Below are 52,792 nucleotides of genomic sequence, written 5' to 3' on the forward strand. Positions count from 1 at the left end.
CCCGCAACAGCGCGACGGTGACTGGGGCCCGCTGCTGGCCACGGTCATAGAAGTTTTTTTGTGGATGGTGGGTGTGTTCCTGTTGGCGTACCTGCTGTGGCGCTACAGGGCGCCGATTCTCGCCAGTCTGCGTCCCCGGCCCGGGGGTGAGTCGGAGGGTTCGCCACCGACCACGCTGTTCGGGCTGGATGTACGACCCCAAAGCCTGCCCCGGGATGTCTGTGCCGAAGTGCTGCGGCTCTGGTATGAAGGGCAGCACCGGGCCGGCCTGGGACTGCTTTACAGGGCCACGCTGGCGTACCTGATTGAGCGCTACGGGTTTGAGTTCGGCGAGCAGCTCACCGAAAGCGAGTGCGCCCTCCTTGTGCAACGGCGTGTGGCGGAGCGGCAGCAACCGGGGGACAGTTCACTGAACGAATTGGTGCAGCAGCTTACCCGGGCCTGGCAACAGCTGGCCTATGCCCACCGGATCCCGGACGGGGAGCGGGTGAGGGCACTGTGCGGCCGCTGGCGGGAGGTGTTTGCCCGTGAGCCCTAGACACTGGCTGATCGGCGCGGCGCTTCTGTTGAGTGCCATTGTGACCGGCTTGCTGTTTACCTTTATGGAGCGCTACACGGAGCAGCGGGATAACGGCTGGGGCGCGGAGGCGCGGCGCAATCCCTACCTGGCAGCGGAGCAGTTCCTGCAGGTCTCCGGCGTGCGCACCCGTAACGCCGGCAATGTGGCTGAGCTGGCTAGCCTCAATGACAACGATACCTTGCTGCTGGATGGAAGTACGCATATCTACAACCGGCAGCGGGCTGACCAGTTGCTGGACTGGGTCGAGGGCGGCGGCCACCTGGTCCTGGTGGCAAAACCGGAAGAACGGGACTGGTTGCTGGAGCGGATGGAGGTCTCCCTGGAGCCCGGCCGGGAACTTTTTGATTTCCACAACCCTCTGCGCCAATTCCTGGGGGACGACGCCGAGGCGTTTGCCGGTAAAAGCGCCAGTGAAATTCTGCGCGAACACAATCGCCGCAACCGCTCCGGTGGCGGGGATACAGAGCCCGGCGAGCCGGAGGAGGAAGCGCCCAGGGATCCGCCCGCAGATCCAGCCGACCTGGTGACTTTGGTGGATGCCCAGGGGCGCGAGTATCGCCTCTATTTCGACCCGGTTTACCTGCTGGAGCACCCGGGCCTGGAAGATTTGCAGTCGGAGCCGACATCCTGGGCCAGGATATGGCGCGACGATACCGGTGTGCCGTTTATGCAGTTCGAAAGGGGCAGGGGGCTGGTCACACTGGTGGCCGACGGCGGCATCTGGCACTCCAGCCGCATAGGCCATTTCGACCACGCTTACTTTTTGACACAGCTGTCCTCCGGGGGTGAATTTATTTTTGTCACCCGGCCACGCTTTGATTCCCTGTTGGTGCTGGCCGGGCGTTACGCCGGGGAATTCTTTTTTGCCGGCGCACTGGCGCTTATGGCCTGGCTGCTGTGGCGTTCGCGCCGTCTCGGGCCGGTGGTGGCGGTGCAGCAGCAGGCGCGGCGTTCACTGACCGAACACCTTGAGGCCAGCGGCCACTACTACTGGCGCGCGGACAGGGGACGTCAACTGGCGCAGCGGATTCGCACGCGGCTGTTGCGCCGCCTCGGTGGAGAGCAGTGCGACCAGTATGTGAAACGCCGGATTATCTCCCGGCTCCACCAACTTACGCATTTGACCGAATCCAACATAGCCGCCGCCCTTTGGGGAGAAGCTCCCCAGGGCGAAGAGGCTTTTACCCGGCAGATGCGCACTCTGCAGCAAATCGAGGCAGCCCTATGAACGACACTATTGACACAGGCGGCGCGCCAGCCGCTGATACAGCTGGCGCAGATGTGGACTGGCAGGCAGCCGCAACAGAATTGAGCCGCTTGCGGGAGTCCATCAACGGCCTGGTGATGGGCCAGGAATCTGTAGTAGACCAGGTGCTGGTGGCCCTGCTGGCCTCGGGTCATGTGCTGCTGGAAGGTGTGCCGGGCCTGGGCAAGACGTTGCTGGTGCGGGCTCTGGCCAGTTGTTTTGGCGGTGATTTCCGCCGTATTCAATTCACCCCGGATCTGATGCCTGCGGATGTAACCGGGCACGCCATGTACAACATGGCCGAGGGCCGCTTCGAAGTGCGCCGGGGGCCGGTGTTTACCAACCTGCTGCTGGCGGATGAAATCAACCGCGCCCCGGCCAAGACCCAGGCCGCCCTACTGGAAGTGATGCAGGAGCAGCAGGTGACTATTGACGGTGAGTCGCTGCCGGCTCCACAGCCGTTTATGGTACTGGCTACCCAGAATCCCATTGAGCAGGAGGGCACCTACCCGCTGCCGGAGGCGGAGCTGGACCGCTTCCTGCTCAAGGTCCTGATCGACTACCCCAGCCTGGAGTCGGAGCAGAGACTCGCTGCAGCGGCCAGCGGCGGCCGTATCGAGCAGCGCCTGCAGCAGCCACTGGGTGGCCACATGAGCCTGGCCCGGCTCCGCACACTGCAGCGGCAGCTGCCTCGGGTGGCGCTGGATCAGCAGGTGCTGAACTATGCAGTACGGCTGGTGCGCGCCACCCGAGAAAGTGTGCTGCTGCGCCGCAGTGCCGGTCCGCGCGCCAGTATCGGTTTGTTGCAGGCGGCCCGGGCCGAGGCGCTGTTACAGGGGCGGGAATTCGTCCTGCCGGACGACGTCAAGTCTATGGCCCTGCCGGTGATGCGGCACCGGGTCGGACTGTCGCCGGATATGGAAATCGACGGAGAAACCCCGGATACGGTCCTGGCGCAGATTATCGGGGCGGTGGAAGCGCCGCGCCTGTGAGTGTCGGAGTGCCGCGTCTGCCCGGCATGCGTCCCAGCCGCCGCCTGGTGACACTGCTGGGCTGCTGGTGCCTGGCGGCCCTGGCGATTGCCGCTGCGCGGATTGGCTGGCCGCAATTGGCGGGTGCAATCGGCAATCTCTGGTGGCTGGCGGGAGTGCTGCTGTGTGGTGGCGCACTCTTGGATGGTTTTACCGGCCGGCGGGTGCGGGGCCTGCGCGGGCGCCGCCGGGTGGCCGGCAACCTGGCCCTGGGTGTGGAAAACGTTGCGCTTCTGCAGCTGCGGAATCAGGGCCCGCGGCCGCTGGCCGTGGATGTTTGCGACCATTTGCCGCCACAGCTGGAAACCGGCGATATGCCTCAGCGGGCACTTTTACAACCGGGCGCCCAGGCGGAATTGCGTTACACCCTGATTCCCCGCCGGCGCGGCCGGGCCGCGTTTGGTCCCATCGAAGCCCTGGTCGACTCCCCCTGGGGGCTCTGGCAGCAGCGGGTGTACCTGGGGGTGTCGCAGACAGTGAAGGTCTACCCCAATTTCCTCGGTATTTCCTCCCTGCAGGCGATGAGCACCGAGCAGAGCCTGCGCCATATGGGTGTACACCAGCTGCAGCGCCGGGGGGAAGGGCTCGATTTTCGCCAGTTGCGGGAATACCGCCAGGGTGACAGCCAGCGCCAGGTGGACTGGCGGGCCAGTGCCCGCGTGCGCAAATTAATCAGCCGGGAATATCAGGACGAACGCGATCAGCAGATTATTTATATGCTGGATTGCGGGCGGCGCATGCGCGCTAAAGACGGCGACCTCAGCCATTTCGATCACGCCCTGAACGCCCTGCTGTTATCTGCTTACATCGCCATCAAACAGGGCGATGCGGTGGGGCTGCACGCCTTTGCCCACAGCGACAGGGGTGGGGATTTGCCGCTGCCACCGGTCAAGGGGGAGAGCGCCATGAACCTGCTGTTGAACCATGTTTACGATCTGCACTCCGGCACCGCCAGCGCGGATTTCTCTGGCGCAGCCCAGCGGCTGCTGGCCCGACAACAGCGACGCGCACTGATCATACTGGTCACCAACCTGCGCGATGACAACGGCGATGAGTTACTCGCCGCCGTACAGTTGTTGTCGCGCCGGCATCTGGTAATGGTGGCCAGTTTGCGCGAGACTGAGCTGGATGCACTGTGCGGCCGGACGGTAGAGAATTTCGACGACGCGGTAAAATTTGCCGCCACGGCGGATTTTCTGGCCCGCCGCGCATACCTGCTGCAACAACTGCAGTCGCGCAATGTGATCCTGGTGGATTCCGAACCGGCGCGATTGCACACTGCATTAGTGGCACAATACTGGCAGTTAAAACGCAGCGGTGTCATCTGAGCATCAGCGGCTGGGGTTCTAGGGCCCCGCTGAGGCAGTACTGAATCAATCAGGGGTAGGCCCTTTCGACCTGGGCGGCCTCTATTGCTCCAGTGGCCATCTTTAGCTGGGACGCGTCCAATAAAAACCATGTATCGGCACACACCACAGTCACCGGGTTTCATCTGCCGCATGCGGCAATCGCAAGCCGTGCTGCTGTTGCTGATATTTCTCTGTGCCCGGGGCCTGGTGCCGGCGGGCTTTATGCCGGCGCCGGTATCCGGCGGGGCCCCCTATGACTTCTGCCACGGCGACAGCCGCAGCGCTCTGCTCCTGCAGTGGCTTGCGGACCAGCGCCACACGCACCAGGGCCACGAATCCGGCCATCAACACGATGCACTGACCGCACATACGTTTGCCGATAATCACTGCAGTTTTGCCGCCGGTCCGGCGGCTCTCGCCGGCGAACCTGGGGCACTCTTGCCGTTTGCGGTCCGCACGGTGGACGCGGTGCCATTCGAGGGCCGCTTTTACCCTCTGGCACAGGCATTTCTGCTGCCGCTCTCCCGTGCCCCGCCTGTATTGCCGCTCGCCTGACGATTCACTCTTAATCCATTTTTTGCGCTCGTGGTGTGCAGATAGCACTCTGGGCGATATCTATGGCGATCGCTGTGTCAGCGCGATTGCCCCTGCACGGAAAGAAATTTATGCGAACACTTAAATACAAGCTGTTATTGCCAACCCTATTTTTGACCAGCTGCGCTGCCCCCTGGGCACTGGCGCACAGTGAGCTGCCGGAATATCCACCCGAAAGCCATGCCCCAGCCGGGGTGATGTTTGACCATTTGCACGCAAAAGGTGAATGGATGCTGGGCTATCGCTATGGACGGGAGACATACCGGGATATTTATCGCGGCTCCAGCGAAGCGGGGACCATGGAACTGCAGATGGCGGGATACACCATGAAGCCTGTCTCCATGACCATGGAGATGTATATGTTGGATATTATGTACGCCGTCTCCGACGATCTGACACTCATGTTGATGCCCCAATACATGAGCATGGATATGTCTATGGTCATGATCGGCAGCGGCCATGGGGCGGGGCACAGTCAACATACCGGCGACCGCAGGCACAGCACTTCCGGTGTCGGTGATACCGTCATCGCAGGGCTTTTCCGCCTTGCGAATACCCATAACCTGCGGCTGCATGCGACACTTGGGCTCAGCGCGCCCACTGGCTCGGTCAAGGAAAGAGGACCAAACGGCAACCTGACCCACTACGGTATGCAATTGGGCAGCGGTACCTGGGACCTGTTGTCCTCGCTGACCTATACCAGCGGTTTGGAGAGATTGAGCTGGGGCGCACAGCTGTCCGCCCGCCTGCCGCTGGAAGAGGAGAACGATTCCGGCTTTGCCTTTGGTGAGCGTTACGGTGCCACTGCCTGGAGTGCATTCCGTGTGGCGGATTGGTTGAGTATTTCCGCGCGCCTGGAATATGCCAAGGAAGGCGATATCAATGGCCACTACGAAGGTCCGCACAACCATAGCAGTCCGCCCGACCGGCAGGGCAATTACGGTGGCAACTATTCCGCCTATGGACTGGGCGTCAATCTGGTGGGGCAGCGGGGGCTGTTTGCCGGCACGCGATTGGGGCTGGAGTGGCTGAGCACACTGTCCGCTGACTATAACGGCTATCAGCTGGCGCGCGAAGACGGTTTGAACATGAGCCTCAGCTACGCGTTCTGACGCAGTTGCTGTTCACCCGGCGATTCAACAAGTTGCCGGGTGAACGCGGTACAGGGATGTACCGCCAGCGCGGCGCTTTTTGTGGCCCCCATTGCCGGCACCGACCGCTGGGGACTAAAAGCGGTAACTGAGGTTCAGGGTCAGTGAGCGCAGGTGGCCGAGATCAAACCCGGCGACGCGGCCGGCGTCGTTGTAGTTGTACTCGATGGAAGTGTCCAGGTCCTGGGTCCAGAAAAAGCGATAGCCGACGCCCGCGTTCCAGTAGTTGTCGTCGCCGTCGTCGTCCACCCGTACACGGATTGTCTGGTTGTCGCGCCGCACCGTGTGTACATCGAACTCAGCGTAGTTCCAGCCCGCCATCCAGTAGAGGCATTGCACATCGCAGAAAAGGGTGAAATCCACTTTGAAGTTGATGCCGTATTGGTCGACATCCACACCTTCATCTTCAAAGTTCGAGTAGCGCAGTTCCACCTGCCAGACACCTACCGCAGGCGTGATGCCGAGACTGGCATAGGAAAATAAATCCCGGTCGCTGTTGATCTGCAGTTCTCCCTGGCCGACACCGACAGTGCTGATTACCCGGTACTCCCCCAGGCGAATACCCTCAAAGGGGTTGTTCCACTCCACCGCAGCGGCCGGCGCAGAGCCGAGTAATGCAAAGACGAAAACAATCCTTTTCATGGCGGGGCTCCTTGCTCCAGTCGCTGGTCAGTTCTTTCTTCGGGGTATGGGACTGCGGGATTCAGGCGAGTGGGCCACGTCAATGATGGCCCAGATGCCTCCGGCAAAAGCGGGGTTTGCTTTCAGGCTCCGCATATCGCCCGGTGGTGGTGGCAGCTGCCCGATGGCGTCCGCATCTTCAAGACGCTGTAATATTGTCTCCGCCATTTTTTGCAGTGCGTCATCGAGGGTCTCGGCATGGCAGTGACAGTGGGGAAGGTCCGGCGCTATGGCGCCAAAGCCGGTGCTCTCTATGTGGTGAACCACAACCGGGTAGCGCATTGGCAGTTACTCTTATGGAATTAACTCACCAAGCGTAGACGGTAATCCTTTTGACTGGCAAATTGCCGCGGCGGACTTTTTCCCGCTCGTCGACATCCGTTGTAGGAGCGCGGAAAATCCACTCAGCGCGGAATACGACCGAGCAATGCGCGGCGCGAAAAGATCATTTCCCTGTAGGTTTGTAGCAGCGAAACATCGATACCGGATTCCGCTCCCTGGATTTCCTCCACCTGCCGATTCAGCCAGGCGATTTCGGTTTCCAGTTGATGCCGCAGCCGGCGGGTTTCCGCCTCGTTGATGTTGACATGCACATGAGCAGACTTGGCCATGGTTTGTCCTCCACCAGTACGACAGCAGGTTTGCGGTGCGCGGCAATGCCGGTTTCTACAGGTGTCATAGCAAAGCCTGAGGTTGCACCGAATTAATCAGACGTTCCAATGAGTTTAGCAGGCTGCTGAAAAAGTATTTTCAGGCCGCAAATACAGCATGTAACTGCCCGATTTGTAGTGGAGGGCTTGCGGATATGGGCCGCAAACCGTGGTTGCGGAAAGCGAGGGAGGGCTTTTTCAACAACCGGTTAATTGGCCGGCGCCAGTTTGCCCTGGCAGGTTGTTGAAAAAGGCATCCTGTCGGTTTCAAAACACGAAAAGTGAAAAATGTGTTTTTCACTTTTCTCCCAAAATCAACGACTTAGGCGTCGCGGATTTTTCCGGAACATCCATATTCCGGTAGCAGGCGTCGAAATTCTTCGAATTTCAACAGGCTCTAGCAGGTTGTTGAAAAAGGCATCCTGCCTTTTTCAACACACGAAAAGCGAAAAATGGGATTTTCACTTTTCTCCCAAAATCAACGACTTAGGCATCGCCGATTTTGCCGGAACATCCATATTCCGATAGCAGGCGTCGAAACTCTTTGAATTTCAACAGCCTGCTAAGAAAACCCTTTGCCGTGCCTGCCGACAGCGGCTTCGTTCCGCGCCCCTGTGGCGGGGCACTGTGGTGCAGGGAATTAGCTGCAGTCGGCGAGCAAAGCGCGCCAGTCGAAGGAGGGGTCGCCAATAACGTAGAAAGATGGGTTAAGCACAGAGTCCTTGGTGTTGTAGCGCAGCGGAGCAAACTGATCGTCGACCACTAGGCCGCCTGCGGCTTCGACCACTGCCTGGGCCGCCGCTGTGTCCCACTCACAGGTGGGCGCCAGGCGCGGATACAGATCGGCGGCACCCTCCGCCACCAGGCACAGCTTTAGGGAACTGCCCATATTTTTCAGCTCAGTGTGCCCCAGCTGCTGTTCGATGCGCGCCACCAGCCGGTCTACCGCTCCGGCGCCGTGACTGCGGCTGGCCACCAGCCCCAGCGGCGACTGCACATCCAGCTGTGACTGCACGGAACGCACACGGATGGGGTTTTCGCCCCCGGCGGTGCGCTTATAGGCCAGCGCCTCAGTCCCCGGGGCGGCCCTATGGCCGGCGTAGGTGATTTCCAGCACCGGCACATGCACCACGCCCAGCACGGGTACGCCGTCCTCTATCAGCGCCACATTGACCGTAAATTCACCGCTGCGACGGATGAATTCCTTGGTGCCATCCAGTGGGTCCACAATCCAGTAGCGACGCCAGCGGCGGCGTTCGGAGAAGGGGGGCATGGCCTGCTCTTCCGAGAGCACTGGCACACCGGGGGTCAGTTGCGCCAGGGCCGGGGCGAGTATGTTGTGGGCGGCCAGGTCGGCGGCGGTTACCGGCGAGTCGTCGCTTTTGGTATCTATCTTGAGGTCGGCACTGCTGTGATAGACGTCGAGAATGGCCCGCCCCGCCGTACTGCAGATATCGATGACCTGTTCTACCAGTTCCCTTCTGTTTTGCGCCTTGGCCATGCCTGTCCCCTGTTGAATGCAGGCCGCATTATACGGTGCGAAATGAAACGGGCCAGGGTGACGCGATGGCGCTGCCGGACCTGGGCATGGCCGGCGGATAATCCGGCCCGCGTTCCTTCTCAGGCCGCAAACAGGTCCTCGATGGAGAGGTACCGCTCGCCGGTATCGTAGCTGAATACCAGGATCCGGCTGCCCGGGGGCAGTTCCCCCTCGAGCTTTTTCACCGCCGCCAGGCTGGCGCCGGAGGAGATGCCCACGAAGATACCTTCCTGCAGCGCACACTGGCGGGCCATTTCAAAGCTGTCCTCTTCGCTGACCTGGACTGTGCCGTCCAGGGTGTCGGGGTTGAGAATCTCCGGCACAAAACCGGCACCGATACCCTGCAAACGGTGGGGCCCCTTTTCGCCACCGCTGATTACCGGAGACTTTTCCGGCTCCACGGCCAGGGTTTTTAAATTGGGAAACCGCTTCTTCAACACTTCACTGCAACCGGTTATATGGCCGCCGGTGCCCACACCGGTAATCAGGTAGTCGATGCCGTCGGGGAAATCGGCAAGGATTTCCCGCGCGGTGGTCTCGCGGTGCACCCGGGTGTTGGCTGGATTCATAAACTGCTGCGGCATCCAGGCATCGGGGTGTTCACTCAGCAGTTGTTCGGCCTTCTCTATGGCTGCGGGCATACCGCCTTCCTTTGGGGTCAGCACCAGCTCGGCCCCCAGTGCTTTCATGACCTTGCGCCTTTCCAGCGACATGGACTCCGGCATTACCAGGATCAGTCGATAGCCGCGTACCGCCGCCACCATGGCCAGCCCTATACCGGTGTTGCCGGAGGTGGGTTCAACGATCACCCCGGCGGGCTTGAGCGCGCCGCTGGCCTCGGCATCGTCGATCATCGACAGCGCTATGCGGTCCTTGATACTGGAGCCCGGATTAAAGCGCTCCACTTTCATCCACACCTCCAGGTCCGGGCGGAAAAGCCGGTTGATGCGGACGTGTGGCGTATTGCCGATGGTGTCGAGTATGTTGTCTGCTTTCATGGGCGATGCTCTCCGTTTGATGCGCACTGCGGCTGTGGCGACAGTGCCGGATTTTTTTGGGTACCGGCCGTGCGGTATGCATTGAATCGCCGCAGCCTTTGGCGAATACTGGCGGAAGTGGCGCCAAGAAGCTAGGGCCAACTCAGTTAGTGTGAACAGGCCCTGGCAAGATCGACAACAAGCGAGGGAAAGCAACCATGAGTGCAGAGATTGTCACCGACCACAGCCAGTATCCCACCGCCCTGCGCGGGCGCCTGCTGTTGGTATTTATTGCGTCTGCCGCCAGCTATGTGCTGTTGGATGCGGTGGATATCCAGGCCCCCTGGATGCCGGCGGCCAAGGCGCTGCCTATCGCGGTGCTGGGCCTGCTGGCACTGGGCGAGCTGCGTGGGCTCACCCGCTCCCTGACTCTGGCCGCACTGTGCTTTTCGGCCCTGGGGGATGTGCTGCTGGCACTGGATTTCCCCAATCACTTTGTTTTCGGTCTCGGCGCCTTTCTGGTGGCGCAGTTGGTCTATGCTGCGAACTTTTTGCGTGGGGCGGATTTCCGCAGCCGGCGCTTTGCCCTGCGGGCCCTGCCGATACTGGTAGTCACCCCCCTGCTGGCATGGCTGCTGCTGCCGGCCGCGGGTGAACTGGCAACGCCGGTACTGGTCTATCTGAGCGCGATTGTGCTGATGTCCCTGGGGGCCGCAGCCCATCGCGGCAAGTCGGGCCTGCTGTTTGCGGGCGCCCTGACGTTCATGGTGTCAGACACGCTGATCGCGGTGAACAGGTTTCTGTTGCCGCTGCCCCTGGCCGGAGTCGCGGTGATGCTCAGCTACTACAGTGCCCAGTGTATGCTGCTGTACGGCATAATCCGGGCGCGGGCATAATTGCACCTGGGTCCGTGGCCGGCGGGCAAAATGTAAAGAAGAGGTATCCATCCCCCATGTTGGATTGGCAACAGATCGATACGGTGCTGCTGGATATGGATGGCACCCTGCTGGACCTGCATTACGACAATCATTTCTGGCTCACCCACTTGCCGCGCCGCTATGCGGAAACCCATGGCCTCAGCCTGGCGCAGGCACAGGCGCAGCTTCACGATGAGATAGAGGCGCGCCGCGGCACCCTGGAGTGGTACTGCCTCAGCTTCTGGTCCCGCAGGCTCAAGCTGGATATCGCCGGCATACTGCGTGAAATCGAGGATCGCATCGCTCTGCGCCCCCAGGCGCGCCCTTTTCTGCAGCGCCTGAACGCATTGGACAAGCGGCTAATGCTGGTGACCAATGCGCACCGCGACGGCCTGGAGCAGAAGCTGGAAATTACCGGCATCGACCGCTGGATGCACGACATCATTTCCTCACACGATCTAGGGCATGCCAAGGAGAGCCTGGAGTTCTGGAATGCCTTGCGTCAGCAGGTTCACTTCGACCCGGACCGCACCCTGTTCGTGGACGACAACCAGGAAGTACTGGCGGCGGCGCGGGCCTACGGCATCGCCCACCTGCTCTGCATCCGGCAGCCGGACAGTCGCGGGCCGCTGCGGGACATCACAGAATTTCCGGCCATTCACCACTTCGATGAGATACTCGCGCTCTGATGGACAAGGTACGTATCGACAAGTGGCTGTGGGCGGCTCGCTTTTATAAGACCCGCAGTATCGCCAAACAGGCTATTGACGGCGGCAAGGTGCAGGCGGATGGTCAGCGGGTCAAGGCGAGCAGGGAGATAGCGCCGGGTGTGACCCTGATCCTGCGCCAGGGCTGGGATCAGGTGGAAGTGGAGGTGGTCGCACTGTCGGATCAGCGCCGGGGGGCGGAGGTAGCCCGCACCCTGTACCGTGAAACAGAGGACAGCGTGGCCCGGCGGGCACAGGCGCGGGCCGAGCGCCAGGCCAGCAACGCCGGTATTCGCAGCGAAAAGCCCAATAAAAAGCAGCGCCGCCAGATCCACCGTTTCCAGCGCGAACAGGAGTGAAACGTTAATTTCTGCCGGAACCGGTGCTCCAACAGTGGCCGCACAGCGTAAAATTGCGTGTCAACTGCTAAACTGGGCCCAAGTTAACGAGTTCCGCACCCCATGATGAATAAGCTTTTCACCCTCCTTGCGCTCCTGATTCTGCTTGCGGGCCAGGGCGCGAGCGCCGATAGCCGCGAGCATGAGCGGCTCAAACGCTCCATTATCAAGATCTACACCACCGCCGCTGCGCCCGACTACTTCAACCCCTGGGCACTCCTCAACGCCAAGCAGCTATCCGGCTCCGGTGCGGTGATCAGTGGCCAGCGTATTCTCACCAATGCCCATGTGGTGGCCAACGGCAGTTTCATTCAGGTCCAGCGCCACGGTGACGCACAGAAATTCCGCGCCCGGGTCCAGTTTGTCTCCCACGAGGCCGATCTTGCGTTGCTGAGTGTGGACGACGACAGCTTTTTTGACGATACGGATGCCCTGGAACTGGGGGAGCTGCCGGACCTGCAGGAAGAGGTAACCGTGTACGGTTACCCCATAGGCGGAAAGTCCCTGTCCATTACCCGCGGGGTGCTGTCCCGGGTTGAGCATCAATACTATATACACGCCGAGAGTTACCTGATGGCCGGCCAGATCGATGCCGCCATCAACCCCGGTAACAGCGGTGGACCGGTGATTTCCGCAGGCCGTATCGTGGGCGTGGCCATGCAGACCAACCAGGGCGCGGAAAACCTGGGTTATTTCGTCCCCCCCGGTGTGATCGAGCATGTGCTGAAGGATGCCCGGGACAGTGTGCACCAGGGATTCCCGGAGCTGGGTATCGTCACCCAGGGCCTGGAGAGCCCGGCCATGAAGCGCGCCTCCGGCCTCCGCGACGACCAGGAGGGCGCCCTGATCGTCAAGGTCTTCAGTGACGCCCCCGCCGCCGATGTGCTGCGCCCCGGCGATGTATTGCTGGAAGTGGACGGCTATGCCGTGGCCGCCGACCGCACTGTGGAGTGGCGTAAAAACCAGCGCACCAACTATCACTTCGTAGTGGACCGGCACCATGTGGGCGACAAGCTGCCACTGCGCTTCGCCCGCAAGGGCGAGGTCCGTACGGCCGAGATCACACTGGCCGCGCCGCCCCCGTCGCGTACCCTGGTGGTGAGCGAACAGTTCGACCGGCGCCCCCGCTATTACATTTATGGGGGGGTGGTATTCGTGCCGCTGAATATGAACCTGATCAAGCGCTGGGGCAAAAACTGGCATTCCAAGGCGCCGATCGAATACCTCTATGCGCGCAACCAGTGGAGCGAGCCGGATCGCCGGGAACTGGTGGTGGCGCTCAAAGTCCTGCCGGCCGGGGTCAACCTGGGTTACCACGACTGGAAGAACTGGATTATTGATTCGGTGAATGGCCAGCAGGTGGCCGATTTCGCCGAGTTTGCACAGTTGATGGAAAGCAATAGCCAGCCCTTTGTCGAACTCCGCGATCAGGCCGGTTACCGCATGGTACTGGATGCCGAGGCGGCGCAGGAGCAGCAGCCGATGATTCTGCAGACTTACCATATTCCCCACCGCCACTCCCAGGGCTTGTTCAGTACGCTGGCCGAGCTGGATGAATAGTTAGGCTTTCACCGGCGTCGCCAGGGAGAAAATAACCAGATAAGCGTTACCGGGAGGAATCGTGAAACGACGTTACCGGGTCGGGCTGATGGCTGTATTGATCTGGGCCGGCACAGCCGCTGCGGACCAGCTCTACCGCTGGGTGGATTCAGAGGGCAGGGTGCACTTCAGCGACCGTCCACCGAAGAATGCCGACGCCGACAATATCGCCGGGCAGTTGCGCTCAATCAACAGTATCGACGCCACCGACACCCGGGGGACTTCGCCTTCCCGGCGCCAGGCGCAGCTGCAGCAGGAGTATGCGACGCGCCAGCAGACCCAGCGGCAGCAGGAACGGCACCGGCGGGCCAATGCCTGCCGCAAGGCCAGAGAGCGGCTGCGAATACTGCAGGGGAGGGTGGCCTTTATCGATGAAAAGGGTCGCGAAGTGGTGATCACGGAAAGGGAGCGCCAGCAGCAGGCGCAGCGGCTGCAGGGGGAGATTGCCCGGGTGTGCAGCTGACGCAATTTGCCGGCGGCGGCTACCATCACCCTATACTCCCGGCTAAAATCCCGCGGTTTTTGCCTGAGACATCTTATGCCGGATCAATTGGAACGTTTTATTTTTTCCAAACGCGACATTCGCGGCCAGATGGTTACCCTGACCCAAGCCTATCGGGATGTGCTGAGTAACAACCAGCTTCCCGCTCCGGTGGCCCAGTTGCTGGGCGAGTTCCTCGCCGCTGCCTGCCTCCTTTCCACCACGCTCAAATTTGAGGGGCTGCTGGCCCTCCAGGCGCGGGGTGAAGGGGAGGTTCCGCTGATCATGGCCGAGTGCACCCACCACAGCGACCTGCGCGGTATTGCGCGCGTCGCCGAAGGGGCCGCCATCCCGGAGGGGGCCAGCCTGCGCCGGCTGGTGGGCGACCGGGCAGTGCTGGCCATCACAGTGGAGCCGGAGCGCGGCGAACGCTACCAGGGCATAGTGCCACTGGAAAAAGACAGTCTGGCGGAGTGCCTGGAGGATTACTTCACCCAGTCCGAGCAACTCGATACCCGCTTCTGGATTGCGTCCGGCCCCGAAGCTGTGGGCGGCATCATGCTGCAGGTGCTGCCCGGCAACAACGCCGCCAGCGAAGCGGAAAACCGCGATGCCTGGGAGACGGCCCAGCACTTGGCTTCGACCGTTACCGCGGAGGAGTTGCACAAACTGCCCCACAGCCAGTTGCTGCACCGGTTGTTCCACCAGCTGCACCCGGATCCGCTGGGCACCGCCAATATCCGCTTCAAGTGCAGCTGCTCGCGTCAGCGCAGTGCCCGCGCCCTGGTCGCCCTGGGGCCCGAAGAGGTATATCAGTTGTTGGAGCAGCAGGGAGGCGAGATTCGGGCCGACTGCCAGTTCTGCAACACCCGCTACCGGTTCGACCGGGAGCAGATCGAAGCCCTGTTCAACGCGCCCCCGCACACGCTGTATTGATTTTTCGCGTCCGTGCGCCGGCATTTGTCCGCGGCACCCCGGTCCCCATGGGCTGGGTGCTTTTCCCATAAAAATTCATCAAATCTATGTAGTGAAATTACGCCATTTGCAGGTCAAATAATTTAATGCAAAAATTTAACTGACAACGTTGTCATTGCTTAAAAAGTGGTCATTCTTGCTGTCCCGCCAATTTGAAGTTTGCAATAATGCGCCCCCGAATTTCGCCGGCTGCCCCCTGCAGCGGCTGTCACACTTTTTATTCCACTTAATCTATGGGTATTCGACGCATGGCACACATCGACGACGCGGCTCAGATCCTCAGGAATCTATCGTCGGCGCAACTGGCTGAGGAAGCGCTCAAGCGTGGTGAGGGCAAGCTGTCCGATACCGGCGCCCTGGTGACCGAGACAGGGGCGCGCACCGGCCGCTCCCCGGCGGATCGCTTTGTAGTGGAAGAGCCGTCCACCAGTGACAGCATTGACTGGGGTGGCGTTAACCGTGCCTTCCCGGAGGACAGGTTCGATCAGTTGTGGGATCGGGTGGAGGACTTTATCGCGGCCTCCGACCGCTTCGTGCAGCAGCTGCATGTGGGGCAGGACGAGGACCACTATCTGCCGCTGGTGGTCACCACCCAGACCGCCTGGCACAACCTGTTTGGGCGCAACATGTTCATCCGCGCCGACAAGTACAATCCCAAGGGCAAGGAAGAGTGGCATATCCTGCACGCGCCGCACTTTGTCTGTGACCCGGAGCGCGACGGCACCAACTCCGAGGGCTGCGTGATCATCAACTTTGGCGCCCGCAAGGTGCTGCTGGCGGGCATGCGCTACGCCGGTGAGATGAAAAAAGCCATGTTCTCGGTACAGAATTTCCTGCTGCCGGAAAAAGACGTGATGCCCATGCACTGCGCTGCCAACGTGGGCAGTGGCGGCGATGTCTGTCTGTTCTTCGGGTTGTCCGGCACCGGCAAGACCACCCTTTCGGCGGACCCCGAGCGCTATCTGATCGGCGACGACGAACACGGTTGGGCCAAGGGTGGCGTATTCAACATGGAGGGTGGCTGCTACGCCAAGACCATTAATCTCAGCCGCGACAACGAGCCGGTGATCTGGCACGCCATCCGCTTTGGTGCCATCGTCGAGAATGTGGTCACCGACGAATCGGGTATCCCCGATTACGCCGATACCAGCCTGACCGAAAATGGCCGCTGCTCCTATCCGCTGGAGCATGTGGCCATGCGCCAGATGGAAAACCGCGCCGGTGAACCGAAGAATGTCATCTTCCTCACCTGTGACGTTTCCGGCGTGTTGCCGCCGGTGTCCATCCTGTCCAAGGAAGCCGCCGCCTACCATTTCCTGTCCGGCTACACCGCCCGTGTCGGCTCCACCGAGCTGGGCGCCCAGGCGGGTGTGCACCCCACTTTCTCCACCTGTTTCGGTGCGCCCTTTATGCCCCGAGCCCCGCGGGAATACGCCGATCTGCTGATGAAGCGTATCGACGACTTCGGCTCCAGGGTCTACCTGGTGAACACCGGTTGGACCGGCGGTTCCGGTGACAAGGGCAAGCGCTTTCCGATACCGGTCACCCGCGCCGTGGTTGCCGCCATCCAGAGCGGAGCCCTGAACGGCGTCGCCACCGAGCGCCTGGAACGGCTCAACCTGGATATTCCAATGCAGGTGCCGGGCGTGGACAAGGCTTATCTCAACCCGCGCGAGGCTTGGGCCGACAAGGCGGCCTACGATGCTGAGGCGGAGAAATTGGCCAGACTGTTCGCCGACAATATCGAGAAATTCCAGGTCAGTGACGCCGTCAAGGCGGCGGGCCCCGCAGTCTGAGGCTGGACTCTAGCAGGTTGTTGAAAAAGGCATCCTGCCTGTTTCAAAACACGAAAAGCGAAAAATGTGATTTTCACTTTTCGCCCAAAATCAACGGCTTAGGCGTCGTCGATTTTGCCGGAACATCCATATTCCGGTACCAGGCTGTCGAAATTCTGCGAATTTCAACAGCCTGCTAGGCTATAGTGAATAAAGAGGCGCCGCTGGCAATGGCGGCGCCGGGGGTGTGATCAATAGCGATTGAACGCCGTTATGTTCGCAAGCAGTCCTCCATCGCCCCGCGGCCAGCGGCCTCCGGGGCAGCGGATCAACCGGGTGGTAGTGGCCGTAATTGCCGCGGTCCTGCTGCTGCTAGTCACCGGCCTGTGGCTGTATCTGTATCTCGGTACCCTCGAAAAACCCTACTACGAACTGCAGGGTTACCGCGTTGCCACCCAGCGCAGTTTCGATCAGTTTTTACGCAACAGGGACCACCGCGCCCAGTATCGGGAAATGGAACAGTTCCTGCGCCTCAACGGGGTGGCGGATGTCACCGAAGTGTCCAACCTGCTTCGCCAGGGTTCCGACTGGCTCGAAGTGGGGGAGCCGGCGTTCGCGTTTCCTCCGCGGGAACTGTGGCGCAACATCATCCCCACACTGGTGCTCATGCGGGATGAACTGGTACCGGTAGTGGGTCCTGTGGGTGTACTCTCCGCCTATCGTACCGATAGCTACAACCGCAAGGCCGGCGGCGCGCCGGCCAGTAAGCACCGCAACTTTTGTGGCCTGGACCTCGTACCCCGCTCCAACATCAGCCGCGCGGAACTGGCGGATGAACTGCGCAGCCTCCATGCGCGGCTGGGTCCCGGCAGCGATCTGGGGATAGGGCTCTATAGGGGTGTGCGCTTTCATATCGACACCTGCGGTTATCGGCGCTGGTAAGCGGGCACGCTTTGTGGTTAAGCTGGGCCCCGGCGGCGAGACGTTGGGCTGTGTGTTATTAACCCGGCAACAAAATAAATTGCCAGGTTAACAATGAGTATCGCCGGCTTTGTGTGCGGGTCATCGCTGTGCACCCGGCATTTATATAGTTGTGGCTCTGCTGCGGGGACCAGCTGCAACAGAGAGAAACTGATTTTTTTGCATGCCGAAACGGGCGGCATTTCAAGGGGGCAATGTGAGCGAAAAACTAGAGCGCAATTCCTTTATTCTGTCACTGATTCTGGTGACGGTGGCATTTGCCTTTCTGCTTAGACCTTTTTTTACCCCCATTTTCTGGGCCTGTGCCATAGCGGTGATTTTTTTTCCGGCGCACCGCCGCCTGCTCACGCGCATGCCCAACTGGCCCAATCTGACAGCCCTGCTCACCCTGTTGATGTGCATGATACTGGTGGTGATCCCCGTGCTTTTGGTCGCAACTTCGTTTGTGGACGAGGCGGTGAATTTTATCCAGCGGGTACAGAGTGGAGAAATCGATTTATCCAAGCCCGTGGAACAGGTGCGGTCGGCCTTTCCCGGAATCGGTGCCTTATTCGACCGATTTGGTATGGATCTGGACCAATTTAAACAGCGCCTGCTGGGCGGGCTGGTGGGTGCCGGTAGCTTCGTGGCGAAAAATGCCCTGGCGCTGGGCCAGAATACGGCCAACTTTTTCCTGATGCTGGGCCTGATGTTGTATTTGACCTTTTTCCTGTTGCGGGACGGTGAGCGGCTGGTTGATCTCCTGATTCGCGCCCTGCCGCTGGGCGACGAGCGCGAATACCTGTTGCTGGCAAAATTCGCCGAGGTTACCCGCGCAACCATCAAGGGTAACCTGGTGGTCGCAATTACCCAGGGTACATTGGGTGGGTTGATTTTCTGGGCGCTGGGACTGCCGGCTCCACTGTTGTGGGGTGTGATAATGACATTACTGTCACTACTGCCTGCGATTGGTGCTGCACTTATCTGGTTTCCCGCTGCAGTTTACCTCTATGCCGTTGGTGAAATCGTCAAGGCTTCGGTACTGATGCTGTTCGGTATGCTGGTCATCAGCCTGGTGGACAATCTGCTGCGCCCGATTCTGGTGGGGCGTGACACCAAATTGCCAGACTATATAGTGCTGTTTTCCACAATTGGCGGTTTGCTCATGTTCGGCATTAGTGGCTTTGCGATTGGCCCATTACTGGCAGCTCTCTTTATGGCTTTTTGGCAGATTTTCATGCGTGAGTTTATATCCCCATCCCATGAAACACCTAACCGCTAACACTGTATGAACCCGAATGTCCGCGACTGGAAATTATTAGCTGTTGCGGGCTTTTTGCTTTACTTCAGCAGTGTCTGGGCGACGTATGAAAAGCACTGCCCAGAATAACCACTTCGATATACAGAGCTAGTATAAAATAATTGTTAGGATATATCCTAACAATTATTTTGCCCCATCTATCATCCGAAATAATAATTGCCGTTAGTGGCAGATAAGAGAACCAGTAAAATTGTGTTTGTGCACCGGTTCACAAAAAGTCGCCGAATTAAAATTACAGAAAAGATCGAACAATATATATTGCACTGGCCCTTCGATGCCTATTCCGTTGATATAAGATTTTTCGTTATAACTTGAAGAAAGCAACTAGGGGTTGATTTACGTTTTTTTTGTAATAAGGAGTTTGTAATAAAATAATTAACAACAGAAGGATTTTATAATGAGATTTCCAACAAGAGGTAATTCTTCACTAAAAGGTCGGTTATTGGGGTTGTTGGTTTTACCGCTGGCTGCTTTGTCACTCAATCTTTCAGCCCTTGAGGCATCCGAGGATGGTCAGTTACTGCGTTGTGGCACCGACCACCCAACGGTGCAGGAAGCCGTGTTGCAGGAGAATTATTTTCAAAGCATGCGCAGTACCCTTCAGCAGGCTGTACCTGCGCCGGCACCAATCCTGCCAGTTGCGTCGGTCGTAAACGTCTATTTCCATGTTATCAGAAATAATGCGGGCAGTGGGAATGTAACCGATGCGGATATCGCCAACCAGATCAGTGTATTGAATGCCGCTTTCGTCGGCACGCCTTTCAGCTTCAATCTGGCAGGGATTACCAGAAGCAACAACAACAGCTGGTACACAGTGTCCCCCGGCAGCTCTGCGGAGTCCCAGATGAAATCGGCCCTGCGGGTCGGAGGGGCTGCGGATCTGAATGTCTATTCGGCCAATCCAGGTGGCGGTTTACTGGGCTGGGCCACTTTCCCCAGCAGCTATTCCTCCAACCCCGTCAATGATGGCGTTGTGATTTTGACGGAGTCCCGCCCGGGTGGTTCGGCGGCCCCCTACAACGAGGGCGACACTCTGGTGCATGAAGTTGGTCACTGGGTGGGCCTGTTCCACACCTTCCAGGGCGGTTGTAACGCCACCGGCGGCGATTTTGTCAGTGATACCCCGGCGGAAGCTTCTCCTGCATTCGGCTGCCCGGTAGGCCGTGATTCCTGCCCGGGTCTGGCCGGCTTGGATCCGATCCGCAACTATATGGACTATGTTGACGACTTCTGTATGTTCGAGTTTACCGCAGGTCAGTCAACCCGCGCCCAGCAGCAGAGCAGTTTCTATCGGGGCTTGTAATGCTCCATTTCCGGGGACGAATCTCGGCCAACGGATATTGGCAGACTGGTATCATTCCGGTAACTCAATAAGTTGCCGGCTAAATAGAACCAATATCAACACTGTCCCTTGGTTGGTAGTAATTCGGCAGCCGTACAGGCTGCCGGATTAACGTTGCTGGGGGTGTTTTTGACCCTGTTCGCGAAGCCAGCTGACCGGCAGCGGATGCCCCGGCTCAACAACGGAATATCGAATTCAACCCACGCACAGGATGTAACAGGACTGTCGTACCCATCGCCGCTGGTAAAAAGGGTGAGATTGTATCTAAATAATAGTTGTCACTGCTTGTCACTTGATAGCCCGCTCAAGTCTTGGGCGGGCAACTATGTCGATCCGCGGTAGGGGTTTGGGAAAGAGAGGGAAAGAGCCAGCTGGTCGGAAGGCATTAGGTGGTCTAAATGCGGTTACACCGACGTTGATAATCGAGGGGAAGGGCTGCGGACAATCCGGATAGTTTTGTAAATGGCAACTGTTGGCGGGCTTTACCAAAGCTTCCTGACGCACTCATCTGTTTATAGTGCACGGATTAGGTCCGGGAAATTGCCAGTACCTGGCCGAAAAGCGCTTGGTCGTCGCGGTCGGAAACTGGCAACCTGATAGAGGGGAATGAACACCTATTAAAATAACAGAGGCATTTTCCATGACTATTTCATTGGCAGTCCCTATAAAAGAAAAATATTGGTTTTTATTGTTTCTGGTTGTTGTACTCACCGCTATTTCAACGGCTGTCTTTGCTGCTGACTCAGCTGCAGAACCAACCTCTACTTTACGCTGCGGAACTGAACATCCAACGTTTAGGGTGGCCGGTTTGCAGGAAAGCTACGTAAGGGATATGAGCGCGGCACTAAGTAGCTACAGTCCAGCCAGGGTGGGTACTGCAAATGTGAATGTCTATTTCCATGTGATCACCGACAGCAACGGCAATGGCTCCCTTACATTTGCGGAGATCAGCAATCAAATAAATGTATTGAATGACGCTTATCTTGGAACTTCATTCATCTTCAATCTGGCATCGATCACAACCACTGTAAATGACAGATGGTACAGTGTGACACCCGGCAGTATCGCCGAATTTCAAATGAAATCGACCCTGAGGGTTGGTGGTGCCGCTGACCTGAATATTTATACCGGTGGCTTGGGGGGGGGATTGCTGGGTTGGGCTACTTTTCCCAGCAGCTATGGTTCCAACCCAATCAATGACGGTGTGGTGCTATTGACGGAATCCCTGCCGGGCGGCAGTGCGGTGCCATACAATGAAGGCGATACCCTGGTACATGAGGTCGGCCATTGGTTGGGCCTGTTTCATACTTTTTCGGGAGGCTGTAGTGATCCCGGAGATTATGTCGACGATACTCCGGCACACACAACTCCGGCGTTTGGCTGTCCCGTGGGAATGGATTCGTGTCAGGGCCCAGGATTTGAAGGCTTGGATCCGGTTAACAATTATATGAATGTCGGTGACGATCAGTGTATGTTTCGTTTTACCCTGGGCCAGGCAATTCGAGCGCAGCAGCAGAGCAGTTTTTACCGCGGACTCTAAGGCTTGGTAACCGTATGAGAATGATATGGGGCGAGGGGAAAGAAATCATTGTTAGTGAATTGCCTGCCAAAAAAAATATCAATGGGGATTAATACAGCTCAGTAATATTCGGGCCATTAATCAAGCGCCTACTTACTTGGGCTTAAATGTATTTAAGACCCGCCTGGTTTCGGCTGCAGGAGAGCCATGGAAGGCTTTACAGTTATCTGCCAGATAGACGAGGAGTTATGAACTGGAATGGATATAAAATTAATTTAATTTTTTTGCTCTACTTAGCTGACGTAAATTTATCATTTTGACGGCTGAGCTAACCAGAAATAACACAGTTGTGAACTGATTCACATTTTATTCCTGAAATTACATTGTGGCCGTGGGTGGTCACTATATATTGCCTCCAGCTCTGTAAGTGTTTTTTGGTTAGCCACATTTTTGCTCGTAACGTCTTGCCAATAAACCAGGGCTGTGCAGCATAATCTAAAATTATATGGAAGTGACTAGGGGCTGGTACACACTGGATCCAATAATCGCGTAGTCATCCCTTAAAAAAACCAGGTGTAACTGTAAGTTCCACCGTAAGCGGTCGTGAATAATAGGATGTTACGATTTGTGAATCCGATCCGAAACTATAAGAATATTTTTCCTGATTAATACGCACGATTATTTTATGTGCTAGATCATATGGAAGTGGTTTCTTTCCCGGTAAGGAACCGTACATTTCTGTGCGGCCCACTCAGTGTGGATAGGCCCCGTTAAAAAATAACACATGAGGGACTTTCCAATGCAAATACTCACAAGTAAGATACTATGGTTTAAAAATTGTACCATGGCGCTGTTGCTTTCGCCCATCGTTGTTTTGTCTTCCGGGGCTTTCGCCGTCCCAGCCTTTGACGACCACCTATCCTACTGCGGCACTGAACATCCGACCCAGCAGGAGGCTGCCCTGCAGGAAAGCTATCTTCGTACCATGCTGAGCCCGTTGGATAACTATGTGGAACAGAACCGTGCTCTCGCCACAGTGAATGTGTATTTCCACGTGATAACCGATACTGCCGGCAATGGCTCGCTCACCTTGTTGGAAATTAATAACCAGATGAGCGTATTGAATTCAGCTTTTTCCGGTACGGGTTTCAGTTTCAATTTGGTTTCGGTAACTAATACAGCAAATAACAGCTGGTATACAGTGGCGCCGGGAACCCTAGCAGAATCCCAGATGAAATCCGCGCTTCGGGTAGGGGGTGCCGCCGATCTGAATATTTATACGGCAAATATTCTTACTGCCGGTCTGTTGGGTTGGGCCGCCTTCCCCAGCAGCTATGCCTCCAATCCCATCAACGACGGTGTAGTGCTATACACCGAAACCCTGCCAGGGGGAAACCTAGTACCTTACAACCAGGGGGATATATTGGTTCATGAAGTGGGTCACTGGGTGGGGCTGTTCCACACATTCCAGGGCGGATGTAACGCTACTGGTGGGGACTTTGTCAGTGATACCCCGGCGGAGGCCACGCCGGCGCGGGATTGCCCGGTGGGCCGAGACTCCTGTCCGACTCTCCCTGGATTTGATCCGATTCACAACTATATGGACTATACCGATAACGCCTGTATGTTCGAGTTCACTCCGGGCCAGTCCACGCGTGCCCAGCAGCAGAGCAGCTTCTATCGCGGACTTTGATAAACCATAGTGTAAAGGGGGCACAAGTGCTTATGGAATTGTGCTTATGCCCCCTGTATGGGCTACCCCCATGGATGTGTAATCAGTAGTAGACCTCCCGGGCTTAAATGTTCGGGAGGGCCGAATTTACTCTCCTTGTCTGAGCAACGCACCCTGGGAGCTGGGTGATTATTTACGCACCGCTGCCAGATCCACAGCCAGCTTCGTATCTCTCTAACGTATTTCACAAGTATCCAATATGTTTGAGCCAACCCTTCACTTTGATGTGAGAGAAAGCCTTGTCAAATATCCGCGAGACGTCTAAAGAAATGATAACGGAACTTCTCAAAAATTTGGCATTAAATGAGACTCTGCGCTCCTATAGAGCTTTCGCGATACCATTGGTTAAAAAATAGGCTAACATTTTCAGGCTAATTAAATTCCGATAACCGCTTGATCAACGACAATAGGCTCTCCATTACAAGATAAAACTCTTATGTTTACCTGCAATCAGTGGGAGGAGGATGTCCCATTATACTCTGTGACAACCAGAAAACACTCATAGATATATCAGCTGCTAAGTGAAGACTTTCTTTGTCTTGGTAAAATTGTACTAATTACAAAATATATATTTGGCGAAAAGATAATCATAGAAACCAATGTCACGTAAAGATTATGTAGACTTAAGTGCCATGTAGGCATAACATTGCCTTCCGAAATTAAGGATTTCTAGTAGTTTAAAAGACCACCAGCTGCATTGGCGTGGTGGTAGATGAATAATTTCAGAAGAGTGGTGGGTTATCTTGCCCGTCTCGTATTGTTGGGGCGATGACTTTGGCTACAAGTAGGGTTTGGCTATTTTGATTGTCACTCCAATCAGTGCTGTGGCAGATTATTTTCGATTGCTTTTACGTTAGTGCCATTAGCGGAGCTTGCCCACATAGGAGTCGAAAGGAGGTGAATTTGGATAGAATTAATAGTGGTGTCATTACTCTCAAAAGTAATATGGTAAGAAATTGCAATTGTTAGTATTAAGTAAGTATGAGATGAATAATCAAAAAAACCGTGAAAGTTATTGGGTTAAAAAATGCATTCTCGTCGGGTTAGGTTTCGTATTTCTGTTATCTGCTTGTACCAGTACAGAAAAACTAGTCAGCTCCGATTGGTATGAAATAAAATCGCAACATTTTCGTATAGTGACAAATGGTAATCCAAAAAAAGTACAGAAACTGGCAGAAGATCTCGAGCAGTTTCGGATTTTTTCTCAGAAATATATAGCATTTCAATCGGACCAGCAGTCATTAACAATATACGCCCTCGCAGATCAATTAAGTTTTGCGAGAGTTAATGGTAGCAAAAACGAGCGGAATGTTATAGGTAGCTTTAGAAATACTTCATATGGAAGTTTCGCTTTAGTGAATATTCGTGGGAATAGATATTTTCCTGATAATCCCGCTCGCAAGATTCTTTTTCACGAATATACTCACTTTCTTACTTATTCCCGCAGCTCTTATAATTATCCTTACTGGTATAGTGAAGGACTTGCCGAGAGTTTTTCCACAGTCCGATTTAACGGAAAAAATGTATTTGAGGTTGGAAGAATGCCGGTGGATCGCGCGATTAGTCTCAGCCAACTCAAACAACTCCCCCTCAAACGGCTTCTTGAGGCAACGCGAGGCTCCTTGGATGAGCAAGAGGCTGAAGCTCTCTATGCCTCTGGTTGGATGCTTACTCATTGGTTGCTATTTGATCCAGAACGAAAACTTGCCTTGGAACGATATCTCAAAGCGTATCAGACAGGTGCTGACTCGGTTACGGCACTCCCAAATGCCCTCGATATGACATTTGATGAATTGGAAGCACAATACCAACTTCTTTCCAAATCGGACTTCGTATATTTTAGTGGGCAAATAAGTGAAAGTAGGAATATTAGCTCCGCTTTGATAAAGCCGATGATGCGTGAAACTGCTATTGCTGAGATCGCTCACTTCATGGCTATTACAAGGCAGAAGCCGTCAGTTCTTCAAGATTTTTTTAAAAGTGCAAAACAGAAAGGGGTCGTCAGTCCACCTCTGCAGGCAGCGTTGGCGATCTCAGAATCGCAGGCAGGTAATTTTTTCCTGGCAAAGGAGATCCTCAAGGAAGTAGAGAAGAAATACCGGCGGGAAAGTTGGTACCTTGAGGCGGATGCGAAAATTTCTCTAACTGAAGCACTCGCGAAAAATGGAGAGCTAGATGTTAACGAAATCGCTTCTCTTCGTGACCAATATGTTCATCTTGTTAATACTCAAGAACATATACCCGCTTACTGGCATGAATTGGCGATTACCATGCAACTACTAGGATACCCGCGAGAACAGTATCTGGAAATGCTTGAACAAGCCTATTGGCGTGCACCACGGGATATAAATATAGCCTGGTGGTTTGTCCGCGAGCTTTATGTCAGCCGTGATAAGAAATTATTTCCTTATGTTGCTCATCCACTACTGATGCAGATCTACAATAAGAAGTCGCGGGCCTATCTGAAATCCATGATCAGGGAGATAGAACAAGAGCAAGAGTTGAATGTAACCTCTGAGTTGACCGCAGGAGGCTTGGGTGAGATGCTTGCAGAGTATCATCAATTATCTGGAAACAAGGCGTTAGCCCTGGCTATAGACTATAGCGGGGCCTATGCAGTAGGGTATGTTGGGGAAAGTCACAGTCAAGCTGAGGCAAAAAACTTTGCTCTCAAGGCTTGTGAAGAGCGGCGGGCAAACTATTCGGTGAGAGATGCCTGCACAATTTATGCAGAAGGTAATGATATATTAGACTCCGCTGCAGCTATCATCACTCCCGTGATCAATTAACAACTGCTAAAAATAACGATTTGGGTTGAAGTTTTTCTCGGAGTAAAAACATATCTCCGGAATGATTGATCTTATCCACGACTAAACTAGAACTTCTTGCAGCAAATGGCTGAATTCGGTAAAGTGAATTCAGCGTTTGTACTGGGCCTGGTGTATGCTTCGATGACATTTGTCTCTCAATATCCGTAGTATTGCCTTTATGATCCAATCTTGTTCATCGACTTATACTAAGGATAACAATCAGATATGCCTCTGGTCACTACCTTACCCCGCCATTAAGCGATGCTGTATGCTTTCCAATGAAAAATTCTAAGTCGCAGAAAATAGAATAGGTAATGTAAAGACCAAATACATCTATAGGAGTGGCAAATTACAGATTTCTACTGAAATCGAATCTCGAAGTTGATTGACTGTAATAAAAAACCCTGGCATGGAAAATATAGAGGGAGCTGGCGTCTACTTATACATTAATTTCAGCGTATGGCATTTGTTTCGTTTACAGTTCAGTATCTCCCATTGTTTTTTCAAAATATATCGAATAGGGTTTCTGGGCTGTGAGGAGGCTGTGTAGTGTCTACGGAAATGTCGTGGAATTCTGTTGACTTCTTATAAGCTTCCGCCACAGCAGCTGTTTGTGTTTCACTTTATAAATATCTTACAGTTTTTACCAAGGGAGAATAGGATGCTCACCAAAAATCTACATAAGGGTGTAACTAGTCTGGTTTTCATATTTTTTGCAACTCAAGCATTCAGTCATGGCTATGTAGAAAGCCCGCCTTCACGGCAACAGCATTGCGGCGTGGAAATAAAGCCTGACAATCCATCCGGTACAAAATGTAACGAGCCTTTTGCCAACTATTTAACCATCGGAGGACAAAACTCACACTGGTATAACTTTATGAGTGTTCTTGTCCATAATCAGGGGCGCAAAGTTGTAAAAACTACGAAACATGTCTGTGGCTTCGATAGTGAGACTTGGAACCCCATGCCCACGCCTGATCCTTTGCCTACGCCTTGGGATACGCCGGCTGATTGGCCGACCACATCTATAACCTCAGGACCGGAAACCTTTGTATGGGATATAACTTACGGACCCCACTTCTCTGATACAGAAGAATTCGTATTTTATATTACCAGGCCTGAGTTTACCTTCGACGCGAATCGGGATCTTGATTGGAATGACTTCGAAGCAGCGCCTTTTTGTGATGAACAGATGATTCCAGGAGACTTTAGTAGCAATCCTAATATCAGTGCGGATTTAATTGCTAACCACATCAGTGTGAATTGTAATATTCCCGTTCGTTCCGGCCGCCACGTTATATTCGCGGAGTGGGGTAGGAATGAATGGACTTTTGAGCGATTTTTTAGCTGTATAGATGTGACATTTGAGTGAGATGTATTCTATAACAATAAACTGATTTGGAATGGTATGAAAATTTTAACTCCTTCCCCCGCAAGGATTAAGATGTTTCTCCTTGTGAAACGAGTAGCTGATTCCCATAGCTGGAGTCGGCTACTCAATAATTATCGTGACGCATTTAGTGGAGCCCCAAACCCCTTCATCTAAAATGGGGCAGGTCACGGAAAAGTGTGACCACCCGTTTCCCTATCGGGTAGCCTTTGGGTCAGCTCAGTACCGCCTCAGTGGTACACTGTTAAGGACGAGGTTGATTGCGCCGAGTAAACGAACGCAGAGTTCATTTAGTGGCACAGGTCAATTCTCGGATGTCGGCATCGAGACCAACTGTTCCGTCCATATATCTCAAATACAGAAAAACTCTTAAGTGAAAAAACCAGTTCACCCATAAATATTTTCCCTTTTTAATCTGCTCCTAGGAATTTTCTACTTCCAGGCCGTCAGAGAAGTTGTCCGGTAATTCAGTTGTGTGCTGAACAGTGCATTAGTAGGAAAATTGTGGATTGATATATTTTGTAAAATATGACCGGCCAGTTTTATTGGCAGGCTGTTGAAATTCGAAGAATTTCGATGCCTGCTACCGGAATATGGATGTTCCGGCAAAATCGGCGACGCCTAAGTCGTTGATTTTGGGAGAAAAGTGAAAATCACATTTTTCGCTTTTCGTGTGTTGAAAAAGGCAGGATGCCTTTTTCAACAACCTGTTAGAGTGGAAAAAGGATTTCAATATGTTTCATTATAGGTACATGTGCTAATTCAAATAAATATTTAGAAATTATTGCTAGCTTTATTGAAGTATAAATTATCACCGTAAAAGTTGAGCATTCAGTTTGCTGCCTTATTCATATAAGCGAATCAAAGTAAATTTGATAACGAGAAATATTATGAAGAGTGGAGGTTGGGAGGCGCTTCCCAACTGAATAGAATTATGGCCAAGTTAGTGGAAGAGGAAGATATCATGCGTTATCTATTTTCTTTTGTACTGTTACTTTCTGTTGCAGGTTTTACCTATGCGCAGGAGCGACTTACACAGCTTCCGTCTGATGCTACCACTGTTCAGATTCTTGGTAAGACCTACTATCAGACTGGTAGCAATTTCTATCGTTTCAATGAAGAAGGCCGGTATTTCTACCAAGTTCAGCCACCTACCGCAATTCGTAGATACGAGCAGCCGAGGGACATGTCTGTCCGCGGTATGTCACACAGTGAAATGGGATTGACGCGGAGCCAGGTAGAAGGTTGTCAGAACGCTGCTGCGGATAAGGCTAATGCCAACCCATCTATGGGTGGTAAAATATATATGCATGAATACAGGAAATGTATTGGTAACCTGCGTCAATAGGAATACCTACAATATTGGATCTGCTAAATTGAGCGATCCAGTCCATAGTGCCAATTAGTTGGCCAAACTAATTGGCATTTTTTTGGCAGGCTATTGATTTTATCGCAGATTCAGGCGACCAATGTGTTCGAGACTGGAAGAGAATCAACAGCCTGCTAGTAGCCCGTCATAATAAGCACTCCTGCTCCAGGCAGGGCTTTAGAGGAATCGACATTGGTGGGCTGAATCAACGCATTGATAGCTGTCCCACACTGGTCCCCGGCCAAGCCGTTGTTCAGTAAGACCTGTATAGGCCGTGAGGTTCTGTATTTTTCACCTGCTCCTGCATCAGAAAATAGTTGCAGCTCAATCAGGTAAGCACCTGTTGACGGGTTGCCGGTATGACCAATCCCGCTGAGTGAACAATCGCCATCGGCGGCTTCGACACAGAAATCCAGATGCGTATGAATGCTGCCATCCGGCGCAGCCTGGTCGATTGGTGATTCGATGGGGCCTTCGATACCGGCGTTGGACCAGATAGTTCCCTGTTCATAGAATGCCAATTCATCCGGGTCATTGCCCAAAAGCACTTCAATAGGAATGGCACCGAAATACCTTACGCGCTCTCCGTTGACGGGACTGCCCCATGCTTCGAGGTTTGGATCCCAGTATCGAAGCGCACCCAAAGCGCGAAACCAAAGATTCTCACCAGGTGCAAGGTCGCCGGCATTCACCACCCATCCAGGGTCATCCGTTTTGTGTGGTCCACCGGCAAAGTCACCAAAATCTGCCGGAACCACGATGTTGCCGGTATCCACACTGAGAGGAAAAGTGCCTGCGGAGTCGACCAGGATTTTAGCCCCCACAGCAGCCGGCGGTAGGATATCAATGAAAAGATCGAAGTGACCAAAGTTATTGCAGCTGCTGTACTGGGCTCTCGCTTCCAGACTTGTGGTAATCAGCAATACCGCCACTGTTAAGTTTCGCAAATACCTTAAGCACCAAACCATGTGTTTCATTGAGGTTCCCACCTTACCATTCCCACCGTATCCCCAGCTCCAGAGAGCGACCTGGCTCAGGGGCGAAATTTCGAATAAATGATGTGGCATTTTGGATGTCCTGGTCACCCAAATTCCGGCCTTTGAGAAATACGCTGGCGTTGTCCAGCCATCCGGAAAGCCTGTAGTGCAGACTTGCGTTCACTTCGAGATAACTGTCGGTTTTTGTCTCGAAGGCGCCGGGGTTGTTTTGCTCCGCCACATAAGTAGCTGTGACATCTAGCAGCCATGACGCCGAGGACCATTCAGCGCCTGCGCCAAGTCGCCAGGGTGGCATTCTGGGAATGTCCCTATTGCCCGTGCTGTTGTCAACCACATCTTGCAGACGTCCTTCCACGTAGTCTGCAAACCAGTTGATTTGCAGGGCCCCGGCGGCGATTGAAATCCCGGGCCAAAGCCATTCAAATTCACCACCTTGTATCACGGTATCGCTCTGCCGGTATTCATAAACAGGCAGGCATTCGGCGAGTCTGACGCAGTTGACGCGAAAAAGTTGTTCAGCGAGATCGAAAAAAATGCCGGTATTATCCTGATAGATAAATCCATCCACTTCACTGCGGAACATCCTGAGGTTGGTATTGCCCAGCCCGTGTGACCAATTCCAGCCCAGTTCCAAACTGTTAAACAGCTCTGCGTCTGGAATGACACCATCAGACCGCAGCAGTAGTCCGAGGTCGAAGCTGCGGGTCGCCAGGTGTGGCCCCAGTGACAGGAATTCGTGGGCATCCGGGACACGCTGGTGCCTGCCCAGTGCTGCGGACCATTGATGATGCCCCGGTGCATAGGCAACTCCCAGTTGGAAATTACTGGTTTTATATTCAGTGGGCTGGTGCATGAGTTGGTGATTATTTGGGCGAAGGGGAGCTGTCGGTTCCAGCTGGCGAATCTCCTTGGCATCGAGACGTCCACCCGCCTGGAAGCTCCAGGCCCCGGGCTGCCATTTTTCCACCAGGTAAATACCAAAACTGGTCACATCCGAAGGTGGCACAAAGCTTTCACTGCCTGTGGCGGCAAAGTAGCGGTCAATGGCCTGTAGGCCGATGACACCCTCCAGGTTTGCCGCAAGGCTGTGCACGAGACCCAGTTTTGCCTCGGTAACATCATTGACAAAATGGGTACCCGGAACCCCTCTCTCGGCTTCGAGATGCTGATAGTCTACAGTTGCTATCTGCAGCTCCAGGTGCTGCAAAGCGCTTTGCCGAAACCGGTATTCCGCCCTAAAGTCGTAACGCTGTTGCGCGAGGTCAATACGGATCAGCGGATCACCGTCTTCGTCACCGCCGTGGTTGTGGCCACTATCCCGGGGTTCTGTGTGACTGCCCGGTGGTATCCCGTAGTTGTAGTCCATATTGCGGGCGGAGACGCCGATATACCACTGCTCCTCAGTCAAAGCCGCACCGATCGAATAGCCCTGCGCCTCAGCATCGCTGTTGGCAATATAGCCACAGGTATTGGACTGACTCGCGTCAAAACCAAACTGACGGTTGACCCCTGCCACATCAATGGCACAGCCGGGGATTTCCACATGGCCGTGGCTTCTGTCGTAGGCATCAATATGAAATCCGAAGCGCTGATTTTCGGCATTGAGCTTTGTTACGGTTGTCATTTGGGCATGATCGTTTATTAATTCGTTTCTCCACTCGATAATCCCGGAATGTGTTTGTTCTTTTTTTGTAGAGGGGATTCGCTGTGTATCGACGTGCACAACGCCCCCCACTGCGGCATTGCCAAACTCTATGGTGGAGGCACCTTGAAGCACCTCTATGCGTTCCGCCAATACTGGCTCTATGGCCACAGCGTGATCTGGACTGAGTGACGAGGCGTCCCAGCTTCCAATGCTATCTTCTATGATCCTGACACGTACTCCGGACAAACCACGCAATACTGGTAAACCAACGCTGGGCCCAAAAGTAGCGTTGTGAACCCCCGCCTGGCCCGCGAGCGTCTCCCCAAGGGTATTGCCGATTTCGAGGCGAAGCTTATCGCCAGTCAAGCTGGCGCCAGACTGGCCAGTGCGAAACTGGTCATGCTTCTCCTCCTCCTTCTCGCCAGAAACAACGATCTCCTCGATCCCCCCGTGTCCTTTGTCCCTGGAATCCTCTGCCAGCCCGGACTGGGGGATAGCTAGGACGAAGAACCAACCTGCTAGCTGCATAAGTCGCGTTGGCATCCCTACCTCATATTTTTAGTTGTGTGAATTGTTAAAAGGGCCCGCAGAGCGGGCCAAGCGCGTGTCAAACACGGAGGGAAACAGAGGGATGGTTATTTAGAGCCGCGTCCAGGCCCACCAAGTCCCCGGATATCATTATCAAAACGCTAGGGCAAAGCGGTGATACTCGCTTCAAAGGCCGCCTCGCTCAAACCAAAATTGATGGCAATGTAGTAGCTCTCAGATGCAACGTAGATTTGGCTGCTGCCCGTGCTGTCAAAGCCCAGTAGTTGCATTTCGATCAGGTAAGCACCAACCGCCGCATCTGGATTGATCTCATAATCGATATGCGAATGGAAACCACCCATGGAATCCGCAGCACCAATAAAACTGGAGCTGCCAGCAAATGTGCCTGCGGAACTGAAGGTGGACTGCGCGCCAAGGGCGTCTGTCAAAGTCACCTGATCAAGTGTCATCGCCGTCCAGGCAGTGCCGTCCCAGAACTTCAAGGTGCCGACGCCGGAGAAGCCGATGATGTCACCAGGGGTCAATACGCCACTAACTTCGTGGGAAACGTAGCCCGGATCGTCTGTGGCATAGGGCCCCTGGTTGAAATCGCCGAAATCCGCTTCAAACACCAATTTCTGTGTATTTCCGCTAAGGGCACCCGCTCGGTGCATATGGCCGTCAGCCTCGATAACAATCTGGCCTGCGACAATGTCAAACGTCACATCGCTGTGTTGCGCGTGGGACTGAACTGCGAGGGCGCCGAGCGCAACCGCGACAATCCATTTCAAAATGGTCTGCATGAAAGATCTCCTTATCTGTTATTGATGAGTTATTCGATAATTTATGAATTATTTCAGCAAAAAAAGCGTATTTCCGTAAACGATTACCCGGACAACACTGGCCAGATACAATCTGGGGCTAGGCTGGCAGGTTTGTCCAAGTGCCAAAGCTGTTATACTATATCATAGCATTTGGCGGATGCCATCCTTGTTGGGTTACATTTAATTGAAAATGTAAACACCGGCATCTAATTGACTTGCGAAGAATTTCGGCAGGGATCACAGCCAGGTAGAGTTTTAGGGTCTGTTGACGCTGACTGAGTTGGCACTGCTGTGACAGAAAAGGTGCCAATCGAGGCACGAGTAACAAAGAGTGACGCATTTCCCATTACCCAGAGGCAGGAGGTGGCTCTCTTATATTGCCCGGGTTCGCCACTCGAGTATCTACAGGAGTGCTGACTGATAGATGAAGCAGAAGCCAGTGTAGGTGATGCAATTACGGATGCAGCAATACAGGTTGTCCGGCCGCGCCGAAATGGATGGGCCTGTTTTGGCGGCTAAGCTAACGGACCTAACAGGTTGTTGAAAAAGGCATCCTGCCTGTTTCAAAACACGAAAAGCGAAAAATGTGATTTTCACTTTTCCCCCAAAATCAACGACTTAGGCGTCGTCGATTTTTCCGGAACATCCATATTCCGGTACCAGGCGTCGAAATTCTGCGAATTTCAACAGCCTGCTAAGTCATGCCATAGGGCTGTGACCAGAAAAACCTCTGTAATTGCTGTTTTGCCTTGAATGATGACCAGTTACATTTTACAACTTTTAATTTGAGCACTGACAAAATGCCTCTTGCCACTGAAAAATTCAAAAAATTCTCGTTCGACCTGCCGGTTGCAGCATTTACAGCTATATGGATTGCTGCCTGCAGCGGATCCGGGTCTGGTGGGGAAGTCTCCGTTGTGACCTCAGATGACCCGCCAGCGCCACCACCGCCCCCAAGCACAAAAACCTACGAAGTGGAAAGCAGCCAGGAGCTACAGGATGCGCTGGATGCGGTGCAGGCGGGCGATACAATCCTTATCAAAGGCGGTCGCCAATATACAAGCAACTACCGCTTCCCCGGTGAAACCATACGGGGATTCACACTGGCCAACAGTGGAACAGCAGAGGCCCCTATCCGTATCACTGGTGATACAAGTAACGACGCCCCAAAGCCGGTCATTGACCAGGGTATAGAGACCAAGGATGAAGACACCATCGTTGGCATCTACCTTTTGTGTGCCAGTCATATTGTGATTGAAAATATTGAAGTCAGGAATACACATTCGGCCGGTATATCTTCCTCGCTGGGGGACTGTGAATCCCGGGGCATCAAGGTCAGCGATACCTATATCCATCATGTATATGGCTATAGAAATGTCGGCGGCATAAGACTGTCGCGCACCAGCCAGGTGGATATCAGCAACAATACTATTCACGATATTTATCAGAGCGATAGGGAAGGCAGCTATCCCATCATCACGGCAGACAGCGGTGAAATCACGGAGATCGCCATCAGCCAGAACCGCTTTTACAATTCCGATACTGGTGTTCGACTCCAGGTACAAAATGACAAACATTTATCGGACGTCAGTATTCTGGGCAATCAATTTGAGCTGCTCGACAAGGCTATTGTAACAACAAGCAATTCACTGGATGGCAGCGCCCCCGCAGACAGCAAGCTGAGTGAATTGCAAATCCAGGATAATCTGTTTCTTGAGGCAGCCAGCGCCATTGACTTGGATATGGGAAATGTCAACGAGCAGTCAGAAGATCTCGATATCGTCAACAATACTTTTTATGATATCGAACGTGTTGCAATAAACCTCTCCGGTATTGTCGGGATCGACATCTACAATAATATTTTTAGCCAAATCGAAAGAGACCTGCTGATTACCCGTCCTTCCAGACAGCTTGACGTTTCAACCGCCATAAGTGAGATGGATTACAACCTCTTCTGGCACACAGACTACAGTGCAGCAACAGGCCCCGAGTGGCTGCTGGACCTTGGGGGCACCAACCCCCAAAGTTTCAGCAGCTTTGGCGACTGGAAGAGTGCCTTCACTGACACGCTTCACGCACACTTGCGAGCTGACCCGGACCAGTTTTCTGAGTTTGATGATCCGCGCTTTTTCGATCCGGAAAATCGGGATTTCACGCCGCAGAGCATGTTTGCCAAAGCCGGCGGGCGCCATGGAGAGGCATTGGGGGCATTCACAGGCGAAAGTAAACCGGGGCCGCCTAACGAAAACCAATAACCACTGAGTTGTGCTCCTGGGAATAGCTTTTATCACTGGCAGGCTGTTGAAATTTGAAGAATTTCGACGCCTCCCCCAGCCTGCCAGTGCTATTCCCAATCATGGTTTGCCAGAAGTGCACTAAATCCCATAAAAGCCACGCTCGCAGCGGCTGGTATGCCGAGCGATGTTGGTCGATACCATTAGACCGCATTCTGCGGCAGGGGTGCCGGCGCGCGACTGCGATAGCGGAATTCTGTTGGTGTCATTCCCACCCGGTTTTTGAACAGAGTGTTGAATGTCCCTTTGGTGTTAAACCCAACAGCGAGCATTATTTCCAGAATTGTCTGCTCTTCACGGGCGGGGTCTGCCAGGCGGGCTTTGGCTTCTTCTATGCGGTACTGATTGACGAACTCGAAAAAATTGCAGCCAAAGTGGCGGTTGATGATGGTGGATACCGTGCGTTTGGCCGTGCCCAGATGTTGGGCGAGGTCGGCCAGCGTCAGGGTTGGGGTCAGGAACAGATGCTCCCGGGTCATACTCCGTTCCACTTTTTCCACTAGCTCCGGATCTATCTGTGGTTTGCCCGGATTGGCACTTTTCTGTACGCCGCCACGACTTTTTTCCAGTGGCCCTGGACCGGATTCCTCTTCGGCTTCCAGTCCGTCAAATACTGACGCGCCATGCAGGCTCATGAAAATCAGTGCGCTAACCAGTATCAACACGGTGTAATTGCTGGCGAGTCCCATGACCCGGTAATCGAAAAACGTATCCAAATGGGCGGAAGATATGATTGCGATATTAACCAGCACCGCCCAGCTGCGAATTACCAGGAAACCGGCCACCAGAATCCACAGCCAGCGGAGATCCATCTTCTCGATAGTGGAGTAGGAATCGCGGATTCTCGCATGATAACGCCTGAGCTCCACCAGGCAGGCGATACCAAATACCCAGCGCAATAGCTCCCGCAGGGTACCAATGCCATGGGTCAGCAGCGATTCGGCAAACAGGTCGTAGTCCTGCAACATTTCCCCCTTTGCCAGGGAATCAAAGCGGAAGTAAACGAAGTATTGGTAAATGACATAGCCAAGCAGTGGCAACAGGTATACCAGTTCGCGGTGTTTCGGCAGGTAGTCTTTATAGACCAGCGAGCGGGTGTACCAGAGCAGCAGTGGCCCTTCCAGCCAGTAGGCGAAACCGAATATATAGAAGAGATTGGGCGAGACCTGGATAGCCCACTCGCGAAAGCCCGCACCAAAACTGATAAGGATATCCAGGGGAATGGCGGCCTGGCTCAACAGAAACAGTGCGAGCAGGGCATTGCTGATACGCCGCTCACCCCTGACCACCAGCAGGAAGAATGCAAACAGTGCGCACTGAAAGGCTGTCATGATGAGAACGACATCATGCAAGTTAAATAGCAAAAGGTCCATCGCCCAGTCCCCTGAAGGTTATTTTTATTTTCTGTTGAGGTTGGATTGGCCACTCCACTGAGGCAGGATTTTATCCTGCCGGGCGAAAAAATTGGAACAAAAGGCCTACTTGAAAATTTTGGCATTTTTTTCATTGTCTGGTGCCATCGAGAGAAGTATTCGGCGAAGCCGAAGCAAGGTGCGTCCTCGAAAAACCGGAAAATGCTTCGGTAAACTGCTTTAAGCAGCGGATATATCAATCGCGCGATTACACAGTCTCTTGCTGCCAATTCAGTTGGTGTCCGGTTGAATTGGCGGAGAGGCGGGTATGGGCTGGCCCGTTCACGGACACAAACCTATGAATGGGTACACAATTTCCGGAAGTCCAGGATGCAACCGGCGACGCTACCGGAAATCTAACGATAAAATAAATTATGGAATAGGCGGGATAACCGGCAGGGAGATCTGCGGGAAAAGCCGGGAAAAATCAGACAAAGAGGCGGGCCCAGAGGGCCCGCTGTTTCGTTCAAACTCAGTTAGCGGTACAGCCAGGTGGCACGAAGCTGCCGTCGTGACCGCCCTGGAATCCAAAGCTGGCGCTCTGCCCGGTTTGCAGGTTGCCGTTCCACTCCAGGTTGGAGACAGTCACGGTCTGACCGCTGGCAGCTACGGAAAACACGCCGTTCCAGCCATTGGTAAAGGTCACAGGTCCGCTGAACTGCAGCGTTACCGTCCACCCGCTCACGGCGCTGCCCTGGTTGGTTACGTTGACATTGTTCAGTACAAAACCGTCACTCCACACATCTACCACATCGAGCGCACAGACAATGCCGCTGGGCGCGGGTGTCTCCACTGCGATGGTGACGCTGTCGCTGGCGGCCAGTGGCTGACCGTTGCTGTCCCGGGCCTCTACGTCCACGGTGTAGCTGCCGTCGACGACAGGCGCGGTGAGCGCCACGCTGTCGCCACCGGTGGCGGTTACCGAATTGCCATCCAGCGTTACCTCTACGCCGTGGGCATTTTCAAGGGTGTATTCGAGCGTGAAGCTGGCACCCGGCGCGAAACTACTGCCCTCGGCGGGTGCGGTGATTGCCACACTCGGCGTTGCGACCGGCTCTTCCACCACCTCGATAGTGACAGTGTCACTGGCGGGAAGCTCCTGGTCGGCATCGTCCAGCGCGATCAGGCTGATCTCGTGTGCACCCAGCTGGTCCGGCGCGGTGACTGTCACACTGCCATCCCTGTGGCCGAGCTGGAAGACTCCATCCAGATAGGCGTTAACGCCGCTGGCATTGCGCAGGGAATAACTCACGGATATCGGGTCACCGGCCACAAACTCGGCACCGTCAACCGGGCTGCTGATCTGCACGGCGGGCTCAGTGGAACCATAGTATTCGCCCAGGTGTGTTCCCACATTGCTGTTACCCAGGTGCACCCGGTGGTCGAGCCCGACAAATTTACCGCTGCCGTCGCTCCACAGCGCGGGTTTTAACAGTGCGTATTTGGCGGCGTCCCAGGTGGTCCAGTCGTTGAGCCAGAGTCCGCCGGTATCACCGGAGTTGGGGTTGAGGCACCAGAAGGTGTGGTGCAGCTGGTGCTCGACAATCAGGTCGCGGGCATAGCCCATCCACTTTTCGTTTTCCGCGCCGTCGAGCAGGCCGCCCCACTCGCCCAGCAACAGCGGCGAGATTCCCTGTTCGTGCAAGTAAAACCAGTTATCGCGCCAGGCGTCTTCCATCAGCGATTGATAGGTAAAGTCCGGCTCGAACCAGGGCTGCCGGAAAACCGACGGGCCGTAGATATGCGGGGAGTACACCAGCTGGTCCTGGTTGGCTCCCAGGTCAATAGGATGGTCGACCACACCGCGCAGATTTCCGCCCCACCAGTAGTTGTGATAACTGTTTCCGTCGCCCCCGCCCCAGCTGACACCGTCGATGGGGTAGGACTCGATGCCCTCACACAACACCAGCAAATTGGGATTGATGGCCAGCACCCGTTTGGACGCGGTTTCGCAGGCGTGCTTCCAGTTGTTGACGTCGGTGGAACTGTCCCACTTGGCGTAGGGGTTGTCGGCCCAGGGCTTGCCGTGGGGCTCGTTCTCGATATCAAACGCAATCACAGTGTCGTCGTCCTTGTAACGCTCCGCCAGCCACTCCCAGGTGCGGTAAAAAATCTCGCTGTCGAGGCTGCCTTTGTACCACATAGGGTAAATGTGGCCGGAGTTGTCCGCTTCGGCGCTGTGCGCGTCGATCATCAGCTTGACGCCGTAGTGCTTTGCCAGGCGAATAGTCTCGTCGAAAATCTGCAGCCCGTTCATGCCTGCCAGTTCGGGGTTGGCGTGGGTATTGATCGCCGGTATTGCAGCCATGCCGTTTTGCCACTCCCAGATCAACTCGGTGGAAATGGGCACGCGCAGGATATTGATACCGTGTTCGGCCAAATCGCGCATACGGTCGGCCAGGTTGGCGGACCACAGCCCGTGAAAAACCCGCTCGGTGGTATTAAACCCGAACCAGTTGGCGCCGGTGAGCCACACTGGATTGCCCAGCCTATCGACAATCCGGTTGCCCTCCACATGCAGCCAGTCGTCGTCCGGCAGTGCGTCATTGGCCTGCACTGCTGTTAAACAGGTGGCCGCGACCATCAGCCCCGCCGCAAAGTAGGGTAAAAGCTTGAAATTCAGTTTCATGCTATTCACTCCTGAGAAGTGCGGGCGGCAACCGCCGCCCGCGGGTGAATGGAAAAGTAGGATCAGACAGATTTAAAACGCCCGCGCGCTTCAGTTGACCGTGCAGGTGGGCGGCGCAAAGTTGCCGTTGTGACCACCCTGGAAACCGAAGCTGGCGCTGGCGCCGGGCTGCAGGTTGCCGTTGTAGTCGACATTGGATACCGACATGCTGAGGCCATCCGAGGACAGGTTGAACACGCCACTCCAGCCGTTGACCAGGCTGATCGGCTGGTTGAAGCCAAGTGTTACCTGCCAGCTTTCCAGCGGGGTGTCCCCCTTGTTGGTCACCGAGATATTGTTGAGTACGAAGCCGGTGTCCCATACATCCGTAGTGCCCAGTGCGCAGTCCGCACCGCCGGGTAGCTGCTCCAACACCTCCACGGTGACGCTGTCACTCGCCGCCAGCTCTTCGCCATCCTGGGTGGCGATCACTTCAATCCGGTAGATACCTTCCGCTGCCGGAGCCGGGACCACGACGCTATCGCTGTCGCTGCCCACCAGCGCGCCGTCCAGGTAGACGTTGGCACCGTTGGCAAACTGCGTTGTGTAGGACACCACAATGTCCTGCCCCAGCAATAGCTGCTCACCGTCACCGGGGTGATTGATCTGCACGGCCGGCACCAGCGGTGCTTCGACGGTAATGGAAACTGTGGCCGGTGAAGAGACCGCAGCCTGGTCATCGGTGGTAGTGAAGGTAAAGCTGTCGTTACCGGAGAAGCCGTTGTCAGGGGTATAGTTTCTCGCCGCGCCACTGCCATTCAGGGAGCCATGGGACGGACCGCTGACCACAGTAAAGTCAACCAGGCTGCCGTCACTGTCGCTGCCGCTCAGAGTGATATTGAGCATGGTCTCAAAGGGCGTGGAAAGGGACTGGGGATTGGCCACCGGTGCGCAGTTGATACCCGTATCGCCACCGCAACCGCCGCCGGGTTCCTGCCCCCAAACCAGTTCGCCATCGTCGTACAGGGCGATCAGCTCTGCGGGCTCGCGGCTGTGGCCGTAATTATCCCAGGAGGGGTCGTTGGCCGGGTCCCAGGGCACGCCCTCGGAAACCGCCACGCGGAACTGGGATTCCTTTTTCGACACAGACTGGCCGCCGGGATAAATGTCCACGCCCGCAAACGACACTTCCACATAGTAAATATTGTCGGCGGGGTCGCCCCAGGGATGCGGACCTGTGTAACCGGAGCCCTGGTTGTAGGCAGAGGACAACTGTAAATCCTGCGGGCCGTAACCGGCGTCGATAAGTTCACTCAGGTCCACCCAATAGCGCAGGCTCAGGTTGTCGGTACTGCGCGCTGGCCAGGCGGTGCGGTTGTGCACCAGGGCACTGATCTCGGTGTGACGGTTGCCGCTGGAATTGAGTTTTGCCTCCACAAACAATTCCAGGTCGCGCTGTTCCGGCGCGGGAAACTGCGTTTCCGGAATTGGCGAGCCGCCAAAGTCGAGCCACAGCCGCGCCAGGGTTGAGGTGAACCCGGCGTTATAGTCGGTGGCCACTTCGTTGAGGATGAAATCACCGCGGTCGTTCTGGAAACCGTCGCTGCTATCCGGCCCGCCCACCAATGCGCCGATCAAGGTGTGGCGGTTGGCGACCGGGTCACTGAGGCTGTTATTCCAGGAGCCATGCGCGGTACGGTGGTGGGGAGAGGTGGGGAAGACGCTGCCGTAACCAATCTGGTAGCTCATATTCATCGGGTTGTCGCCGAGAATGTATTCCATTTGGCTCACGGCAAAATCGTAATAGATCTGCGCCCTGCTGTTTTCCGGGTCCACCCGCTTGAGGTAGTCGGAATAGACCAGCGCCAGGAATGCGGTGTTGGACGTGTAGCGGGCCGCGCCCCACTGGTCCAGGTGCGCCAGGCCGCCGGGGGTGTAGCGCACACGCCTGCCCTGGTAGCCGGTGGTCCAGTAATCCAGCCAGCGTTCCGCATCGGCGCGGTATTCGGCATTGTCGGTGAGCAGCGACATCAACACATAACTCCCGTAGCCCTTGTCGTCCCAAGCGTGGGTCCAGCCATAGGCCTTGACGGTTTCGCCCTGCTCCGTGCCCAGGTTGTCGTAGTAGGCTGTGGCCTTGTCGAGATAGGCCTGGTCGCCGGTGGCGCGGTAGAGCCAGGCGGCACCCCATACCAGCTCATCGTTGTAGCCGCTCCACGAGCGGTAAAAAGCAGCCGCGTCGGTAATGCAGTCACTGTAGACACCGCGGTAATTATCGGCGAAGTTGTACAGCTGCACGGCGTGGTCCAGCATGCTGGATGCGTAACCTGGGTCGCTGGACTCGAATACCATCGACACCGCCGCCAGTGCTGCGGCCGCCTCGCCGGCCAGCTCGGAACCGGGGCAGCTGGCATCGATCTTGTACGACGGCCGCGCCATCGGCATAACTTCGGCGGAACCCCACCAGGCGTGGTCCACAGATCCGCTGCCCACCTGCCCCCAGAATTCATTGGGGGCGGTGTGCGCCTTGACCATGTAATCCGCCACAAAGCGCAAATTGTTTTGCAAGTGCTGCAGCTGTCCGGTTTGCACATAGGCGTCGCGGTTTTCTATCGCGCCCCAGGCCAGCAGCGTGGTTGACGCGGCCATAGGGAAACCGAATTTCACATGGTCGCCGGCATCGTACCAGCCGCCGAGCAGATCGACATTGTTGTCGGCTCCGTCGGTCATGCCGGAATCGCCGCGCCACTCGTTGCGGTTCCAGGCTGGGATAGGCCCGGACTGTTGTGCCTCGTAAAAGTAAATCGACTTTTGCAGCGCTTCGCCATAATTGACTGCCAGTGCATCGCCCGCCAGCATTACCCCGCTGACACACACCGCACACACCGCACACAGCGCGCTCGCTCTCTTTATCGGCGTCATAATGTCCTCTCAGGTGTTATTGCAATGGGAACTATCGTGTTACATCAGGAGCCACCCTAGCCAGGGGGATGGGCAACCGGCGTCAAGCTTTGGTGCTTTTGCGATAAAAATGCGACGAGACGGAAGTCAGACCAGGTATAACTTTGCGCAGTGCGAAAGGTTGAACCTGACTGCGCGCTTTTGCCGTAGAACTACGAACAACTGTGCAGAAACGCCAGGGCACCGCTGCTATCGAAAATACTACCCGCGATAAAGCAGATGGAGGGATTGATTGGGCGAATAAGCCCTTGGGTGGCAGGAGAAAAGCATCGCGTTAAAAGAAGAAAAAAGCGAAGGGAGAAAAGACAATAGACCACGGCTTCTGCCCCATAGGGCAATTGCGAAACACGGCAAACCCTCCCTGGTGAAAAAATCCATTTTTCAAGTTTCTTCAATGCCCGACGCTTTTTCTTTTTGGATGCGCAGATAGACTTCTTCGCGGTGGACGGGCAGGGACTTGGGGGCATTCACACCCATCTTTACCTGATTGCGCGTAATACCCAATACCGTCACTGAAACATTTGTCCCGATTCTGAGATTCTCGCCAATCCGGCGGGTTAAAATCAACATAGGCCTTTCCTTCTGGGCTGCAAACCATGGGGTGAGCTTCCGCAGTGGGAGAGCTGGGAAAGTAACTTTGAGGGGAGCTGCGGGGAACTGTGGGGCGGTGCGCGGGAACGGTAGGCTGTAAAGCAGAAAAGGCGGACGCAACGCTCCCAGAGCCTGGGAAATCGCTCCAAACCACTACGTTTGTACCGGTTTATTGAAGACGAGCGGACATCTAGCGTATTATCCATATAGCCATTTTGATAGTCACTTTATCAATTTGGTTAGCTGGCCCCTGGTGTTGCTGCACCTTGGGTCAGCGCCTTTTACTTACGCTTAGGGCACCTTATCGTTCTCCCGTTGAAGGAATGGCTCTTTGAGAAAATGCCCGGGCTGGAAGACACCTGGGCTTTTTGGACCTCTTGGGCGGTTGGCTCGAAAAAACCGGCACAATCACGGCCCAAGTACCGATAAATACTGGCCAATCTTACGCCGCTTGGTCACTAAAGAAAACGGAATGCAACTCGATAAGAGCATTTTGGCGCCAATATTTCTATGTAGGTATGCATAGAAAAAGTGCGAGTACCCATTTAAACGGGCAGGTTCCCTTGGCCCGCTTCGCCACCATTCCTGATGGAATCCAACCGCCAACAATTAGGAAGGCCCGGAGCTTGATGACGAGGATTTCGCAAGAGTGCATTCGGCTTGGCCGCCGACTGCTCCTAAACAGCAGCGGATTGTTAGCCGGCATTGGGGGTTGTGCCAAACCCCTTGTAGATCTTGTTGATAAACAGGTCTTTTTGCTTTAACCCCACCAAAAATCTTGCGGTAGTGACAGCAAAGGGGAGCTGTACCACCCCCTGCCTTTGGCCCACGGGAATCAGCGCCATCAGCGGATTGCGCTTGTAGGCTTTTACGGCCTTGCCTTGGAGCTTGCTGGCGATCATCCCTGCCAGGTATTTACCCTGCTCTACGGCAAGATAGCCCAGCCTGGCCTCGCCGACCTCGGCAATATCACCCAGTGCATATAGATTACTGGTGCCTTCAACCTGTAGCTGTTTGTCTATTTTTACAAAGCCTTTTGCAGTCAGGATATGGGCAAGTTCCCCTTTAAGGAAATCGTTATTGGGTAATACGCCGGTTGCTTCATACACCAGGTCGGCATCACTGATGTCACCGGTATTCTGGTCAAGGTACCGGTCATTCTGCTTCTGGTAACGGCGATTGAATTCTATCTCTACCCCCAGGCTTTCCAGTTGCTGTTGTGCCCTGGCTTGTGCCTTTTGTTTGAAGCCATTCAACAACACATCGCTGTTGTGCGCCAGGACGAGTTGGATATGAGGGTGCGCATGGGCAATTTCCCCGGCCAGTTCGACACCCACAACGCCACCGCCAATGACCATCACTTTTCGCGCTTTTTTAAGCTGGGTATGGGCCGCCATCAGTTCATTATTGCGCGCCTCAAAACCCATGGATTTGTCTGTTTTGGCAATGGGCAAACCGGGGTAACGGGTGCCCGAGGCGATGACGCCATGCTTAAACTGGATTTCTGCGCCATCGGACAAGACCGCACGCTGGGGACCGAGGGTTTGAACGCGGCTCTGAATAAAACGCCCCTTTAGGAAGTCCTGGTAATGCTTGCGGGCCCGATTACCGGTTGCACCGGGATCAGCCAGATTCCTGAGGGTGGCGAAGGTCACCTCAAAGTACTCTTTTTGGTCCACCAGGGTGGTGCGAATGCCCTGTTTCTCCAATGCCTGGGCCACAGAGACCCCGGCAAAGCCACCACCCACAATCAATACATCGGTTTGAATCGTCATTGTTTACGCTTGCCCCTGCAATCTTTCTCTGGAGGCCCTAGAATAGGTTGTTGCATTAATGTGGTAAATGAGCAAATATAAGACAGTTGTGTGCATATATGCACAGTTAGTGCCAGGCGGCACGGGTGTTAAAGGAATGGCGAGCCAGGTGGAATATGGAGAAGTGGACTGAATTGCGCACGGCCTACAAACTGGCCAAACTCGGTACCTTGAGTGCTACCGCCCAGGCAATCGGTGTGCACAGGTCAACGGTGATGCGCCATATTGACGCCCTGGAAGAGAGCCTTGGTATCGTCCTTTTTCAACGCAACGACAAGGGTTACATTCCAACTGAAGCGGGCCTGGAGATTATGCGCCTGGGGGAGGTGACCGATAACCAATTCAACAATCTATCTGACCGGCTGCAAAGCAAAGACAAACCCCTGCAGGGCACATTGACCATTACCATGGTCAACGAAATGGCCAGTTTATTGATGCCCACCATCAATCAATACCAGGCGCAACATCCGGGTATGCGTATTGACATTATTGGGGATTTGCGCAACTTCAAGCTTGAATATGGTGAGGCAGACATTGCGATTCGGGGAGGCCCCAAGCCGGAAACCCCGGACAATGTTGTTTTGCCATTAGTCACTTCAGAGATAGTGTTATGCGCCCACAAAAGCTATATAAAAAAGTACGGCCAACCTACAAAAAGTAATCTGCAGAAGCATAGGTTTGTCGCTTTGAATGAGAAGCAAGTTCACTTGCAATGGAATGACTGGATTTACAAAAACATAGAGGAAGAACGCATCATTTTAACAGCTTCTACTATACAGATATTGCGCCATGCGCTTTTTTCTGGCATTGGTATTGGCGGTATGCCAAAGACTATCGTAGCGGTGGACAAAGACCTGGTTGAAATTCCTGTGGGGGAAAGCTGGCAACTGTCAGTCTGGGCATTGGTCCATCGGGATATGATCAATATGCCCAAGATCAGGAAATTTATTGATATGCTGAAGCAGCAAGATGATTGGCGGATTGGTTCACTATAGAAGGCGAGCCTGTTAGCGGTTGCTGATGACAGTTGGGGGGTATGGACCGGCTATTTATTACCTGGGGAACCTCTGGATAATTCAGTAATGCCTCAGCAGAGTCTGTGGCGCCATAGCCGGCCCTCCGGGGTTTTGCGCCGAGTGCGCTCGCCGCCAAAAGGCAGCCAGCATCCCTGCGCGACAACGTCGTACTGGCGAACTGGCTGCAAAATCTGAGGTTGCACCGATTTAATTAGAGGGTTTCCGGGCTTGTTCGTGTGCAAGAAGGAATAATATTTGACGCTATTTTCAGCATGGATTAACGTATGACTTGAGTCTGCCACAACGCCGATTGCAGTGGACGGAGGGGCACTGGCAGGTTGTTGAAAAAGCCCTCCCTGGCTTTACTCAACCCGGGTTTGCGGCGCATGTCCGCAAATCCTCCACGACAAATCAAGCAGTTACATGCTTGATTTGCTGGCCGTCCATTTTGATAATCGATTGCAGACTCGCCATTTGGTACATTGACGTCAGGGAATTAAATAACATTTTTTATGAATAACACTATCCAGCTTGCGGTGCGCACACTTATCCCGCTTATGCTCGCCATTCCAATGGCATCCAGTGCCAGCGAGGGTCAAGAATTCGTCCCGCAATGGGCTAAAAAAGTCGTCTGGTATCAGGTTTTCCCGGAACGCTTCCGCAATGGCGACAGCAATAACGATCCCGAAATGAAGGACATACTCGGCGCAGATCCCCAGGAAGCGCCTAAAAAATGGCAGGTCCACCCCTGGGGTAGTGACTGGTATAAGTTGCAGGCCTACGAAAAAGCCAATGGTGAGCCGGAATTGTGGAAACACCTGTTGCGGCGTCGCTATGGCGGCGACCTGCAGGGCGTTATCGATAAACTTGATTATCTGGAAGGGCTCGGTATAAGCGCCATCTACCTCAACCCTGTATTCGACGCCCCGTCCCTGCACAAATACGATGGGGCCAGCTACCACCATATCGACCCCACTTTCGGCCCTGACCCCGAGGGCGATCGCAAATTGATGGCCACGGAAGACCCTCTTGACCCATCGACCTGGGTCTGGACCAGCGCCGATGAGCTGGCATTGAACCTGATTGATGAGGCGCACAAACGGGACATCCGAATTATATTCGATGGCGTTTTCAACCACATGGGTGTCAACAGTTTCGCATTTCAACACCTGCGGCAACACCAGCAGGCGTCCCCCTACAGGGACTGGTTTATCGTCGAATCTTACCGGGATGATAAAAAGGGGAGCGAATTCAGGTATTCCGGCTGGTTCGGCGTGGAGTCGCTCCCGGAATTCCGGGAGGATGAACAGGGGCTGGTCAAAGGCCCGAGAGACTATGTATTCGCCGCTACCGAGCGCTGGATGAACCCGAAAGGCAAAGGCATAGAACACGGCATCGATGGCTGGCGGCTGGACGTGGCATTCGAGGTCCATCACAATTTCTGGAAGGCGTGGCGCGGCCATGTCAAATCGATCAATCCCGAGGCCTACCTGACGGCCGAAATTGTCGATGTGCCGGAAAAGGTAAAGCCCTATTTTCAGGGCGATGAATTCGATGGTGAGATGAACTACAACTTTGCCTTCACCGCGGCAGAGTTCTTTTTCAACCCCCCGGGCATGAATATCAGTGTCAGTGCATTTGACCGCAAACTGGCGGACCTGAGGGACCTCTACCCTGAGGGCGTCGCCTATGTGGTGCAAAACCTGTTTGGCAGTCACGATTCCAACCGCATAGGTTCACATATAGTGAACCGGGGGGTTGGTAACTTTCGGGACTGGGGTAACTACTTCAATAGATCGCAGGTTGCCAGTAACCCCGACTATGTTGTCAGGAAGCCCAACGAGCACGAAATTCAGCTGCAAAAACTTTTCGCCCTCTTCCAGATGACCTATGTGGGCGCGCCGATGATCTACTATGGGGATGAAGTGGGCATGTGGGGCGCAAACGATCCGGATACACGCAAGCCGATGATCTGGCCGGACATTGAATATGAAGATGAAGTCTACCTGCCCGATGGCGGCAAGCGTTCCCCCGACAAGGTTGGTGTCAATACGGAACTGCTAAGACACTATCGCAACCTGATTCATATCCGCAACCAAAACCCGGCACTGCAACTGGGCGATTTCCAACCTGTATTGATTGACAATGAGCGCCGGCTTTACGGCTATCACCGGGTGTATGGGGACAACAAGGTGTTGGTCATATTGAACAACGCCTCTCAGGCGAGCACTATTTCGGCCGAGGTACTTGGTGACTCAACCTGGATCGATGTACTGAATGGTCAAAAAGACACTCTCGACCAGCGGCGTGGCAAGATAGAGATACCCCCGCTCAGTGGTCTGATTCTGGTACGATTGTAACAATGGGGTCGGAGAAAAAGTTTGGACGTTATGTCCCTTTCGGCCTCAGGTATTGCTTCCAGTAGAAGCGGGCGGACTGATTTGAATAAAGCAGGGCGTAGCCTCTGTGCCAGCCCCGCCTGTTGTCTCCATGATATTCGTACCCCCAAAGGGGCGCTGCCTTGCGCCCACGTTTTACACTTGTTCACTCGGGTGCCCCCACATACGTGGATCGGCGTAGGGTCCGGTCAAGCTGGAGGTGGATTCACCCACGCCGTCCAGTGCCCCCGGGGTCAGCTCGCGGGCGAACCAACACTCTAGCGGGGCTTTGGTTCTCACGGGAGGCAGGACCTTGTGGGGGGTACAGTAGCGTTTGCCGTAGTGAAACGGCTCACCCATAACAAAGATTGCGTCGGCGTCCAGCTGCTTTTCCGCCTCCTCCATCAGCCTGGTGGCGTACCCTTTTCGTTGGTACTCAGGCAGCACTGCCAGAGGGGCCAACACGTAACACTTGAGGTGTGGTGCCGCGTCCACGGTAATAGGGGTGTAGCATGCGTGTGCCACGCCCTCATACACGATGGAGAAGCTACCGTCCTCAATCAAAGCGTCTGCGAAGTCCGCATAGAGCTTCGCGTGCCGCTCATCGTAGAGACCGCCGGCGGCAGCGAAGGCTTCGTATTGTATTTGGTAAGGTGTTTTCATAGGAAAATATCCTCCTTTCAAGTTGTAAAAAAAGTTATCGCTGGTTCATTTGTGATCGAACGGAGCTGGCCCCCAATTGCGTGATGCGATAGGGCTGGCCCTTTTTCGAGCTGACAAACTTCTTACTTTTCAGGCGTTTGAAAACGTCAAGCGTGCAACTGGGAAGGACGTATCCATCCCGTGTGTAGCAGATGACTTCATGGACTTTGCCACTTTCGTGACGAAGGTAGTGAATCTCGCCGCCAAGTGCGAGAACGTGCAGCACGCGCTGCTCGTGCTTTGAAATGTTCAATGGAATGCCTCAATCTTCAGGAATCGCGGACATAAGTCTCCCCAGCATCTCGCGTGAGGGGCCTTAAGTGTTAAGAGCGCTCCTTAATCCCGAGCAGGATTAGGAACGTGCGAATACCTGATGATCTAGCAAAAAATTTCCATTGATGGATAAGGACAGGCGCGAATCATAGTTGGCGGGCTGCCAAATGTAAAGGGCGGCCCCAGTGAGAACCAGGAAGGCTAAAAAGGACAGGAGCAGGGATGGGCAATGGGGTGGGTTAAAGTACCCTGTTCATTTCTTTGCGAATCTTGCTGTCGGGTGAGCCGGGGCGGCTGGCCTGTGTTCAGGGGTTTAGGGTCGCTTCTGGGGGGGTATGGTTAAGGGAAGTGGGCTTGGCTTTCGATGGTGCCTGGGTTTAGTAAGCCACTACAATGACCTTGCGCTCGAGTTCGTCGGTAAGCTGGGTCTGATGCTTCTTGACGATCTGTGGCTCAAAGGTGCCGGCGCGGTCTCGCGGCGCCTGCAGCTCGAGGCTGCCAGCGGGACTTTTCACGGTTTTGGGCGTGGTGCCATTCTTGCGATTGGGCTTGTCCTCGCTCGTGAGGTGCTCCTCCAGCTCCGCCTTCATGGCAGTTTCGGTGAGCTGTTTGATCAGTGGGGTGAGGATGCCGTCTTTGCCGCTGAGGTCTTTGCCCTCACGCAGTACCGTGACAGCGACATCCATATCGAAAGTAGGTTTGGTCATGGGTCATCTCCTTTTTGCTAATGATAAAGAAATGACACAGAATTCTGAACACCACCGGTTTACGAGGCGCAAAATACCCCGGGGCCTTCTATTAGGTGTGCTGCATAATGGATCTGTAGTTATTAATTGAAACTGCAATACGTTTTACATATAAGGCAAATGATTTTCTTGTCCTCACCCTATTGGGTGAGGACAAGGCCGCCACACCACTAGAAATTAGTGCCTACCTCAGTTCTGCTTAATGGTAAAACTCTTTGCATGCTGCGAGGGTCGATAGGTATTTCAAAACCAACTGCAGTGGTATTTTTAATACGACTGATTAAATTGTTGTTTTCTACCCAGCGAGTATCAAGCGGAATATTATCAATCCAAGTACTTAACTCAGTTGATGATGCAGTGGTAGGCACAGAGGGCATTAGGATATTAGCAGTAGCATCGTTGTAAAGTGGCAGCGTAGTCCGCATTAATCCCCCGTCAGTAATGCCAGCATTGGCAGTATCAAAATAATTATTCGACCATAAAATATCAATAGCACTAGAGTGTTGATTCACCGCTACTGCACTGGCGTCTACCTGTCTTGAATTGTTAATAATTAAATTATTGGCAAAGCGCAATGATTCTGGTAGCGTAGTGCGATTTTTCGGGTCGGTCAAATCCCACTGACAACCAATAGAAATGTTGGAGTAGTAGCCATTGATCAAAGTATTATTGGCAAATAGTACATTTTTGGTTAAGGGGTAATGGTATGGATTTAAGCCTATGGCTGCCCGCGCTGGGTCTGGAGTTGTACTTGAGGCGCCAAAGCAAACGCTACCGTAATCAGTTTCTGATGCAGTGGGGCGCAAATCGGAAAAGTAGTTATTAAAGATCACATGATCTTCTCCGCGAATAAAAATGCCGCGCTCTTTTGCCACGCTATTGCCTAAAAAATAATTGTCATATACTAAACTGCGTTGACCTTGACGTAAACTTAAATGACCCCGTGAATTTTTAAAAGTATTATAGCGAAAAATATTTTCACTACTTTTTACGGAGACAATTTCTGATTCACCATCTTCATTTTCGAATAAATTATATTCAAATATAATGCGTGCACGATAGTTGTGCATGGAGCCATGCCCAACACGGGAAGCTGATCCTCCATTGCTCCCTAACAGTGGTCTGGAAAAGTAGTTGTGGTCTACGAGATGATATGAAATAACTGCGGGATCAATATCCATATTGATATAGCTATGAACACTGCTTTTGTTGGCAAAATAGCTGTGGTCCACCCGATTGTTTTTACCATTTAGCAGGACCCAAACCCCTTCTACATCATCTATATCATCGAATTTTGTATTGGTAATACGATTGAATCGGCCAGTGACGGTAATTAAATGTGCTTTAGACGCAGTGCGAGTAATACCGCCTGGATTTCGAATGAAAGATAAGCCTGATAATGTGTAGTACTTTCCAGGAATTGCAATAGCCATATCACCTGAGAAAAAAGCCATGCCAGGGTTTTCTGCTTTAATTACTATAGGTAAGCTAGCGCTACAGTTCATTTCTAAACTAAGTTTGGTGTTAATATAATTCCCATTCTGCAAAATTACATTATCACCGCAAGCTAAGCTGGTAATTGAATTCTGCAGTGTTAAAGAATCAGAAACGTAGTAATCTTTTGCAAGTCCAACTGTGGATAGAGAAAAGAGCAATATTAAACTTACAATTTTAAATCTCATATATACCTCGAAGTACATCAATTAGAAAGCATAGATAAAAAATTTTAGTGATATCTATTGAATTTTCTAAGAAAATATAATCTTTAATACTAAAAACGTCGCATAATTACGAGGAGTAACAGTATCTTAGTTGCAAGGGTAGGGAAATACGCACTTGTAGGCTTTGCGACTTTTGCACATTTTATGACTAAAGTTTAAAACTGATTTGCATGTATTTTATCAAGTGCGCTCTAGCAGATTCTGCTAGTGGCCCATGACACAAGCTTAAATCTGGCAGGAATGCGTCCAGGAGAATGAAACCGGAGCCGACCAGTGAACCAAGCCAGCCAGCGCCTGAGTGAATTACGCAAGCGACGCGAGCGTATTTTAGTCGAAGATATTCCACGTAAGGCCAAGCAGCTAAAACTGGATGCGATTCAAATGCGGATCAATGCGGTATCAGCAAAGGCATCTCAGAGTACTGAAGCCGCTTTTTAGAGGTTGATCATTCCGATTTTCGGATGCTGTCCATCATTATTGGTGCCGTTCATGGTACCAAGTGTGAATTAGATCAGGCTTTAAGTGTGATGGATTTCTCAATATTTCTGGGTGTAATGGCGTGTAATTGACCATTAGTTTTGTCTGTGGAGAATTTCCCGCCATAAAATAAAAGCTTCTTGGGGTCTTCGATGGGTCTGCGCAATTATCAGGCACTAGCGGGTATTATCTGTTCATCCGTTAGGTTCAACCTTCCTAAATACCTTCTTTTCTTTGTTTCAACTTGGTGCCTTTTGCCCGTTGCTGTTGCGCAGGTCGATGTGAATGTATCGGTATCGGAATCCAACAGCCCGGACGGTTCCTATACCGTATCGTACAGGGGGCCGGGTACTTTTTCTGAACGGAAAAATGGTACCCTTATCAATTCGTTTGTAATTTCTGACTCCACGAACCGTACCAAAACCTATTCCAACAGATCAACCGGGGTGTACAAGTATAGTATCTATTGGGAAAACACCTTTTGCTTTACGCCCCCGGGTGAACCCCTCGATTGCCAAACTTACACCGATAGCGATTCAGCCACAGTAAACGTAGCCCGCAAGCCCGGCATTGCCGGTAATTTCGAGAACTTCCCCAGCCAGGATGACGACGGCGTATTTACCGTCAAGTGGGGCGCAGCCACTGGGACCATATCCCGCTACGAGCTCCATCAAAAAAAGAACAGTGGTAGTTACAGCGGTGATATTCAC

At 54.0% G+C, this 52,792-nt stretch carries 42 protein-coding genes and 1 pseudogene (1 of these 43 running past the window's edge); 26 read left to right on the plus strand and 17 right to left on the minus strand.

Annotation, left to right across the window (positions count from 1 at the left end; translation table 11 throughout):
• From ABVT36_RS11310 to ABVT36_RS11335, 6 genes are all read left to right on the plus strand, one after another.
• Positions 1-538, plus strand: the end of a protein-coding gene (locus tag ABVT36_RS11310; protein WP_368456677.1) for a DUF4129 domain-containing protein. 1,046 nt of this gene lie to the left of the window's left edge; 538 of the gene's 1,584 nt are visible here — the last part of the coding sequence; the start codon falls outside the window, past its left edge; the stop codon is at positions 536-538.
• On the plus strand, positions 528-1,808 hold the full coding sequence (locus ABVT36_RS11315; RefSeq protein WP_368456678.1) for a DUF4350 domain-containing protein: 1,281 nt from the start codon (positions 528-530) through the stop codon (positions 1,806-1,808). Before ABVT36_RS11310 ends, ABVT36_RS11315 begins: the two co-directional genes overlap by 11 nt.
• The gene (locus tag ABVT36_RS11320) at positions 1,805-2,818 is read left to right on the plus strand and encodes an AAA family ATPase (RefSeq protein WP_368456679.1); all 1,014 of its coding nucleotides are present in this window, start codon (positions 1,805-1,807) and stop codon (positions 2,816-2,818) included. Before ABVT36_RS11315 ends, ABVT36_RS11320 begins: the two co-directional genes overlap by 4 nt.
• Complete coding sequence (locus ABVT36_RS11325; RefSeq protein WP_368456680.1) at positions 2,815-4,185, plus strand: DUF58 domain-containing protein; 1,371 nt, start codon at positions 2,815-2,817, stop codon at positions 4,183-4,185. Before ABVT36_RS11320 ends, ABVT36_RS11325 begins: the two co-directional genes overlap by 4 nt.
• A gap of 171 nt (positions 4,186-4,356) precedes the next feature.
• Positions 4,357-4,761 carry a hypothetical protein gene (locus ABVT36_RS11330; protein WP_368456681.1) on the plus strand — a complete coding sequence of 135 codons (405 nt, stop codon included), beginning with the start codon at positions 4,357-4,359 and terminating at the stop codon, positions 4,759-4,761.
• Between the two features lie 110 nt (positions 4,762-4,871).
• A complete protein-coding gene (locus ABVT36_RS11335) occupies positions 4,872-5,912 on the plus strand; it encodes a hypothetical protein (protein ID WP_368456682.1) in 1,041 nt (346 codons plus the stop codon).
• Positions 5,913-6,026: 114 nt separating this feature from the next.
• Here ABVT36_RS11335 and ABVT36_RS11340 read toward each other — a convergent pair whose 3' ends face one another.
• From ABVT36_RS11340 to cysK, 5 genes are all read right to left on the minus strand, one after another.
• Positions 6,027-6,593, minus strand: a complete 567-nt coding sequence (locus ABVT36_RS11340) for an outer membrane beta-barrel protein (RefSeq protein WP_367149533.1) — start codon at positions 6,591-6,593, stop codon at positions 6,027-6,029.
• Positions 6,594-6,620: 27 nt separating this feature from the next.
• The gene (locus ABVT36_RS11345) at positions 6,621-6,914 is read right to left on the minus strand and encodes a type II toxin-antitoxin system HicB family antitoxin (RefSeq protein ID WP_368456683.1); all 294 of its coding nucleotides are present in this window, start codon (positions 6,912-6,914) and stop codon (positions 6,621-6,623) included.
• Positions 6,915-7,036: 122 nt separating this feature from the next.
• Positions 7,037-7,243: a hypothetical protein gene (locus ABVT36_RS11350; RefSeq protein ID WP_367149536.1), complete on the minus strand. Its 207-nt coding sequence runs from the start codon at positions 7,241-7,243 to the stop codon at positions 7,037-7,039.
• Positions 7,244-7,922: 679 nt separating this feature from the next.
• Positions 7,923-8,783 (minus strand): 3'(2'),5'-bisphosphate nucleotidase CysQ, encoded by an 861-nt coding sequence (gene cysQ, locus ABVT36_RS11355; RefSeq protein ID WP_368456684.1) that lies wholly within the window; start codon positions 8,781-8,783, stop codon positions 7,923-7,925.
• 119 nt (positions 8,784-8,902) lie between these two features.
• Entirely contained in the window at positions 8,903-9,820 is a 918-nt protein-coding gene (cysK, locus tag ABVT36_RS11360; RefSeq protein ID WP_368456685.1) for a cysteine synthase A, read from the minus strand.
• Positions 9,821-10,017: 197 nt separating this feature from the next.
• On the opposite strand from cysK, the gene ABVT36_RS11365 reads away from it, so the two are divergent.
• The 15 genes from ABVT36_RS11365 (at position 10,018) to ABVT36_RS11435 (ending at position 29,073) form a co-directional block, all read left to right on the plus strand.
• Positions 10,018-10,695, plus strand: coding sequence for a lysoplasmalogenase (locus ABVT36_RS11365; protein WP_368456686.1), 678 nt, complete (start codon positions 10,018-10,020; stop codon positions 10,693-10,695).
• A 56-nt stretch (positions 10,696-10,751) separates the two neighbouring features.
• On the plus strand, positions 10,752-11,405 hold the full coding sequence (gene yrfG, locus ABVT36_RS11370) for a GMP/IMP nucleotidase (RefSeq protein ID WP_368456687.1): 654 nt from the start codon (positions 10,752-10,754) through the stop codon (positions 11,403-11,405).
• A complete protein-coding gene (locus ABVT36_RS11375) occupies positions 11,405-11,782 on the plus strand; it encodes an RNA-binding S4 domain-containing protein (RefSeq protein ID WP_368456688.1) in 378 nt (125 codons plus the stop codon). Before yrfG ends, ABVT36_RS11375 begins: the two co-directional genes overlap by 1 nt.
• Before the next feature lie 102 nt (positions 11,783-11,884).
• Positions 11,885-13,381, plus strand: coding sequence for a S1C family serine protease (locus ABVT36_RS11380; RefSeq protein ID WP_368456689.1), 1,497 nt, complete (start codon positions 11,885-11,887; stop codon positions 13,379-13,381).
• 61 nt (positions 13,382-13,442) lie between these two features.
• Complete coding sequence (locus ABVT36_RS11385) at positions 13,443-13,883, plus strand: DUF4124 domain-containing protein (RefSeq protein WP_368456690.1); 441 nt, start codon at positions 13,443-13,445, stop codon at positions 13,881-13,883.
• Between the two features lie 75 nt (positions 13,884-13,958).
• Entirely contained in the window at positions 13,959-14,837 is an 879-nt protein-coding gene (hslO, locus tag ABVT36_RS11390) for an Hsp33 family molecular chaperone HslO (RefSeq protein ID WP_368456691.1), read from the plus strand.
• Positions 14,838-15,124: 287 nt separating this feature from the next.
• Positions 15,125-16,672 carry a phosphoenolpyruvate carboxykinase gene (locus ABVT36_RS11395; RefSeq protein WP_368456692.1) on the plus strand — a complete coding sequence of 516 codons (1,548 nt, stop codon included), beginning with the start codon at positions 15,125-15,127 and terminating at the stop codon, positions 16,670-16,672.
• 252 nt (positions 16,673-16,924) lie between these two features.
• Positions 16,925-17,593, plus strand: coding sequence for a D-Ala-D-Ala carboxypeptidase family metallohydrolase (locus ABVT36_RS11400; RefSeq protein WP_368456693.1), 669 nt, complete (start codon positions 16,925-16,927; stop codon positions 17,591-17,593).
• Positions 17,594-17,828: 235 nt separating this feature from the next.
• Positions 17,829-18,893 (plus strand): AI-2E family transporter, encoded by a 1,065-nt coding sequence (locus tag ABVT36_RS11405; RefSeq protein ID WP_368456694.1) that lies wholly within the window; start codon positions 17,829-17,831, stop codon positions 18,891-18,893.
• A 511-nt stretch (positions 18,894-19,404) separates the two neighbouring features.
• Positions 19,405-20,235: a zinc metalloprotease gene (locus tag ABVT36_RS11410; protein WP_367149549.1), complete on the plus strand. Its 831-nt coding sequence runs from the start codon at positions 19,405-19,407 to the stop codon at positions 20,233-20,235.
• A 679-nt stretch (positions 20,236-20,914) separates the two neighbouring features.
• Entirely contained in the window at positions 20,915-21,814 is a 900-nt protein-coding gene (locus ABVT36_RS11415; protein WP_368456695.1) for a zinc metalloprotease, read from the plus strand.
• A gap of 778 nt (positions 21,815-22,592) precedes the next feature.
• Positions 22,593-23,486: a zinc metalloprotease gene (locus ABVT36_RS11420; protein ID WP_368456696.1), complete on the plus strand. Its 894-nt coding sequence runs from the start codon at positions 22,593-22,595 to the stop codon at positions 23,484-23,486.
• 1,025 nt (positions 23,487-24,511) lie between these two features.
• Positions 24,512-26,314 (plus strand): hypothetical protein, encoded by a 1,803-nt coding sequence (locus tag ABVT36_RS11425; protein ID WP_368456697.1) that lies wholly within the window; start codon positions 24,512-24,514, stop codon positions 26,312-26,314.
• 682 nt (positions 26,315-26,996) lie between these two features.
• On the plus strand, positions 26,997-27,707 hold the full coding sequence (locus ABVT36_RS11430) for a lytic polysaccharide monooxygenase (RefSeq protein ID WP_368456698.1): 711 nt from the start codon (positions 26,997-26,999) through the stop codon (positions 27,705-27,707).
• A 952-nt stretch (positions 27,708-28,659) separates the two neighbouring features.
• Positions 28,660-29,073: a hypothetical protein gene (locus ABVT36_RS11435; RefSeq protein ID WP_368456699.1), complete on the plus strand. Its 414-nt coding sequence runs from the start codon at positions 28,660-28,662 to the stop codon at positions 29,071-29,073.
• Positions 29,074-29,228: 155 nt separating this feature from the next.
• Here ABVT36_RS11435 and ABVT36_RS11440 read toward each other — a convergent pair whose 3' ends face one another.
• From ABVT36_RS11440 to ABVT36_RS11450, 3 genes are all read right to left on the minus strand, one after another.
• A complete protein-coding gene (locus tag ABVT36_RS11440) occupies positions 29,229-30,071 on the minus strand; it encodes a hypothetical protein (protein ID WP_368456700.1) in 843 nt (280 codons plus the stop codon).
• Between the two features lie 13 nt (positions 30,072-30,084).
• Positions 30,085-32,265 carry a TonB-dependent receptor gene (locus ABVT36_RS11445; RefSeq protein WP_368456701.1) on the minus strand — a complete coding sequence of 727 codons (2,181 nt, stop codon included), beginning with the start codon at positions 32,263-32,265 and terminating at the stop codon, positions 30,085-30,087.
• A gap of 161 nt (positions 32,266-32,426) precedes the next feature.
• Positions 32,427-33,068 carry a hypothetical protein gene (locus tag ABVT36_RS11450; protein ID WP_368456702.1) on the minus strand — a complete coding sequence of 214 codons (642 nt, stop codon included), beginning with the start codon at positions 33,066-33,068 and terminating at the stop codon, positions 32,427-32,429.
• Between the two features lie 770 nt (positions 33,069-33,838).
• Here ABVT36_RS11450 and ABVT36_RS11455 point away from each other — a divergent pair.
• A complete protein-coding gene (locus ABVT36_RS11455) occupies positions 33,839-35,344 on the plus strand; it encodes a hypothetical protein (protein WP_368456703.1) in 1,506 nt (501 codons plus the stop codon).
• Between the two features lie 182 nt (positions 35,345-35,526).
• On the opposite strand, the gene ABVT36_RS11460 is transcribed toward ABVT36_RS11455, so the two are convergent.
• The 5 genes from ABVT36_RS11460 to ABVT36_RS11480 all read right to left on the minus strand — a co-directional run bounded on the left by ABVT36_RS11460 (position 35,527) and on the right by ABVT36_RS11480 (position 44,730).
• Entirely contained in the window at positions 35,527-36,756 is a 1,230-nt protein-coding gene (locus tag ABVT36_RS11460; protein ID WP_368456704.1) for a helix-turn-helix domain-containing protein, read from the minus strand.
• 511 nt (positions 36,757-37,267) lie between these two features.
• On the minus strand, positions 37,268-39,424 hold the full coding sequence (locus ABVT36_RS11465; RefSeq protein WP_368456705.1) for a cellulase family glycosylhydrolase: 2,157 nt from the start codon (positions 39,422-39,424) through the stop codon (positions 37,268-37,270).
• Between the two features lie 90 nt (positions 39,425-39,514).
• Positions 39,515-42,325 carry a glycoside hydrolase family 9 protein gene (locus tag ABVT36_RS11470; protein ID WP_368456706.1) on the minus strand — a complete coding sequence of 937 codons (2,811 nt, stop codon included), beginning with the start codon at positions 42,323-42,325 and terminating at the stop codon, positions 39,515-39,517.
• A gap of 420 nt (positions 42,326-42,745) precedes the next feature.
• Positions 42,746-42,934, minus strand: coding sequence for a carbon storage regulator CsrA (gene csrA, locus ABVT36_RS11475; protein WP_368456707.1), 189 nt, complete (start codon positions 42,932-42,934; stop codon positions 42,746-42,748).
• 716 nt (positions 42,935-43,650) lie between these two features.
• A complete protein-coding gene (locus ABVT36_RS11480; protein ID WP_368456708.1) occupies positions 43,651-44,730 on the minus strand; it encodes an FAD-dependent oxidoreductase in 1,080 nt (359 codons plus the stop codon).
• Positions 44,731-44,885: 155 nt separating this feature from the next.
• On the opposite strand from ABVT36_RS11480, the gene ABVT36_RS11485 reads away from it, so the two are divergent.
• Positions 44,886-45,764, plus strand: coding sequence for a LysR family transcriptional regulator (locus tag ABVT36_RS11485; RefSeq protein WP_368456710.1), 879 nt, complete (start codon positions 44,886-44,888; stop codon positions 45,762-45,764).
• Positions 45,765-46,297: 533 nt separating this feature from the next.
• Entirely contained in the window at positions 46,298-48,145 is a 1,848-nt protein-coding gene (locus ABVT36_RS11490; protein WP_368456711.1) for a glycoside hydrolase family 13 protein, read from the plus strand.
• A 174-nt stretch (positions 48,146-48,319) separates the two neighbouring features.
• Here the strand turns inward: ABVT36_RS11490 and ABVT36_RS11495 are convergent, their stop codons facing one another.
• From ABVT36_RS11495 to ABVT36_RS11510, 4 genes and pseudogenes are all read right to left on the minus strand, one after another.
• A complete protein-coding gene (locus ABVT36_RS11495) occupies positions 48,320-48,826 on the minus strand; it encodes a GNAT family N-acetyltransferase (protein WP_368456712.1) in 507 nt (168 codons plus the stop codon).
• A 34-nt stretch (positions 48,827-48,860) separates the two neighbouring features.
• Positions 48,861-49,118, minus strand: a complete 258-nt coding sequence (locus ABVT36_RS11500) for a YjhX family toxin (protein ID WP_367149571.1) — start codon at positions 49,116-49,118, stop codon at positions 48,861-48,863.
• A gap of 412 nt (positions 49,119-49,530) precedes the next feature.
• A pseudogene (locus ABVT36_RS11505) lies at positions 49,531-49,845 on the minus strand (transposase); the annotation flags it as partial.
• Positions 49,846-50,054: 209 nt separating this feature from the next.
• A complete protein-coding gene (locus ABVT36_RS11510; protein WP_367149572.1) occupies positions 50,055-51,566 on the minus strand; it encodes a polysaccharide lyase 6 family protein in 1,512 nt (503 codons plus the stop codon).
• Positions 51,567-51,878: 312 nt separating this feature from the next.
• Between ABVT36_RS11510 and ABVT36_RS11515 the strand changes: the two genes are divergently transcribed.
• Entirely contained in the window at positions 51,879-52,043 is a 165-nt protein-coding gene (locus tag ABVT36_RS11515; RefSeq protein WP_368456713.1) for a hypothetical protein, read from the plus strand.
• 191 nt (positions 52,044-52,234) lie between these two features.
• Positions 52,235-52,792 (plus strand): hypothetical protein (locus ABVT36_RS11520; RefSeq protein WP_368456714.1); only part of this gene is annotated, 558 nt, incomplete at its 3' end.

Origin of the sequence: Microbulbifer sp. TYP-18 (assembly GCF_040932045.1) — a bacterium.
Lineage (GTDB): Bacteria > Pseudomonadota > Gammaproteobacteria > Pseudomonadales > Cellvibrionaceae > Microbulbifer.

What these genes read in the sequence shown, in the direction of transcription:
- ABVT36_RS11340 (WP_367149533.1), bottom strand. Translation starts at nt 6,593, where the DNA reads ATGAAAAGGATTGTTTTCGTCTTTGCATTACTCGGCTCTGCGCCGGCC.
- ABVT36_RS11480 (WP_368456708.1), bottom strand. Translation starts at nt 44,730, where the DNA reads ATGACGATTCAAACCGATGTATTGATTGTGGGTGGTGGCTTTGCCGGG.
- ABVT36_RS11485 (WP_368456710.1), top strand. Translation starts at nt 44,886, where the DNA reads ATGGAGAAGTGGACTGAATTGCGCACGGCCTACAAACTGGCCAAACTC.
- ABVT36_RS11460 (WP_368456704.1), bottom strand. Translation starts at nt 36,756, where the DNA reads ATGGACCTTTTGCTATTTAACTTGCATGATGTCGTTCTCATCATGACA.
- yrfG (WP_368456687.1), top strand. Translation starts at nt 10,752, where the DNA reads ATGTTGGATTGGCAACAGATCGATACGGTGCTGCTGGATATGGATGGC.
- ABVT36_RS11425 (WP_368456697.1), top strand. Translation starts at nt 24,512, where the DNA reads ATGAATAATCAAAAAAACCGTGAAAGTTATTGGGTTAAAAAATGCATT.
- ABVT36_RS11350 (WP_367149536.1), bottom strand. Translation starts at nt 7,243, where the DNA reads ATGGCCAAGTCTGCTCATGTGCATGTCAACATCAACGAGGCGGAAACC.
- ABVT36_RS11445 (WP_368456701.1), bottom strand. Translation starts at nt 32,265, where the DNA reads ATGCAGCTAGCAGGTTGGTTCTTCGTCCTAGCTATCCCCCAGTCCGGG.
- ABVT36_RS11490 (WP_368456711.1), top strand. Translation starts at nt 46,298, where the DNA reads ATGAATAACACTATCCAGCTTGCGGTGCGCACACTTATCCCGCTTATG.
- ABVT36_RS11320 (WP_368456679.1), top strand. Translation starts at nt 1,805, where the DNA reads ATGAACGACACTATTGACACAGGCGGCGCGCCAGCCGCTGATACAGCT.
- ABVT36_RS11465 (WP_368456705.1), bottom strand. Translation starts at nt 39,424, where the DNA reads ATGAAACTGAATTTCAAGCTTTTACCCTACTTTGCGGCGGGGCTGATG.
- cysK (WP_368456685.1), bottom strand. Translation starts at nt 9,820, where the DNA reads ATGAAAGCAGACAACATACTCGACACCATCGGCAATACGCCACACGTC.
- hslO (WP_368456691.1), top strand. Translation starts at nt 13,959, where the DNA reads ATGCCGGATCAATTGGAACGTTTTATTTTTTCCAAACGCGACATTCGC.
- ABVT36_RS11375 (WP_368456688.1), top strand. Translation starts at nt 11,405, where the DNA reads ATGGACAAGGTACGTATCGACAAGTGGCTGTGGGCGGCTCGCTTTTAT.
- ABVT36_RS11380 (WP_368456689.1), top strand. Translation starts at nt 11,885, where the DNA reads ATGATGAATAAGCTTTTCACCCTCCTTGCGCTCCTGATTCTGCTTGCG.
- cysQ (WP_368456684.1), bottom strand. Translation starts at nt 8,783, where the DNA reads ATGGCCAAGGCGCAAAACAGAAGGGAACTGGTAGAACAGGTCATCGAT.
- ABVT36_RS11330 (WP_368456681.1), top strand. Translation starts at nt 4,357, where the DNA reads ATGCGGCAATCGCAAGCCGTGCTGCTGTTGCTGATATTTCTCTGTGCC.
- ABVT36_RS11495 (WP_368456712.1), bottom strand. Translation starts at nt 48,826, where the DNA reads ATGAAAACACCTTACCAAATACAATACGAAGCCTTCGCTGCCGCCGGC.
- ABVT36_RS11415 (WP_368456695.1), top strand. Translation starts at nt 20,915, where the DNA reads ATGACTATTTCATTGGCAGTCCCTATAAAAGAAAAATATTGGTTTTTA.
- ABVT36_RS11420 (WP_368456696.1), top strand. Translation starts at nt 22,593, where the DNA reads ATGCAAATACTCACAAGTAAGATACTATGGTTTAAAAATTGTACCATG.
- ABVT36_RS11440 (WP_368456700.1), bottom strand. Translation starts at nt 30,071, where the DNA reads ATGAAACACATGGTTTGGTGCTTAAGGTATTTGCGAAACTTAACAGTG.
- ABVT36_RS11470 (WP_368456706.1), bottom strand. Translation starts at nt 42,325, where the DNA reads ATGACGCCGATAAAGAGAGCGAGCGCGCTGTGTGCGGTGTGTGCGGTG.
- ABVT36_RS11400 (WP_368456693.1), top strand. Translation starts at nt 16,925, where the DNA reads ATGTTCGCAAGCAGTCCTCCATCGCCCCGCGGCCAGCGGCCTCCGGGG.
- ABVT36_RS11510 (WP_367149572.1), bottom strand. Translation starts at nt 51,566, where the DNA reads ATGAGATTTAAAATTGTAAGTTTAATATTGCTCTTTTCTCTATCCACA.
- ABVT36_RS11365 (WP_368456686.1), top strand. Translation starts at nt 10,018, where the DNA reads ATGAGTGCAGAGATTGTCACCGACCACAGCCAGTATCCCACCGCCCTG.
- ABVT36_RS11335 (WP_368456682.1), top strand. Translation starts at nt 4,872, where the DNA reads ATGCGAACACTTAAATACAAGCTGTTATTGCCAACCCTATTTTTGACC.
- ABVT36_RS11395 (WP_368456692.1), top strand. Translation starts at nt 15,125, where the DNA reads ATGGCACACATCGACGACGCGGCTCAGATCCTCAGGAATCTATCGTCG.
- ABVT36_RS11450 (WP_368456702.1), bottom strand. Translation starts at nt 33,068, where the DNA reads ATGCAGACCATTTTGAAATGGATTGTCGCGGTTGCGCTCGGCGCCCTC.
- csrA (WP_368456707.1), bottom strand. Translation starts at nt 42,934, where the DNA reads ATGTTGATTTTAACCCGCCGGATTGGCGAGAATCTCAGAATCGGGACA.
- ABVT36_RS11345 (WP_368456683.1), bottom strand. Translation starts at nt 6,914, where the DNA reads ATGCGCTACCCGGTTGTGGTTCACCACATAGAGAGCACCGGCTTTGGC.
- ABVT36_RS11435 (WP_368456699.1), top strand. Translation starts at nt 28,660, where the DNA reads ATGGCCAAGTTAGTGGAAGAGGAAGATATCATGCGTTATCTATTTTCT.
- ABVT36_RS11430 (WP_368456698.1), top strand. Translation starts at nt 26,997, where the DNA reads ATGCTCACCAAAAATCTACATAAGGGTGTAACTAGTCTGGTTTTCATA.